The organism is Streptomyces sp. NPDC048211 (assembly GCF_043202315.1).
Classification (GTDB): Bacteria; Actinomycetota; Actinomycetes; order Streptomycetales; family Streptomycetaceae; genus Streptomyces.
This window is the reverse complement of sequence record NZ_JBIDAD010000005.1, coordinates 1-57,086: the sequence shown is the minus strand read 5'-3', so window position 1 is coordinate 57,086 and position 57,086 is coordinate 1. Positions and strand designations below refer to the sequence as shown.

Below are 57,086 nucleotides of genomic sequence, written 5' to 3'. Positions count from 1 at the left end.
CATCATCACGCCGCCGAAGACCACCGGAACAGCGGCGCAAAGTGCCGTGCGGTCGCTTGTCATGCAGGTCCTTCCGTGTCACGCCGGCGGTGCGGCGGTGTCCCCAATCTCGGCCACGATGCCCGGTGGCGCATCTCGGGTGGGAGGGAGTCGGGCCGGTCGGAGGTGGGCGCGGGCTGATCCGGCGAGGGCGGCCGGCTTCAGCCGATGCTCTTGAGCAGTTCGTCGGCGAGCGGGCCGGCCGATGCCGGGTTCTGGCCGGTCACCAGATTGCGGTCGACGACCACGTGCGGGGTCCACGGCTCGCCCTCCTGGAAGTCGGTGCCGACCTCCACGAGGCGGTCCTGAAGCAGCCACTCGGCTTGGTCGGCGAAGCCTGCCTGGCTCTCCTCGGCGTTGGTGAAACCGGTGAGCCGGTACCCGGCGAACGCGTTGGTGCCGTCGTCCTTCGTGGCGGCCAGCATGGCCGCCGGAGCATGACAGACGACGCCGAGCGGCATACCCGACTCCAGCGCCCTGGTCAGCAGCCTGCCGGAGTCGGCGTTCACCGCCAGATCCTCCATCGGGCCGTGCCCGCCCGGGTAGAACACCGCCGCGTAGTCCGCCGGGTCCACGTCCTCCAGCTTCAGCGGATGCCGGAGCTCGGCCATGCCCGCGACGGACGCCGCCATCTTGTCGGCGTTCTCCTGGCCGTCGTTGAACTCGGGGGCCAGACTCCCCCGGTCCACGGTCGGCACCACTCCACCGGGGGTGGCGACGACGATTTCGTGTCCGGCAGCCCGGAAGCGCTCGTACGGGGCGACGACCTCCTCCGCCCAGAAGCCGGTCGGGTGCGCGGTGCCGTCGGCCAGCGTCCAGTGGTCGGACCCGGTCACAACGAAAAGGATCTTTGCCATGTCACATCTTTCGGCGGGCCGGGGCGCTCTGCACCCGGAAGGGCTACGCGCTCCGGCGGCCCGGATCCGGACCGCCGTCACGCCGACGGATCCGACGGTACGGCCACGCACTCACCAGGCCCCGCACGGATCGCGAGCAGAGCGGCAGGGAATCCCATGGGATGACGGGAATGAGGCAGACGGCTGCCACCGGCGCGGCGGACCCCAGCCGGCCGCCGGTCCCCCACGCCGGCCCGGTCCGGTCCAGTCCGAGCTCACGCAGCGTCCGCACCAGCTGAAGACGCGCCACGGCGTCCGGCCCGTAGCGGCGGTGGCCGGCCGCGGTGCGGCCGTCCGGCGGCACGATCCCGCGGTCCGAGTACGAGCGGACGGTCCTGACCGTGAGTCCCGTCAGCCGGGCCAGCTCGCCGATCGAGAGATGCGTGTCGCCGTTCATGTGCCCACTCTGGTGTCTCCCCCGGGGGGAGACACAAGCCGGTCCGCCGACGGTCCGGCACCGGCCGCCCGGTTCCGGCCGCTGAGATCCGGCGTCGTCGGCGCGCCCGTCGCCCGGACGGGTGACCCCACGTGCGGCGCTGCCCGGGGTGTGGGTAAGTGGCAGCGGGCCCCGCTCGCCGCAACTGCGCCGGGGCTGTGTTCCACCGTGTCGTACCGCCGAGCCAGCTCATGGAGCCGCCGCATGCCCGAGATCACCGAGCAACCGGCCCCGGCGCAGCCCGTCGTCGCACCGCTGACCAGTGCGGCACTGATCCTGGTCGCCACGATCGAGCCCGGTGGTGAGCCCATCGTCCTCGAGGCGCTGCCGGATCTGGCGGCCTTCGCCCGCTCCATCGGCTTCCGCTATCCGGATGCCGGGCTGGTGTGCGTGACCGGGTTCGGCTCCGACGCCTGGGACCGGCTGTTCTCGGGCCCGCGCCCGGCCTCGCTGCACCCGTTCCAGGAACTGCACGGCGCCCGCCACCACGCCCCCGCCACCCCGGGCGATCTGCTGTTCCATATCCGGGCCGAGCGGATGGACGTCTGCTGGGAGTGGGCGTCACAGCTGCTGGACCGGCTGGGCGGGGCGGTCAGGGTCGTCGACGAGACGCACGGGTTCCGGTACCTCGATCACCGGGATCTGCTCGGGTTCGTCGACGGCACCGAGAACCCGGTGGGTGACGACGCCCGCTCGGCGGCACTCGTGGGGGACGAGGACCCCGCGTTCGCGGGCGGCAGCTACGTCGTCGTACAGAAGTACCTGCATGACCTGACCTCGTGGAACGCGTTGACGACCGAGGAGCAGGAACGGGTGATCGGGCGGACCAAGTTCACCGACGTCGAGCTCGCCGACGACGTCAAGCCCGCCGACTCGCATGTCGCGCTGAACACCATCACCGATCCGGACGGCACGGAGCGCGACATCCTGCGCGCCAACATGCCGTTCGGGAACTTCGGGCAGGGCGAGTTCGGCACGTACTTCATCGGCTTCGCCGCAGACCCGGACGTCACCGAACGGATGCTGCGCAACATGTTCCTCGGCGACCCGCCCGGCACCCACGACCGCATCCTCGACTTCTCGACCGCGGTCACCGGCACGCTCTTCCACGCCCCCGGCGCCGACTTCCTCGGCGCCCCGCCTCCGCCCCCCGCCTCCGCCGAGGCCGCGCCGCAGCCGGAGCCGGCGTCCGCGCCTGTGGCGCGGGCCGTGGTCACGCCGGTGGCCAGGGACGGTTCGCTGCGCATCGGCAGCCTGCAAGAAAGCGCCCAGAGATGAACAACCTCCATCGCGAACTCGCCCCTGTCCCCCAGGCCGCCTGGGACCAGATCGAAGAGGAGGCCCGGCGCACCTTCAGCCGCCATCTGGCCGGCCGCCGCGTCATCGACGTCAGTGGTCCGGAAGGGCCTCAGCTGGCTGCGGTCGGCGACGGCCATCTGCGCGACATCGATCCGCCCACCCCGGACGTCGTCGCCCGCGCCCGTACCTCGATGCCGGTCATCGAGTGGCGGGTGCCGTTCACCGTGACGCGGGCGGCCGTCGACGATGTCGAGCGCGGCTCTGACGACAGTGACTGGCAGCCCGTCAAGGACGCGGCCCGGACCTGTGCGTTCGCCGAGGACATGGCGATCATCGACGGCTACGCCGCGGCCGGGATCGCGGGTCTGCGGGACGGCTCGTCGCACAGCGCACTGCCGTTGCCCGCCGATGCGCGCGACTATCCGGCCACGGTGAGCCAGGCACTGACCCGGCTCCGTCTTGCCGGCGTGGACGGGCCGTACCGGCTGCTTCTGGGCGCGGACGCGTTCACGGAGGCGACCGAGACGTCCGACCACGGCTATCCCGTCTCCACGCACCTGGCCCGGCTGCTGGACGACCAGATCCTGTGGGCCCCCGCCGTCGCGGGCGGGGTGCTCCTGTCCACCCGGGGCGGCGACTTCGAACTGTGCCTGGGCGAGGATCTGTCCATCGGCTACCAGGACCACGACGCGACCGACATCCGGCTGTACTTCCACCAGTCGTTCACGTTCCGGATGCTGACCCCGGAGGCCGTGGTCCCGATCATCGCCTGAGCGGTGGCGGGTCCCGCGGAAATGCCCGCAGAACCCGCCGCTCGTATGCTCGGCTGCCATGACGAGCCGTACGCCCGCTTCACCGGAGCCCTTGGTCGCGCTGCGCGAGGTCCTGGCCTTCGACGATTGCGCGACCCTGCGGGCGGTGCTGGTCCCGGCGGGCCTCGACGTGGGGGTACGGGGTGTGGCGGTCGGCGACGAGGGTGCCGCGCGGCCGTTCGACGGCTGCCTCGTGCTGGTGGTGGGTATGCCGGCCTCTTCCGCAGAGGCCGCCGGCCCGGTGCGCGAGGCTGCCGGCCGCGGCGCGTCGGGCGTGGTGCTGCGCGACACGCAGGGGGCGGCCGTCGCCCCCGAGGTGCTGGCCGCCGCCGAGGAGACGGGGGTCGCTCTGCTGACCCGTGCGGAGTGGACCGACTGGGCGGACACCGCAGCGTTGTTGCGGTCCGCGCTGGCCTGCGCACGGGCGGGCCTCGACGACGGGGGGCCGGGCATCACGGCCGGTGGCGCGGAGAGCCTGTCGGCGCTGGCCGCGGCGGTCGCCGAGTACACGGGGGGATCGATCACCATCGAGGACACGCGGTTCCGGGTACTGGCCCACTCCGCCACCGGCCCGGAGGCGGACGGGCTGCGCCGGTCGACGATCCTGGGCGGCCGGGTCCCGCAATGGCGGGTCGCCGAGCTGCGCCGGAGCGGGATGCTGCGGGCCCTGTGGACATCGCGGGACGTGATCCACCGGGCCGCGGACGCGGACGGCCCTGAGCGCCTGATCATCGCGGTCCGCGGCGGCCCCGAGGTACTCGGCTCCATCTGGGCCGCCGCGGACGGGCGCGCCCTGTCCCCGCACGCCGCCGAGGCGCTGCGCCGGGCAGCGGAGGTCGCCGCGCCCCTTCTGGTGCGGCACCGGCTGAGCGAGAGCGGAGCGGCGCGCCGCCGGGAGGTCGCCCTGCGCGGTCTGCTGCACGGGGACGGGGACGCCCGTACCCACGCGTGGTCCCTGGGGCTCTCGCCCGATGCGGCCTGCGCGGTGGTCGTCGTCGAACGGCATGGTACGGGCCCGGCCGTGGGGGACCGCACGCTCGATGTGCTCGCGCTGCACGCCGTGTCCTACCGTCCTTCGGTGCAGGTGCTGCGCGACCATGACCGGCTGCTCGCGCTGCTGCCCGTCGGCACGGGGCACGAGCGCGACGCGCTGCGCCTGGCCCGGGAGCTCGCCGAGCTGGCCCCGTCGCTGCCCGGTGGCAACCCGGTCCTGGCCGGTGCCGGGCCGGTGGCCGCCACCGCGCTGGGGGTACGTGCCTCGTGCGAGGAGGCCGCGCTGATCGTACGGGTGCTGCGCGAGCGCGTGGCCCGCGACGACGGGGCGGGTGCGGACAGGTACGCGGACGCTGCGGCCGTCGGTCCCTCGCTGGACATCGCGCGGATTCTGGACGCGGTCCGGCCGGTGTGGGAAGCGGGCGGTGGGCCGGTGCACGAGCTGGTGCGGGCCGATCTGGCGTCGGGCGGTGAGCTGGTCCGTACGCTGGCCGCCTATCTCGACGCGTCGGGCGATGTGGCGCGGGCGGCGGCCCGGCTGGTGGTGCACCCCAACACGTTGCGGTACCGGCTGCGGCGCGCCCGGGAACGGTTCGGCGTGGATCTGGACGACCGCGACACCCGGCTGCTCATCACGCTCGCCGTCCGCCTCACCGGCTAAGGGCTGTCCCGTAATCCCTGGTGGATCGGCGCGCGGCGTCGGATGCGGTGCATCGCAAGGCGGAGGGGCGTCCGCATACTGGAGGTATGCGGACGTTCCGACAACGGAGGGGGTCCCCCATGCCGTTGAGGCTACGGGGGAGAGGTGCCGTAGCTGTCGTCGTGCGCCCGCCAGGGATTACGGGACAGCGCTTAGGTTGGCCGTGGTCCGTACGGTTCGTTGGCCATCCGGACAAGGACCCGCACCGATGCTGTCCTGCCGGACAGAGACTGTGGGGCGACCATCACCGACTCTGATCCCATGAGCCTTTCCGCGTTCCCCAGCGCCCCGTCCTCGTCCGCCCGTGTCGCGGCCGCGGTCCGCCACGCCGTCGCCGAGGGCCTGCTCGGCGAGTCCTGCCCGGTCGTCGGATTCGTCGACACCGACGGGGTCCGCGACTCGGTCGCCGCCCTCCATGAGGCGTTCGCGGGGGTGCCGGGCGTGCTCCATACCTTCGCCGCGAAGGCCGCGTCTCTCGTGCCCGTACTGCGGCTGCTCGCGGAGTGCGGCATGGGCTGCGAGGTCGCGAGCCCGGGCGAGCTGCGGATCGCGCTCGACGCCGGGTTCGCGCCGTCGAAGATCGTCCTCGACTCCCCCGCCAAGACGCGTGACGAGATCCGCTGGGCGCTGGCCCTCGGGGTGGCTCTCAACGCCGACAACTTCGACGAGGTGGACCGGATCGCCTCGCTGCGGCCGTCGGACGCGCGGTCCGCCGTCGGACTCCGGGTCAACCCCCAGGTCGGCGGCGGCTCCATCGGCGCGATGAGCACGGCGACGGCCACCTCCAAGTTCGGCGTGGCGCTGCGGGATCCCGGCGCACGGGAGCGGGTCGTGGAGGCGTTCGCGGCCCACCCGTGGCTGACCCGTCTGCACGCCCATGTCGGTTCTCAGGGCTGTTCCCTGGAGCTGATCGCGGCGGGCATCGGCGAGACGTACCGGCTGGCCGAGGAGATCAACACCCGGCTCGGCCGCCGGCAGGTCACCGGCCTCGACATCGGCGGCGGGCTGCCGGTCAACTTCGACGACGACACGGTCCGCCCCACCTTCGCCGCCTACGTGGCCGCACTGCGCGGGGCGGTGCCCGGGCTGTTCGACGGGCGGTACGAGCTCGTCACCGAGTTCGGCCGGTCGCTGCTGGCCAAGAACGGCTTCATCGGCGCGCTGGTGGAGTACACGAAGGACGCCGGAGGGCGCAGGATCGCGCTCACCCACGCGGGGGCGCAGACCGCCACCCGTACCGTCTTCATGCCGGACGCCTGGCCGCTGCGGGTCGGCGCGTTCGACGCCGACGGGCTTCCGAAGGCCGGACCGCCGCTCGTCCAGGACGTCGCGGGCCCGTGCTGTTTCGCGGGAGATGTCGTCGCGCACGCCCGGGAGCTGCCCGAACTGCGGGCAGGCGACTACGTCGTGCTGTACGACACGGGCGCGTACTACTTCTCCACACCATGGGCCTACAACAGCCTGCCGCGGCCCGCGGTGTACGGATTCGCCACGGCGGCCGGTGCCGGGCAGGGCGGCCCTGCGGTCCGCTTCGCCCCGGTGCGCGACGGGCAGTCGCTGGACTCGATCGCGGCGGAGAGCGGGCTGGAGCACGTGGACGCCCTGCTGAGCCTGCGCTCCTGAGCACTCGCGGACCGCCGTCGATCCGGCCTCTCGTATTTAGTAGCCATGTACATAGTAGCCATGTACTGTATCCGTCATGAGTAAAGCACCTGAGGGTCCGACCCCCGGCTTCCTGGTCTGGCGCCTGTCGATGAAGTGGCGGGTGGCGATGGACCGGGCGCTGGGGCCGCTCGGGCTGACGCACGCGCAGTACTCGCTGCTGGGATCCCTGGTGGGGATGCAGCGGGCAGGGCTGCGGCCGAGTCAGCGCGCACTCGCGGACCACACCGGACTCGAAGCGCTCTACGTCTCGAAACTGGCGCGCAGCCTGGAATCCGCAGGACTCGTCGAACGGTCCACCGACCCCGCCGACACCCGGGCGGTGCAGTTGTCCCTGACCGACGAAGGCCTCGCGGTCGCCGCCCGCGCGGTCGGGGTCGTGCGCAGGCTCATCGACGGACTGCTCTCACCCCTGGGCGGTCTGGACGGACCTGACACCGAGGCGTTCACCCGGACATTGACAGCGCTGCTCGACGTGCCGGTTCCCGCAGTCGCCGATCCATCCACCGAGGAGTCATCATGACCACCGCACCCGGCATCAATGGCCAGGTCATCGGCCAGGCCCACTACGCCACGCGCGCCGTTCTGGAACGTCTGCTGGCCGAGACGGGCGCCACCTTCCACGAGTCCGTCGCGCTGAACGCGACGGCGGAAAACGCCGGGAGTATCGAGAGGGACCGGCTGGTCGAGCGGATGACCTCCACGTTGAAGGTCGACACCACGACCGCCGAAGCCGCCCTGGCCGGCCTGCTCGCGCAGGGGCTGCTGGAGGAGCGGTCGGCAGACGTGCCGGTGCTGGCCCTGACGGCCGCGGGCAAGGAGGCGCACCGTGCACAGCGGGCCGGTATCGCCTCGATCACTGCCCCGTTGTACGCGGACCTGCCGGCCGAGGACATGGCGGCGGCGGGCCGGGTGCTGACCGAACTCACGGCCCGCGCCAACGCCGTACTGGCCGAGGGCTGAGCCCCTCGGCCGCCGGCGTCGGTGCCGTCAGCCGACCGGCGAGGGCTCCGGCTCGGGCGGGGGCACCGGCTCGGGGTTCGGCGCGGGCGGCTGCGGGATCGGGTCGGGCGCCGGGCCGGGCGGCGTGGGAACGGGCGGTGTCGGCCCCGGGCCGGGCGGGACCGGAGTGGGCTCCGGCAGCGGCCGGGGCGGCCCCGGCATCGGCCCGGGGGTGGGCGCCGGCGGAACCGGGTCGGGGAACGGGTGGGTCATTTCGGGCCTCCGAACGGTCGGGGTGGATCTCCTCCACCGTCTCCCGGAGCGGCTGCCCGCGCCCGGCGAGTCCACACGTACGGGCTGCGGATGCCCCGGCCGGCTCACGGCCTCACCCGTTCGGCCACCCATAACCCGCCGGCTGCCGTGCGCGCGGGCGGTCAGCGCGCGGCAGCGGCCGCCGCAGCATCCAGACCCGGCCGAGGACTGGACAGGACCGGGATCCGAGTGGTGGTGCGGGTGACCGCACCCGCCATGGATGCCTGGGCCAGCACGATAACGTCGGCTTCCGTCACGGCGTCCACCGCGACCGCCACGAGATCCAGGTACCCGTCATGATCGCCGGCCTCGAAACGCTCCCAGGCGCCGTCGACCAGCACGGTGCGCACCTCGAAGGCCCTCTTCCCCGCCCGCTCCGCCTCCTGCGCGAGCAACGCGCCGGTCGGCTCCAGGGTGGCGTGGAGCGCCGCCAGCACGGTGACCCGTCCCGCACGGACGGCGGTGGCCGCCATCGGCCGGTCGACCCGGAGGACCGGAACGCCGAGCCGCGCCCCGACCGCCTCCGCGACTCCGCCGATCGTCGAGCAGGTACAGAGCACGGCGGTAGCTCCGTCGGCGACGGCGCCGGTGACCACCGCCTCGACATCGCCCTCGACCGCCTCGGGTCCCAGCACACCGGCCCTGTCGAGCAGGTCCTGGCGCACGAGGTGGCGCAGGTCGAGGCCGGGATGGTCGGCGTCGCGCAGGGCGTCGAACACCGGGACGTGGACCGGGGAGGTGTGCAGAAGGGCGAGGCTCATCCGCGACACGCTACCGGCCCCGGCCCGGCGTCGAACGGCACGTCCGCCGGGGCCCGTAGCTCAGTAGAGCTCCGGATGGGAGGCGAGTTGCCCCTTCGCCCGTACCACCAGTTCCTCCGGGGCCTCGGGCGCCTCGTCGGGGTGGCGGGAGGCCCACTTCGCCGCGTACGGGCAGAGCGGGACGACGGGGACACCCTCGCGGGCCGCCATGGCGTAGAACTCCCTGACCAGCGAACCGCCGATGCCCTTGCCCTCGTGTCCCGGCTCGACGACGGTGTGCACGGCGACGAGCGCCGCCGGCGTCCCGTCCATCACGAAGTACGCGATGACCCCGGCGGCTTCACCGTCCACGTACGCGAGCAGCTTGCCTGCCGCCCGGTCGTCACGGATCTGTCCGGTCTGCTCCGCCATGGCGGCTGCTCCCTCGCTGAGTGAGACGCTTCAGCGCGCCGCGGGCACGGCTTGCGGACTGCGCTCGGTGTCGGTCCCCGGTACGGGCGCGGAGGCGTCGGCGCCGAGTTCGACGATCCGGTTCTCCGTGTCGACATGCACGATGCGCGGAACCAGCCCGCGCGCCTCGGCGTCGTCGACCTGCGCGTAACTGATCAGGATCACCAGGTCACCGGGGTGGACGAGGTGAGCGGCGGCGCCGTTGATCCCGATGACGCCGGAGCCGCGCTCGCCCTCGATGACGTACGTCTCCAGGCGGGCGCCGTTGTCGATGTCGACGATGTGAACGAGCTCGCCGGGCAGCAGGTCGGCGGCCTCCATCAACGCGACGTCGACCGTGACGGACCCGACGTAATGCAGGTCGGCCTGAGTCACGGTGGCCCGGTGGATCTTGGACTTGAACATGGTGCGCATCATCGAGTACTCCAGAACGTAGGCTCCCTGCCTGCGTTTTTGCAGGTCAAGTGCTGTTTCCATACTCTACAACGAGTCGCAGGTCCAGGCACCTGCCCCCAGGTTTCCCAGGACCCATGCTGGCCACTTGCTGAATTTCTGACGCACCATCAGACATCGACGGGGTCTCGTCCACTCCCCTGACCTCTGGCTCGACGACCTCGCAAGCCTACGCGGCGCTCCCCTCACGATCACTCGTGATCATCGTCACCCCGAGCAGGACGACGCCCCTGACGCACACAAGGACCCTGCCTCCCCAAGAACCTTCGAGGCAGTGCGGCTGTCCAAGGGCTGTCCCGGTTCGGCAAAGCCGACGACCCTCGTAACTATGGGCACGACGCATCCACCGTCCTCCTGCAACAACGGAACGCGACCCGCCACTCGCCCAGTCGCAGGGAGCCGCCTCCCCCGTGGAATCGCGGCCGCACCCCTCCGAAAGCAGCCAACCGCGCAAGCATCGCCCCGCAGACCCGGGCTTTCGTAGCCAGCATGGTCACGCGCTCGCAGTCGCTCATCGGTCGCGCACATGTGCCGTGACGGGTTGCGGGTACCTCCGGGGTCACCGGGTCCGGAAGCGGCGGTGGAGGTTGCGGGCCACATGTACACCCGGCCCGCCGAAGCCGACGATGTCGACGCGTCCGTCTCCGGTGATGTCGGCGAGGAACCGGGAGTGACGGTCGACCCGCCAGGCGCCCGCGTCGTCGTTGTACCCGAATCCGCGGCACACCAGCTGAGCTTGCTCGAAGGTGCCGTCGCCGTTGTTGTGCGACACCCAGACGCCCTCGTTGCCGAAGCCGACAACGTCTGGGGTCCCGTCGCCGGTGACGTCGGCCAGGAGTCGGGGGTGCTTCTCGCCCCTCCACCTCTGGGCCTGCCCGTAGTCGTTCAGGACGAGCCGGGAGGGCTCGAACGTGCCGTCGCCGCGTCCGCGTGCGACGGTGACGCCCTGCGGGCCGAAGCCGACGATGTCCGGTACCCCGTCACGGGTGGTGGCGACCACGAACCGGGGGTGCTCCCTGATCGAGCTCCATCCGTGGTCGACCCCGAAGTCGTCGAGGACGTAGAGAGGTTCGACGAATGCCCCTTCCTCGTCCTGGAGTGATACCCAGAGGCCGTCGTCGTGGCAGCCGACGATGTCGAGCCTGCCGTCACCAGTGGTATCGGCAAGGAAACGCGGATGCTTGTCGACCAGCCACCCACCGGCCTGTTTGCCGTGGCCGAACGCCCGGAGGACGGGTTCGTCGGAGAGCGGTGCGAACTTCCCTTCCTCGTCCTGGAGCGATACCCAGAGGCCGTCGTCGTGGCAGCCGACGATGTCGAGCCTGCCGTCACCAGTGGTATCGGCAAGGAAACGCGGATGCTTGTCGACCAGCCACCCACCGGCCTGTTTGCCGTGGCCGAACGCCTTGAGGACCAGTTCGCCGCCTTCGGGTGTGAACGCCCCGCCCTCGTCCTGTGCGGACACCCGGACTCCGCCGGTACACAGGGCGACCACGTCGGGCCTGCCCTTGCCCGTCAGATCCACTACGGACCACAGATCAGACGAGTTCGGAGTAGCCACCCCCTGGTGCAGCGGGCGCTCGTCGTCGAACGTCCCGTCGCCTCGGCTGGACGAGGTCACGGCTCCTTTCGTGGATCTGATCCCCACGATGTCGGACCGCCCTGTTCCCTCCGTGTCGGCGAGGAACCGCGCACCGACCCCGGCCCAGCGGCCGGGTTCCCCACCGGGGGAAGGGGTGAGCGCGTCGTTCTTCCAGCCGGCGGTGTCCTGGTCGCTCCCGAACTTCTCCAGAACCAGCAGTACGTTGCTGAAAGAGGGCGTAGCGTCGGGTGCCGGCCGCAGTACGCTCTGGTGGTGGGTCAGTCGCCAGGACTGGCGGCTGTTCCAGTGGCTCAGCGGAGCCCAGTCCAGCACGAGGTCGCTGGTGCGCTCCGGCTCGGCGGGGACGAGGCGCCACCGCTGGCTCTCCGCGAGGTCGTCGTACTCGCCAAGGACGATCCGGATGCTCCGGATGTCGTCCTTCCCGGGTTCGTCGAGGTCGAGCACGGCGCCGTCGGCCGCGCCCTCGATGAAGTAGAGGCCCGCTTCGCCCTCGACGGGGACGAGGCGCCACTGCTGGCCCTTCTTGCCCGAGGCGTCCGACTGGCGGACGCCCTGGCCCGCAGCGGCTGGGGTGTCGAGTACTTTGCTGCCGGCCGTGTTGCGGATCACGTATGCCGGGTCGTCCTGCGGGCCCGGCACGGGGGTGAACTGCCACAGCTCCGGCCGCGGGCCGTCCTCGGGGTAGTCGCGGACGACGAGCGTCCCGTCCGCAGCCGGCGTGGCCATGGCGCCGAGGGGCTGGCCTGTGGCGGCGTTGACGATCTCCAGCTTCAGTTCTTGCGTGGGCACGGGCATCGTGGTGCCTCTTCCAGGCGGTTGGTGCGACGGCTCGGGACAGGTGCGGCGCGGTGGTGACCGCGGATCACGTGAAGACGTGGTGGTAGGGAACGTCCCACTCGTTGGGCAGCCGCGGGTAGAAGGTGTTGATGACCGTCCCGGTGAAGTCCCCGCCCCAGTTGTAGGTGAGCCGCGCTTCGCTGTCCTTCGCCACGACGTGGTCCTTGAACCCGAGGATGGCGTCGGGGTGGGTGATCGGCACGAAGGTGATCCCGCCCCACGGCGTCACCGTGACCACCCACAGCTGGGTGTCCTCCATCGCACCGTTCTTCCCACGCCACTTGTCGGCCACCTTGGCGGGCAGGCCCACCTGCAGGGTGTCGGCCGTGCTCTGCGGGGCGTCCTGGTGGACGGTGACGCGCCTGCGTTGCGGCTTCGGGGTTCCGTCGTCGCCCCGCCCCGTGTCCGCGTCGGCCGCGCCGGCCGGCGGGGGCGTCACCTGTCCCGCGGCGCTCTCGATGAAGTACAGCGGGCGCTGGCCGAAGAAGCCCCCGGGGGTGACGTGCCAGAGGTGGCCCTGGGCCTCCTTGGTGGCCGGGTCGAGTGCGGTGGCCAACTTCACGCCCTTGTCGTGGCTGCTCGCCGCCAGTTCCGCGGGCCGCAGGTAGCCGCCGTTGAAGGCGTGGACGAGCATGACCGGCCGGTTCTCTACCAGCGCGGCAACAATCGCGTTGTCGTAGCTGTTCACCGCCACCGGGCCGCCGACCACCAAATTCGCCATTGCCGTGCGTTCTTGGGTGTACATCGCGGAAACCTCACCTGTTCTCAATGTGGGGGAACAACGCCTCATGCGCTCAGTGACATGGTTTATCACGCGGCATTACCGCACTCTCAATCATGCGCGAGCCCAGATCACCCCATAACCGAATGTGCGCCCGAAGCAAATAGGTCCAAAATGGCAACATTCGAGGTCATGGCGCTGCAGGGAGGAGCAGGAAGATCCTCGATCGGGTGATAAAGAGCGCCCAGGAATCTTGATCACCCGTTTGAGTGCGATGCACAGAAGCGACCACTCCAGCAAAGGGAAGCCTGTTAGCTTAATTTGCCGGAGCGTGTACAGATTCCCTTTTTGCCATTTCACCGAGTGCGGTTTCGGCCAGATCAGTCGAGGACAGAAATTGCCTTCCAACGCGTACAACCTGGAACGGGCCAAGCGCCAGCCGCTGACGAAGAAGAATCTGCGGGAACTCAACATCGAGCAGACCTGGCAGTCCATCCTGGAGCACCCCAACCTGGTCTACGTCGACGACTACGGGGTGCGGCACAAGCCCGTCGGCTTCTCCGTGAACAAGTCGAGCTTCGGCTCGTTCCCGGGTACGGCGTTCGGGCTGGGCTGGCTCGCCTACATGAACCTCGGGGAGCCGCTGATCGAGGAGCGGCGCAACATCACGCAGCCCCCGCCCGATACGTTCTCCTCGCGCACCTACGTCAACCGCAGCGGCTCCGACATGAACTTCACCGACTCCGTCGACTTCAGTGTGTCGAACGGGGCAACCTGGTCACTCTCGGGAGACACCAAGCTCACCTTCGGCGGCAACGTCAGCGCCCAGCTCCAGCTGCAGCTCCAGAACAAGCTCGGCCTGAACCTTCAGGGGCAGCTGGGGACGCAGCTCAAGAACGAGATGGCGAACAAGAACGCCAACACGATCACCAACAAGAACAGCAAGGACAGCGTGGGCGTGGACAACGCCAACACCGTCGACACCTCGGTGAGCAACGGGATGACGAACTCCGCCTCCGCCTCGATGACCGGCTCCGTGGACTTCACCACCACGGGCACCGCCTCCGGCACCGCGGGCCTCAACGCCGCCCTGGCCCAGGGCATCACGGCCTCCGTCGGCGGTTCCCTCTCCACCAGCTGGGCGTCGAAATCTCAGATCTCCGGGACGGTTCCGCCGAACTCCCGCGTGGAGACCATCGTCACGCAGCGCCGGGCCCTCAAGCAGTACACCTACGAGATCCCGGTGACCTTCTCCGGGCTGCTCGCGGTGAAGTACGACGTGCCGGTGGCCGTCCTGTCTCCCCCACAGCCGGACATCTACCCCGGACTCGACGAGCTGGTAGCCCGCGACATCGCCGACGTCGACCTGGCCGGCGGCGGTTTCCGCATGAAGGGGCTGGCCGAGGTCGTCTCCGCCCTGGAGGTACATCACACGATGTTCGACGGCGAGAACCTCACCAACAGCGAACGAGACCTGTACAAGCAGCCGTGACCGGCGGGCGACACCGCCACAACGACCAGAGGTGACGACCATGGTGTTCAAAAACGTCTTCGACTCCGCCGGGACAGGCGCGGGACTCTTCTCGGTGACCACCGACGGCCACAAACCGCGACCGGGAGCGGGCGTCGACTTCGAGGACGCCGACGACGACACGTACGACGACACGACCACGAGCCTGTTCACCAGCGGGATCCACGGGGCCTCCCACCGGGCGAAGATCGTGCAGGAGCAGGCACCCGAAGCCCGGGCCATCCTGGGCTTCCTCGCCTCCTTCATCCAGACCACCCAGGCATCCGCAGGCACCCAGGCCGCCTACGCCCAGGACCCCGGATCCGTATCCACAGCCGCGGCAGCCGGCATGGAGAAGTCCAGCGAGACGGTGGCACAGCACGGCGACCTGCAGAAGGACGAGAGCCTGCAGGCACCGAAGAGGGACGATTTCAAGGCGCCCGACGCCCCGGCTTCCCCCACGGCCGAAGAGCCCCCCAAGGCACCCAAGGCCACCGCCGAGAAGCCGTCCGATCCCAAGTAGTGTCACGCGGCCGAGTGGTCAGGGCTGGTACCGTCCCTGACCACTCGTGCGTACTCGTGCGTTCACACGGGGAGCAGCTGCCACTGCCGGTCGCGGTGGTCGCCCTGCGCCCCGTACTGCTTGATCACCGTTGGGGCGTTGGTATCGACGCGCAGCAGCAGACCGCTGTTGCGGTTCGCGATCTCGTACACCCGCGGGGTGTCCGTCACCGAACCCACCGGGATCAGCCTCCACTGCTGATGGCCGGCTGCGGTGCCTTCGTAGTCGCGCTGCGCGACCACCGCCCCGTCGACGGTGCCTCCTCCGACGACCTCCAGGACCTTGCCGCTGCGCACGTTCTCGATCCGGTACAAGATGTCGGCCTCGTCCTTGCCGGACGCGATCAGCCGCCACTGCTGGTGTGCCCGGGGGGAGGCGAGGGACTGGTGGATCTCGGCGCCGTCCCTGGTGGACTCGCGCAGGACACCCATCCGCAGCCTGCTGCGGACGTTGGCCCAGGAAACCACCGTGCCTGACTCGGGCAGCCCGGCCATCCTCGCCGAGGCGACCTTGCGCACGCGGTTGTTGACGTGGTCGGCGATGTAGAGGGTGTCGACGCAGTCCACAGCGAGCCCGAACGGGTTGCTGAACTGGGCGGCTGCGGCCGGGCCCCCGTCGCCGCCGAATCCCGCGGTGCCCTTGCCGGCGAACGTGGAGATCTTGCCTTCCGGTCCGACCTTCCGGACGCGATGGTTGTTGTAGTCGGAGATGTAGAGGGTGCCGGAGCTGTCCACGACCACCCCCAGGGGCAGGTTCAGCTGTGCGGAGGTCGCCGGGCCGCCGTCACCGCTGAACCCGGCGGTGCCCTTGCCGGCGACCGTGCTGATGGTCCCGTCGGCCGCGACCTTGCGGACACGGTGGTTGTTCCCATCGGTGATGTAGAGGATGTCCGCGGCATCCACCGCCAACGCGTACGGGCGATTCAGCTGAGCTGAGGCCGCTGGACCATCGTCTCCCTTGAATCCCGCTGCGCCGTTCCCCGCGACCGTAGTGATGTTCCCGTCCGTGCTGATCTTCCGGACGCGGTTATTGCTGTGGTCGGAAATGTAGAGGGCGCCGGAGCTGTCCACCGCCACGCCCAACGGATAGTTCAGCTGCGCCTTGGCGGCCGGACCGCCGTCACCGCTGAACCCTGCGGTGCCCGTTCCGGCAACTGTGTCGATCTTCCCATCAGGGGTGATTACCCGGACCCGGTGGTTGGCGGCGTCGGTGACGTAGACACTGCCCGCAGCGTCCACCGCCACCTCACGCGGGCAGTTCAGCAGGGCCGAAACAGCAGGACCGCCGTCACCCCGGTAGCCGGCACCGGCACCGGCGACCGTGCTGATCTTCCCGTCCGTGCTGATCTTCCGGACCCGGTGGTTGTTGTAGTCGGAGAAGTAGAGGCTGCCGGTGCTGTCCAGGGCGATGCCGTACGGGCGATTCAGCTGAGCCGCGACGGCCGGCTCGTTGTCTCCCTTGAACCCCGCCACCCCCGTACCCGCGACCGTGCTGATCTCAGGGTCGAAATTCTCGCCACCGGCTTCCGTCCGAGCAATGCTCATCGTCATCCTTTACTCTTCATCGGCCGCCCACTACAGCCGGTTCCGGATCGATTCCAACAAGACATGCGGGCACCCGGCCGGAAAAGTCACCAATGGGTGCCTTCACGCATTGCGTTGACGCAGGCTCTCCCGGCCGAGCCTCGGAGCCGACGGCCGGATGGGCTCCGGGGTTCAGGGTTGTCCCGCAATTCCTGGCGGGGGCACAACAGCCGCCCCTGGCCAGGGGCGGGATCGGCCTCCACCGCATGAACCGGACGGAGGTCCGGGCCCAGCCGCCCGTGCGCTGACCCTGCATCGGGAGCACCCGGCCTGGCTCCGCTCCGAGGGGCCAGTGTGAGCTGTGGCGTGGCTCGTACGGCGGAACCTTGCCGACGCGGTTCGTCGAACCCGCCGTGAGAACCGGCAGTGCTCCGGCGCCCCGTATTCACCCTCGCTCCTCGCGGCCGCACACACCGGGCCGCACACACCGTCCACCGCGCCGTGTGGGTACCCGCGCAGGTGGCAAGCAGGCCGGCGGCGAGGGCGCCGAGTGGCTGGGCGCCGCGGGAGACGAAGCGGGCGGTGGCCATGACCCAGAAGAGGGGCTCGGGCGGGGAGGTGGCCGAACAGGCAGCCAAGTGCGAGACGATTCTGCCGCGCCTCGACGAGCGGCGGCATCGCTTGTGGAGAGGGGTCAATGCCCAGTCCCTCGGGCGCGGCGGGATCAGAGCAGTCGCCTGCGCCTCCGGTGTCCGTGGGGCTACCGCGTCGGCCGGAGTGCGGGAACTTCGGCCGAGGGCCGACCCGGCCGCCGTGAGCCCCTGACATTTCCTCACGCACTGCGCGCGTACGGACGGGAGGGCAGGATCCCCGGCAGCGTGCGGTTCAGGCATGCGCCGGGGCCGTCACCCGCTGAACCGCGGCCTCCCCCACTCCGTGGTGGCCGCGCTCTCGCGCCGTTCGCCCTTCACGTGTTCGCGAGCACGGCATACCGACTTCCGCGCGTCGAGGAGGCTGAGCTGAAGAGTTTCGGCAATCGCCGCATACGTGTAGTCGAAGGCCTCGCGCAGTATGTACGCGGCACGCTCGGTAGGGCTCACCGCATCCAGCACCAGCAGCAGAGCCGGATCCATCGCTTCGGCGGCCTGCGTGTCCATCTCCCGGTCCGCGCTCGTGTCGAGGGGCTCGGGCAGCCATGGCCCGATGTAGCTCTCCCGACGCACCCGCGCCGATCGGGCTGCGTCGAGGGCCGCGCGGGCCGTGGTGGTCGAGAGGAAGGCCGCCGGGCTGAGGACCGCGGAACGGTCGCTCTCCTGCCAGTGCGTCCAGACCTCCTGGACCACGTCCTCGGCCTCCGCGGTGCTGCCCAGGACGCGGTAGGCGATCGCGAAGAGCCGGGCCCGGTGCTGCACAAAGACAGAGGCGGCCTGATCCAGATCAGTTGTCGGTGAGAGCTGCTTGAGGTGCACCATCCTGCGGTCTCCGTTCCTCCGGTTGTGCTTGTCGAGTGACGAGGCGCGCGGCCGCGCCGGCGGGTGCTCCTCCCAGGACGCGCTGCTCAAGGGCGGGGCGCTGCGGAGTCCCAGGGGGCGTGATCGGTCGTCGGCCACCGGATCCGGACCCGGCGGGTTCACTCCCGCACCGTCCGGCAGGCCGGGCGCGGCGTCAGGGCCGTGCTCGGTCATCTGCCGGGTGGAGTCCATACCGTGCATCGCCTCGTCCGTCTCGCCGCCTCACCGTGAGTACGATCCTGTCGGTGCCTACGTACGCGAACATCCGGCGGTCTCACGGAGGTTTTCGGACGGTGGTCGGCGCGCGCCTGCCTCAGGCGTCTGCCACCCGGCTCGGCCGGGGAAGGTACCGCCGGTGCGGCCCGCCCGCAGGGGCCGTGAGACAGACGTGGGCAACGGTCCGTCATCCTGTTCCATCGAATCGCGACCACCATAGATATATGCGACTACTCTGTTAGATATGCATACCGGCGTTGCGAAGACTCTGGTGGGGCGCGAGCACCACATGGCGCTGCTCTCTTCCGTCATGGAGGATCTCGCGAACGGGCGGGGCAGCGTCATCCTTATGCAGGGGGAACCCGGGATCGGGAAGAGCGCACTGTTGGCCGCCGGCCTGGCCGAGGCCGCGGGCAGGGGGCTCGACGTCCGTCACGGTGTCTGCGACGAACTCAACCAGCGCCTGCCGCTGGCCGTTGTCCAACAGGCCCTCGGGGACGCGTTCGCGTCCGGTGGGCAGCGCGGCGACACCACAGCAGATCACCCCGCTTCCGACGACGCGCAGGGCCACCACAGTGCCCGGTTCGTCACCGGCGATCCGGTGACCGCCGCGGCCGAGGAGCTGCTGGTGCTCGTCGACCGCCTGTGCGCCGAGCGGCCCCTCGTCCTGGCGCTTGACGATCTGCAGTGGGCCGACGAGGCGACCCTGCTGGTGTGGCGCCGGTTGTGCCGCACCGCGGCCCAGCGGCCCCTCGTGCTCATCGGGGCCTGTCGGCCGGTCCCGCAGCGGTCCGAACTCGACCTTCTCCGCCGCGACGTGCGCGACCATGCCGGAACCACTCTCACGCTGGACCGCCTGTCGGACGCCGAGGTGGCCGAGCTGGCACGCCGGATCGCCGGACTGGCAGCGGGCCCCCGGCTGCTCGGCAGACTGGAGCTGGCGACGGGCAACCCTCTGTACGTGCGCGAGATCATGGACGCCCTGAGCCGTGCGGGGGCCCTGGACGAGAGCGGTTCGGAAGCCGAACTCGGGCCCGCGGTCCCGGGCCGGTCCGGAGCCGACCCGGGCTGGGCCGAGTTCGAGCGGATGTCGCTGGCGGAGGCGATAGCCGACCGGCTGGCCTTCCTCACGGCCGGGACCCGCGACACGCTGCGTACCGCCGCCCTGCTCGGTCCCGCCTTCGCGATCACCGACCTCACGGTGCTGCTCGGCTGTCCTGCGGTGGCCCTGACCGCACCGGTGCAGGAGGCCATGGCCGCCGGTGTGCTCGAACCGGCCGACGGGCACCGGCTGCGCTTCCGGCACGGCCTGCTCAGACAGGCGCTGTACGAGTCGGTGCCGGCGGCGCTCCGGATCGCGCTGCACCGCGACGCGGCCCGGACGCTCATCGCCCAGGGCTCTTCGGTGGAGCGTGTTGCTGAAGTGCTCTTGGCGGCGACCGACGCCGCGGACGGCTGGGAGGTCGACTGGCTGCTGGACAACGCCGCCGCCCTCACCCGCCGTGCTCCCGACGCCGCGACAACCCTCCTCGCACACGCGCTGACGCATACCGACGACCACGACGTGCGCACCCGGGGGCTGCTGGCCCACCTTGCCTCCGCGTCCTTCCGCGCCGGCCACTACGAGCAGGCCGCGCATGTCGCACGACGGGTTCTGACCCACCGTTGCGACCCGGAGCAGAGGGGGCGAGCGGCCTGGATTCTGGGCTACGCCCTCCTGCACACCGGGGAGATAGAGGAAGCCATGACCACCGCCCGGGAGGTGGCGGCGGGCCTGGAACCGGACACGAAGTGGCACGCGCGCCTGCACGTCTTCACCGGCGTGGTGCTGCACGTTCTGGACAGGGGCGATGAAGCCGCCTCGGTGGCCGCTGCCGCTCTGGCCGTCGGCACAGATCTGTCCGACGCCATGACGATCGCCTATGCCCGGCACTGCCTGGGGCTGACGCGGTTCGACCATCAGGACATGGATGGTGCCATCGACCACGAGATGTGTGGCATCGCCATGACCGGCTCCGACCCGGAACTGGTCGATCTGCGCTTGCTGATGCAGGGCAACCTGGTCTCGGCGCTGCTCAACGTCGACCGGTTCGCCCAGGCCCGGGAAGTCCTTGCCGACGCGCGCGCTCTGGCGGAGCGGACGGGGGCACCCCGTCTCGGTATGTTCGTGGGGCATGCCGCTGAGGTCGCCTTCGAAACCGGATGCTGGGACGACACGCTCACCGAACTCGACGCGGTGTTCGCCCCCGACTACCAGCACACGCACTATCCCCATCTGACGTTCACCGCGCACGGCATCGCCGCCGTCGTCGCAGCGCACCGCGACGAGCAAGGAGCGGCGCGCCATCATCTGGCCGTGCTCAAGGACCTGACGGACGATCCCTACAGCAAACGCAACCTCACGTACTACTTCCTCGCGCGCGCCATGGTCGCCGAACGGTCGAACGACCTCCCGTCAGCAGCCAGTGCGCTGCGGGAAGTCCTGGATCCCTCGTACGACGTGATGGATGCCCGGGCGAGCGTGCTTCCGCTGCTGGTGCGGCTCGCTCTGGCGACAGATGACCGCGAGCTCGCCGACAGCGCCCTTGCCTGTGTCGAAGCGGAAGAGGCGAGGAGCCGGCTGCCGCATGTGGTCGCGGCCCGCAAATGGTGCCACGGACTGCTGCGTTCCGACCCGGCGCTGCTGTCCGAAGCCGTTGACTACTACCGCGGGGTCGGCCGCCTGGCCGAGATGGCCCAGGCTCTCGAGGACGCCGCGGACCTGCTGGCCGCCGCCGGGCAGACCGACCGGGCGCGCGAGGCCTTGAACGACGCGATGCTGACCTACACCACTCTCGGCGCCGTGTGGGATGCCCGGCGCGCCGCGGCCCGTCTGCGTGTCCGAGGTGTGCGGCTCGGGGTGCGCGGGGCACGGGGACGTCCCCGCACCGGATGGGAGGCCCTGACCGACACGGAACTGAAGGTCGCCGAACTGGTCGCGGGGGGACTCTCCAACCCCGACGTCGCCGAAGCCCTCGTCCTGTCCAGGCGCACCGTCGAGACCCACGTCTCCCACATCCTGGCCAAGCTGGAGGTCAAGTCCCGGCGGGACGTGACCGGGGTGGCCTTGGCGCACAGCTCCTGAGCCCACCTCTCGGCAGGGGCGGTGGGGCGTCGGTCCACCGCGGTCCCCATGCGGGCGGACTCGGGGACGCGCTGCACCGGAGCATGGGGATCGCGCAGAAGGCGGGATCGCGAAGGGGCCCGTGGGCACACGGACCCGCCCCGGCCGTGCAGCCCGCCCCAGGCGGTTCGCAGGCCCTGCCCCTGGAGCCCACGGTCCAGCGTCCCGGCGAACGTCACGGCTGCGGCCGGAGCTCCGACGAAGCAGACGCCGGCGACAACCATGAGGCTCAAGGAGTGGGTCCAGCCCTGGCCCTGGCCCCCGCCCCTCATGACGGCCGCGCGCCGGACAGGGCGGAGCGATCGCCATGGCTCCCGGTGCGACCCGGCCGACAAGAGCTGCCCGCAGTGCCGGAGTTCACCTTCGCGTGGAGAGATCGTACGGATTCCCTTCGCGGGGCTAGGCCCACGCGGCCCTCTTGCTATACCTTCCGTCTAACAGCTTGCTAGACGCTACGTCTAACAAGCGAGGGCGGCACCCGGCGACCGTCTCCCCCATCGGGCAGACACGGGATGAGAGGAGAGGCCGGGCAGCCGTCGGGTCGATCTGTCTCGATTCAAGGAGCCGCAGCATGGCAAGCAGCACCGTTCGGCCGGAGGACCAGGACCGGCTCGCCGAGCAGGACGTCGCCCGGCGCCTGCTCGACTCGGCCGCGAAGCTGTCCTACGACCCGGCCACCGAAGTGGACTGGGACACCCCCCTGGACACCGGGCACCACGGCGCGAGCCCGGAGTGGAGCACGCTCTACGGCACCGCGTACTGGCAGGAGTTGACCGAGTCGCAGCGCAGGGCGCTGACGCGCCAGGAGGCCGCTTCGGTCGCCAGCACCGGCATCTGGTTCGAGATGATCCTCCAGCAGATGGTTCTGCGCGACATGTACGCCAAGGACGCCACCGATCCAAGGTTCCAGTGGGCGCTGACGGAAGTCGCCGACGAGTGCCGGCACTCCATCATGTTCGCCCGGGGTGCCGCGAAGCTGGGCGCACCGGCCTACCGGCCGCGCCGGCCGGTGATCGAACTGGGCCGCGCCTTCAAGACACTTGCCTTCGGCGAGGCCGCGTACGCGGCGATCCTCGTGGCCGAGGAGGTGCTCGACGTGATGCAGCGCGACTGGATGCGGGACGAGCGGGTCGCGCCGTTCGTCCGGACGATCAACAACATCCATGTGGTGGAGGAGTCGCGGCACATGAAGTTCGCCCGCGACGAGACGCGCAGGCGCCTGCGCACCGCCGGACCGCTGCGCCGGCAGATCAACTCGCTCGTGGTCGCCATCGCCTCGTACTACATCGTCACCAGCATGGTGAACCGGGACGTCTACGCGAACGCGGGGCTCGACGGCGAGCGCGCCCGCGTCGAGGCCAAGGCCAATGAACACCACAAGTCCCTGATGCGTTCCAGCTGTTCGGGCCTGATGGAGTTCCTGGCCTCGGCCCGGCTCCTCACGAAGCCCGCCCTGTTCTTCTACAAGCGCGCCCACCTGATCTGATCCGAGCCGAGAGCCCGAGCTGACGCGATGACCTACGCCATCACCCAGACCTGCTGCAGCGATGCCACCTGCGTCGCGGTGTGCCCCGTCAACTGCATCCATCCCACGCCCGAGGAGCAGGCCTTCGGCAGCACGGAGATGCTGTACGTCGATCCGGAGACCTGCATCGACTGCGGAGCCTGCGCCGACGCCTGCCCGGTCGACGCGGTCTTCCCGGTGGACAGCCTGTCCGGAGCGCAGAAGGAGTACGCCGCGATCAACGCGGCGTACTACGCGGACCGTGAGCCCGAGCCGGCCGCCGGGCCGAACTTCCACGCCTGGGGCGAGCCGTCGTTCGCGCGCAGCCTGCCGTCGGACTTCGCGCCGATCCGGGTGGCCGTCGTCGGCACCGGACCGGCCGGGATGTACGCGGCCGAGGACCTGCTGCTGCACACCGACGCCGAGGTGACACTGATCGACCGGCTGCCGGTGGCGGGCGGCCTCGTCCGGTACGGGGTGGCGCCCGACCACCCCGCGACGAAGGGGGTCGGCGAGACCTTCGCACGGTTCCACTCCCACCCCCGGGTACGTATGCACCTGGGCGTCGAGGTGGGCAAGGACCTCACCGTCGAGGAGCTGGCCGCCCATCACGACGCGGTGATCTACGCGGTCGGCGCCTCCGCCTCCCGCCGGCTCGGCATTCCGGGCGAGGATCTGCCCGGCAGCATCCCGGCCACGTCGTTCGTGTCCTGGTACAACGCCCACCCGGAGGTCCCGCCCGAGACGGTCGGCCTGTCCGCGGAGCGGGTGGTCGTCGCGGGCAACGGCAACGTCGCGCTGGACGTGGCGCGCATCCTCGTCACCGACCCCGCCGCGCTGGCCGGCACCGACATCGCCGGCCACGCGCTGGCGGCCCTGCGGGACTCCGCAGTGCGCGAAGTCGTCCTGCTGGGCCGGCGCGGCCCCGACGACACGGCCTGCACCGCGTCCGAACTGCTCGCGCTCAGACATCTGCCGGGCGTGGACCTGGTGGTGGACGCGGACGATCCGCGTACCGGTGCGGCGATCGACGCGGCGGCGGCAGGCGACAAGGCTTACCTGCTGCGGGAGTTGCCCCGTGAGGCGGTCGACTGGTCGAAGCCCCCGCCGCCGGGGCGTCGTATCGTCTTCCGCTTCCACTCGGCACCTGTGGAGGTGCTCGGCCGGGACCGTGCCGAGGCGGTGCGTGTGACGGCCGCCGCCGGCGCTCGGTCGATGCCCGCGGGGCTGTTCCTGCGGGCGATCGGCTACCGGGGTCTCCCGGTCCCGGGTCTGCCCTTCGACGAGACGGCCGGCACCGTGCCCCACGAAGGAGGCCGGGTGGCGGGCCTGCCCGGCAGCTACGTCGTCGGCTGGATCAAGCGCGGTCCGTCGGGCGGCATCGGGGCCAACCGCACCTGCGCCGCCGAGACCGTGAGCACCCTGCTGGCGGACGCCGTCGCGGGGGCCCTGCCCGCGCCCGCGTACCCGGCCAAGGCGTTCGGGCGTCTGGCCCGCGGACGCGGCCGCCAGGTGGTCGATGCCCGGGGGCTGGCCGCCATCGACCGCGCCGAGCAGGCCCGCGGCCGCGAACAGGGCCGCCCGCGGATCAAGTTCGCCACGGTCCCCGCGTTGATCGCCGCGTCGAAGGGTGGCCGCCTGCGGTCTCCGCGCTGAACCGGGCGCCGCGGGCGGGTGCGCCGCCTCCGGCGTACGCACCCGGGACGACGACCGCCGGCCTCCGGATTCCGGGGCCGGCGGTCGTCGTGCGTACGGGGTACACCTCGGGACGGGTCCCGCTCAGAACTCCTCCGGCTCCGCGATCTGCCCCTTGGCCCGCTTGCCGACGACGGCTGCCGCGGCCGCGGCGCTGCCCACGAAGGCCAGGGCGACCATCCAGGGCTGGTTGAACGCATGCCGGGTGGCGTGGTCCACGGAGTAGCGGCCGGGGCCGGTGAGGCCGATCGCGGCCGCGGTGAAGCCGAGGAACGCGGGGTATTCGTAGCCACCGCCCTGTGCGAAGAATCCTGCCGGGGCGTGGACGGCCACGGCCCCCGCCATGGCACCCGCGGCGGCCGCTCCGGCCGCCGGGGTGGCCAGGCCCAGGGCCAGCAGGACACCGCCGCCCGCCTCGCCGAGGCCGGCCGCGACGGCGCTGTGCTTGGGCGGGTGGAAACCCATGGCCTCCATCGCGGCCGTGGTGCCTTCGATGCCCCCGCCGCCGAACCAGCCGAGGAGTTTCTGGGTGCCGTGCGCGGCCAGCACCGCGCCGGTGCCGACACGAAGGACAAGCAGGCCGAGGTCACGACGGTTGACGCTGCCCATGAGGATCTCCGGGAGGGTTCGGGGGCCCGGCCGGAAGAAGGGGCCCGGTGCGGTACGCAGTCCACTCTCCGTGCACCGGCGTCCCGACGGGGTGCGTTGTTACGCCGTCCGGGCGCGCCGGGACGGCACGTGACCCGTGACACAGTGCGACGTACGTCATTGTGCAACTTGTTGCACAACAGCGATTCGGTGGTCTAGAACTGGCGTAATCACACCGCCCGAGGAGCCAACGCATGAGCCCGTACCCGCATCTGCTGAACCCCCTCGACCTCGGGTTCACCACCCTTCCCAACCGGGTGCTGATGGGGTCGATGCACATCGGCCTGGAGGAGGTCGAGAACGGCTTCGAGCGCATGGCCGCCTTCTACGCCGCCCGCGCCCGCGGCGGGGTCGGTCTCATGGTGACCGGCGGCATCGCGCCGAACGAACGGGCCTGCTCGCTGCCCGGCGGTGCCAAGATGACCACCGAGGCGGAAGCCGCCCAGCATGCCGTGGTGACGTCGGCCGTCCACGCGGCGGGCGGCCGGATCGCCATGCAGATCCTGCACTTCGGGCGCTACGCGCACCACCCCGGCCTGGTGGCGCCGAGCGCGATCCAGGCGCCGATCAGCGGGTTCGTCCCCCATGCCCTGACCGACGACGAGGTCGAGTCGACCATCGAGGACTTCGTCACGGCCGCGGCGCTCGCGCAGAGCGCGGGGTACGACGGCGTCGAGATCATGGGCTCCGAGGGCTATCTGATCAACGAGTTCATCGCCTCGGCGACCAACCACCGCGAGGACCGCTGGGGCGGCTCGTACGAGAACCGCATCCGCTTCCCCGTCGAGATCGTGCGCCGGGTCCGTGAGCGGGTCGGCACCGACTTCATCCTGATCTACCGGCTCTCGATGCTGGACCTGGTGCCCGGCGGATCGTCGCTGGAGGAGGTCGTGCAGCTCGCCCGGGAGATCGAGGCGGCCGGGGCGACGATCATCAACACCGGTATCGGCTGGCACGAGGCCCGCATCCCCACGATCGCGACGTCGGTGCCGCGCGGCGCCTTCACCTGGGTCACCGAGAAGGTGCGCGGCGCCGTGTCCGTACCGCTGGTGACGAGCAACCGCATCAACACCCCCGAGGTCGCCGAGCAGATCCTGGCGGCGGGGCGCGCGGACATGGTGTCGATGGCCCGGCCGTTCCTCGCGGACCCGGACTTCGTCGCGAAGGCGGGCGAGGGCCGGGCGGACGCGATCAACACCTGCATCGGCTGCAACCAGGCCTGCCTGGACCACATCTTCAGCGGCAAGGTCACCTCCTGCCTGGTCAACCCTCGCGCCTGCCACGAGACGGAACTCATCCTGTCGCCGACCCGCACCCGCAAGCGCGTCGCGGTCGTCGGTGCCGGTCCGGCCGGACTCGCCTGCGCCGTGACGGCCGCCGAGCGCGGTCACGGGGTGACGCTCTTCGACGCGGCGGAGGAGATCGGCGGCCAGCTCAACGTGGCCCGCAGGGTGCCCGGCAAGGAGGAGTTCAACGAGACGCTGCGCTACTTCCGCACCCGGCTCGCGGAGGAGAAGGTCGAGCTCCGGCTGGGCGCCGCGGTCGGTGCCGGGGAGCTCGACGGCTTCGACGAGGTGGTCCTGGCGACCGGGGTCACCCCGCGTACGCCGGCGATCCCGGGCGTGGACCACCCGAGTGTGGTCAGCTACCTCGACGTGCTGCGGCACGGGGCGCCGGTGGGCGACCGGGTGGCCCTCGTCGGCGCGGGCGGGATCGGCTTCGACGTGGCCGAGTTCCTGACCGACGGCGGAGATGCGGCGAGCCTGGACCCGGAGGCGTTCTTCCGGCAGTGGGGCGTCGACACCGAGTACCGCGAGCGGGGCGGACTCGGCACCGCCGAGCGCCCGAAGTCGTCGCGCACCGTCCATCTGCTCCAGCGCAAGGCGAGCAAGGTGGGCGCCGGTCTCGGCAAGACGACGGGCTGGATCCACCGCACCGAGCTTCGGCACCGCGGCGTCACCATGATCGCGGGAGTCGGCTACGACCGGATCGACGACGAGGGACTCCACGTCACGGTCGACGGCGAACAGCATCTGCTGCCGGTCGACACGATCGTGCTCTGCGCGGGCCAGGAACCCCGCCGGGACCTGTACGAGGAGCTGCTCGCCGCGGGCCGTCCCGCGCACCTGATCGGCGGCGCCGACGTCGCGGCCGAACTGGACGCCAAGCGGGCGATCCGCCAGGGCACGGAACTGGCCGCCTCGCTCTGACCGGGGCCCCGGAGGGCCGGACCGCCGGTCCGGCCTCCCGGCCGTCCTTAGGATGCACCCCATGTCACTCCCGCACGCGATCCTCACCGCTCTGCTCGAAAAGCCCTCGTCGGGGCTGGAGCTGACCCGCAGGTTCGACCGGTCGATCGGCTACTTCTGGTCGGCCACGCACCAGCAGATCTACCGCGAGCTGGGAAAGCTGGAGCAGGCCGGACAGATCAGGGCGCTGGCCCCCGCCCAGCCGGCCCGGGGGCAGAAGAAGGAGTACGAGGTACTGCCCGCGGGCCGCGAGGCGCTGTCCGTCTGGGTGGCCCGCCCGGAGGACCCCAAGCAGATCCGCGATCCGCTGCTGCTGCGGATGCGGGCGGCGGCGGTCGTCGGTGCGCCCGGCCTCGACGCGGAGCTGCGCCGCCATCTCGCGCTGCACCGGGACCGGCTCGCGGAGTATCTGGAGATCGAGGAGCGGGACTTCCCGCCCGGGCGCGACGCGTCGAAGGACCGGCTGCACCACCTCGTCCTGCGCGGCGGTATCGACCTGGAGAACTTCTGGATCGGCTGGCTCACCCGGGCGCTGGACGAGAACGCCGGCGCCGCGGCGGCCGACCTCGCGTAGGTGCAACCGGGCGCGGGCAGCGTCGCTACGACCGGCCGGCCCGGATACGCCGCAGGTGTCCGTGCTCGTGGTGCAGTGCGGCCCGCGGGCTCTTGATGACCACCCTCGACGGGGCGCTCGGGGCCGGCCCGGCCACGGCCGCCTCTGCGGCGGGCACGGTCTGCGCCTGGGCGCGGCTGAGCAGGATGACGCCTCGTACGGCCGCCGCCGTGCCCAGCAGCGCGGGAACCAGGCTGATCGTCCCGCCCTGGAGCCGCTCTCCCAGCAGGGCCAGGCCGATCGCCGCCGCGGCGACCGGGTTGGCCAGGGTGACCACGGCGAGCGGTGCGCCGAGGCCGCCCCGGTAGGCGGTCTGGGAAAGCAGCAGCCCGCCCATCGCGAAGGCCGAGACGAGCACCGCGACGACCACCAGGCGCCAGCTGAACAGGGGGCCCGCGGTGTGGTCGGTGACGGCGACGGTCAGCGTCTGGGTCAGCGCGGAGGCGACGCCCGAGGTGATGCCGGAGGCCGCCGCGTGCCGCAGCCCCGGACGCGCGCCCGGACGGCTGAGCCCGGCGACGACGGCCATGGTCCCCGCGCCGACGGCCAGCGCCTCGACCATGCTCAGCGTCTCGTGCGGGGCGGAACCGCCCGCGGTCATCAGCAGGGCGCCGAGGCCCAGCAGGGTCAGGAGCGTGCCGCGCCACTCGGTCGTCGTGACCCTGCGGCCGGCCGCCCGCGCCCCCAGCGGTACGGCGGCGACCAGGGTGAGCGCGCCGAGCGGCTGGACGAGGGTCAGCGGACCGTACTTCAGCGCGGCGACGTGCAGCAGGGCGCCACCGGCGTTCAGCCCGACGGCCGACCACCAGGCGCCGCTGCCGAGCAGCCGGAGCGTTCCGGTGCCGGGCGCGGTACGTCCCGCGAGCCGCGCCTGCGCCACCGCGGCCGAGGCGTAGGCGGCCGCGGAGACGAGCGACAGGGCGACGGCGACCAGGGTGGCGTTCATCGACCGGTCCCGGAGGAGGCGTAGGAGGAGGCGGGGCCGGAGCCGTACGGGGCGGTGACCGCGTGGGCCGGCACGCCGGACGCGGACGGCCACGGCAGGTGCGCCTTCACCGGCTCCGTGCGCGGCAGCCGCAGCGCCGCGAACGCCACCGAGAGCAGCGCGGCCACGACGATCGAGTCCAGCCAGTAGTGGTTGGCGGTGCCGACTATGACGAGCAGCGTGATCGCCGGGTGCAGCAGCCACAGCCAGCGCCACCGCGAGCGGGTGGCGACGACGAGGCCGACGCCGACCATGACCGCCCAGCCGAAGTGCAGCGAGGGCATGGCGGCGAACTGGTTCGCCATCGAGTCGGTGGCGGGTGTGGACCCGTACACCGTCGGTCCGTAGACCTGGCCGGTGTCGATCAGTCCGGTGGCGGCGAGCAACCGCGGCGGGGCGAGCGGGAACAGCAGGTGCAGGGCCAGCGCGGCACCGGTGAGCACGGCGAGGATGCGGCGGGACCAGACGTAGTGGCGCGGGCGGCGCCAGTACAGCCAGGCGAGGAAGAGCAGGGTGGCCGGGAAGTGCACGGTCGCGTAGTAGGTGTTCGCGAGGTGGATCAGCGTCTCGTTGTGGAGCAGCAGCGCCTGCACAACACCCTCGCCGGGCAGGTGCACGGCGCGTTCGAAGTCCCAGACGCGCCCGGCGTTGTGGTACGCCTCGTCGACGTGACCGTTGGCCGCCTGGCGGCCGAACTTGTAGATCACGAAGAGTCCTACGACGAGAAGAAGCTCGCGGACGAGGGGTGGTCGGGCAGAACTGTCCGGCTCCCGATCGGCGGGCCTGCTACCGGCGAACATCACCCGGTGCCCCTTTGCTGACGAAGCGCTGTTTCGGTGGCAGGGACGAGTCCGAGCCGTATCGATACGCCAGTGTACCGATACGGAGGCGTATCGGAACACCGGCGTATCGGTACACTGGCGTATCGATGGACCTCGTCGCAGAGTCGCAGAGAGGGAAAGCGCATGTCGTCGCAGCAATGGGCGCCGGAACAGGCCACCGCGTCGCGCCGCTCGAAGATCACGCCGGAGCGGGCCCAGGAGCTCTACACCGCCGTGCTCGACATGCTGAGGGAGGGCGGCTACGAGTCACTCACCATGGAGGGCGTCGCCCACCGGTCCCGCTGCGGCAAGTCCACGCTCTACCGCCAGTGGGGCTCGAAGCCCGAACTGGTCGTCGCCGCGCTGCACGGGACCCGGCGCGGGCTGCTCGGGCGCATCGACACGGGCACACTGGCCGGTGACCTGCGCGAAGCTGCGCGCGCCATCGGCGAGGGCTCGGGGCGCGACACGCCGCTGATGCTGGCCCTGAGCCATGCCGCGCTACAGAGCCCCGAACTGCTGTGTGCGCTGCGCGAGTCGCTGATCCTGCCCGAGCTGGCGGCGATCGACGCCATGGTGGCGCGCGGCGTGGAGCGCGGCGAGGTGGCCGCGGACAACCCGGCCGCGGAGTTCGTCTCCGCGCAGTTGCTGGGCGTGATGCGCGCCCGCCCGCTGCTGGACTGCGCCTACGCGGACGAGACGTTCCTCGTCCGCTTCGTGGAGGGCGCGGTCTTCCCCGCACTCGGCCTGGACGCGCACGCGTCCGGGGCCTGACAGACGTGGGCCGTCGCCCCAGCGGATGACGACGGCCCGCCCGCGCCGCACCGTGGGGACGGGGGCGGCGCACCACCCGGACGGCCGGTGACTTCTGCGGAAGTCGCCGGCCGCCCGCGTGTCCGTACCCGGGTCCGTGCACCCGGACCCGGGGGTCCTGGCAGCGGGAAACGAGCAACGAGCATCAGGCAGCGGGCAGCGGGCAGCGGGCAGCGGGCAGCGCATTCCACCCCTTCTCGTCCTCTTGACGATATAAAGCCGTCTCCATTATCGTCTCCATGACGAGAACGAGGGGGTCCGATCATGGCCGACATCACCCGGCGCTTCGGCTGGCGCCATCTGCGCTCCGCGCCCACCGCCCACATCCGCCACCACAAGCGCGGCCGGCTCGCCCACGACGGGGCGGGGCTGAGCTTCTGGTACCGGTCGCTGAGCGCCGCGCTCTCCGAGGTGCCGGTCGACGACCGGGAGCTGGCCATGGCGTTCCACGCCCGCACGGCCGACTTCCAGGACGTCACCGTGCAGGCCACCGTCACGTACCGGATCAGCGACCCGGCCGAGGCGGCCGCGCGCCTCGACTTCTCCGTCGATCCCGACACCGGCGCCTGGCGCGGCGCCCCGCTGGAGCAGATCGCCACGCTGCTGACCGAGACGGCCCAGCAGCACACCCTGGACGCCCTGGCCCGCACCCCGCTGGCCGCCGCGCTCGTGGACGGTGTCGCCGCCGTGCGCGCACGCGTGGCGTCCGGGCTCGCCGACGAGCCCAGGCTGCCCGCCACCGGCATCGACGTGGTCGCCGTGCGGGTCGTCGCCATCCGCCCCGAGGCCGAGGTGGAACGGGCCCTGCGCACCCCCGCCCGCGAGCAGATCCAGCAGGAGGCGGACCGGGCCACCTATGAGCGCCGTGCCGTGGCCGTCGAGCGCGAGCGGGCGATCGCCGAGAACGAGCTGGCCAGTCAGATCGAGCTCGCCCGGCGTGAGGAACAGCTCGTCGAACAGCGCGGCACCAACACCCGCCGCGAGGCGGAGGAGCACGCGGCGGCCGACGGAGTGCGCGCGGAGGCGGAGGCGGCACGCACGGTGCGCCTCGCCCGCGCCGAGGCCGAGGCGGCCCGTGAGGTCGGGGCGGCCCGCGCCGAGTCGCAGGCGGCCTGGCTGCGGGTGCACGGCGAGGTGGAGGCCGCGACCCTGCACGCACTGGCCGCGACCCGGCTCGCCGAGAACCTGCCGCGCATCGACAGCCTCACCCTCTCCCCCGACGTCCTCACCGGCCTGCTCACCAAGCTGGGACGCCCCGCCCCGGAGACGCGGGCGTGAGCCTGGCGCCGCGGGCGGTACTGGTCCACCGCACCACCGAGTACGAGGAGTTGCTGGCCCGGCACGGTACGCACGGCCAGGCGGCGTTCTTCCTCTCCAGCCGGGGCCGGTCCATCGACGAGGTCGCCCGCCGGCACGAGCGGGCCCGGCAGGCGCTCGCCGACGTGGCGGCGGCTGTCCCGTTGCAGTGGCGCCGGTCCCGGGTGGAGCGCGCGGATCTCGACCGGTTCCTGTTCGGGCCGGAGGACGTGGTGGTGGTCGTCGGGCAGGACGGGCTGGTCGCGAACGCCGCCAAGTACCTCTCCGGCCAGCCGGTTGTGGGCATCGACACCGATCCCGGCCGCAATCCCGGCGTTCTGGTGCGCCACCGGCCCGCCGACGCGGCCGCCCTTCTGCGGACCGCCGTGGCGCCGGGCGGCCTGGCGGACGAGCTCACCATGGTCGAGGCGGTGGCCGACGACACCCAACGGCTTCTGGCCCTCAACGAGATCTACCTCGGCCCGGCCGGACACCAGACGGCGCGCTACCGGCTCGGTCCCGACGCCGCGGGCTCCCCCGCCGAGCCGCAGGCCTCGTCCGGTGTCCTGGTCGGCACGGGCACCGGCGCCACCGGGTGGCTGCGCTCCCTGTGGCAGGAGCGCCGCAGCCCGCTCGCCCTGCCCGCCCCCACCGATCCCCGGCTGCTCTGGTTCGTACGCGAGGCCTGGCCCTCACCCGTCACGGGCACCTCGCTGGTCTCGGGAGAACTGGGCCGCGGACAGGGGCTTCGGCTGACCGTCGAGTCCGACCGCGTCGTGGTCTTCGGCGACGGCATGGAAGCCGACGCCGTGGAGCTGACATGGGGCCAGACCGTCCGGCTCGGCATCTCCGCCACCTCACTGCGGCTGGCCGGCTGACCGCGACGGCGGGGGACACCGCCCCGCCCGTAGGCTCGGTGCCCCGCCGGTCACCGACCCCAGGAGGAGCCACCATGGACAGCACCGAAACGCCCCCGGTCCCCGCCCGCAACTCTCGTCCGCCCTTGGCACAGGCGGCGCTGGGGGTCGGCGTGCTCGTACAGGACGGGCAGGGGCGGATCCTGCTCGGCCGCCACCACAGCGGGACCTGGGAACTGCCCGGAGGCAAGGTCGATCCGACGCACGAGTCGGTCGCGGCGGCGGCGGTGCGTGAGCTCCGGGAGGAGACGGGGCTGGAGGCCGACGAGAGCGAGGTGCGCGTCTTCGCGATGCTGCACGACGTGATTCACGGCATCAACCGCGTGACGATGGCCGCGCGGGTAACCGTCGGGGGCGGCGGGGCACAGGTGACCGAACCCCATCTGATCAGCACCTGGCAGTGGACCCGGCCCGAGGAACTCCCGGCACCGCTCTTCGACCCCTCGGCTCAGATCCTCGCGGCCTGGCGCCCCGATCTCGGCATCACGCACCCGCCCGTACACCGGCTGGACATCGTGACCGAGGGAACACAGGCTGAGACCTACACCAATTAATCATTTGCCTAGGCTCCATAGGCAGAGTTAGCGTCGTGGGCATGAAGCCCGTGACCGAGCAGGACATCCGCACATCGTTCGTCAACTGCTCCAAGGGAGAAGCCGGGCGGCTGCCGCTGCCCCGCGATCTCGACGAGCTGCCGTGGGACGACCTCGACTTCTTGGGCTGGCGTGACCTCTCCGCCCCGGGGCGGAGCTACATCGTCACCGAGCGCGGGGGCGGGCTGACCGGGATCTCGCTGCGCTTCCCCTCCCAGCAGCGCGGATTCCTGCACCGGAGCATGTGCTCGCTCTGTCTGACCACCCACCCGGGCAGCGGAGTCTCGCTGATGACCGCCCGCAAGGCCGGCCCGGCGGGGCGCGAGGGCAATTCGGTCGGGCTGTACATGTGCACCGACCTGGCCTGCTCGCTCTATGTGCGGGGGAAGAAGGCCGTCGCCTCGGGCGCCCGTTTCAAGGAGTCGCTCACCTTGGAGGAGCAGATCGCCCGCACGACGGGCAACCTCGCCGCGTTCGTCGCCAAGCTCTTCGGCTGAGCCGGGCGGGCACCGCCGAGCCAGGCTCTCTTCGGCCGGGCGGGCGCCGCCCGGCCGAGGAGCGTGCCCGCCCCCGGTCCTGCGGTCGGGGCGGGCACGGGCCTGTACACGGACCGGTTGCCGCGCCGCACCCTCGCGGGCACCCCGCGCGGTCGAGCCGCGTTCTGCTTGCCCGCGCATCCCCCGCACGGCGCCCCGGTGCACCGGAGCGACCGGGTCGGCTCCGACCCCGCTCCGGCTCCGCCTGCCCGGGCCGCGGAACCGTCCGGGGGCCTCGCAGGTCAGCGGATACCGACCACCACCTCCGCGGGGACCAACGGCGTCCCGTCGGCCAGCCGGAAGTCCAGCGTGATCCGCTGCGTGCCCGGCGCCGCGTCCGCGGTGGCGCGCACGGCCACCCTCTGGGCAGCGCCCCTCGTCCCGCGCACCCTCAGCGTGCCGCTCGCCGGCTCCAGAAGGATCCCGTCGGGCGCGGTGGCGGACCAGTGGACGCTGTGGCCGGTGAAATCGACGTCCTGGGCCTCGACATCGAGCGCCACGGAGTCACCGCCCGGTTCGAGCACCAGGATCCCCGGGTTGCCGAAGCCCGCCGCCGGGCTCGCGTAGGTGTCGACGACACCCTGGCGGATCCGCGCGTCGTCGTACGGGGCCTGGCCCTGCGGGCCGTTCCACCGCCACCACGCCTGCATATTGGGCAGGCAGACGCCGTTGAACCGGTTGCGGTGCACGAGCGCCCGGTACTCCCGGCGGGCCGTGTCGAGTTCGGCGCTGCCCGCCGGTGCCAGACCGATCCTCATGTCGGCCAGGGCGATGTCGAGGTTGCGGGTCAGCCGGTCGAGCAGGGTGCGGGGCCCGGCACCCGTCGCCTGCCCGGTGGCCTCCTGGAGAGCGGCACGGGCCTGGGTGTAGTGCGTGGTGAGTACGGCGGGGCCGTGGGTGTCCGGGTCGAAACGCGTCAGATCGTAGTAGCGGCGCAGCGCCTCTGCCGCCCCGTCGCCGAAGCGGGCCCGGAGGTACCCGTCGAGAAAGGCGTCCGCGTCCAGGGTGCCGTCCCAGGCGAGGGCGGCGAACAGGGCCTGGACGTGCTCGTACGTGATCCAGTCGCCCGGCTCGCTGTACATCCCGTAGCCGTCGATCCCGAGCCCGGACTCGAAGCCGACGTCGCCCGCGATGGTGGCGAGCGGGTGCACCGGCAGACTGCGCCAGCGGTAGCGCCGGTAGTACTCGTACATCGCGAGCGGGCCCCGGTGCGTGGTGCGCCAGGCGCGCAACGCGTTCGCGAACGGCACGTTCGCCCCCGTCGAGGGGTCACCGAGGTGGCCGTCGTAGTTCCGGGAGTACGGGGCGAAGTCCACGATGACCTCGGGGTCGCTCGCGTACTCCGGGTCGGGCGGGCGCACCGTGGAGGCGTACGCGATCCGTTCGACCCGGATCCCCGGCAGTTCCTCCCGCAGTACCCGGACGAGTTCGTTGACCACCACCGACTCGGCGTTGGCGGGGCTGCCGTAGCGGTCCAGGATCGGCTTCTGGAAGGCGCCGACGTCCGGCGGCCAGCAGTCGAAGACCGCTATCTCCGGCCGCCCCCGGAGGAAGGCGAGGACCTTCGCCACGTACGCGGCCAGGGCCTCGGGGTTGTAGATGTCGAAGAGCGGTCCGCCGGACGCGTAGAACTGCGGATGGTCGGCCTTCGGCAGGAAGCTGTCATAGCCGTGGCCACCGGTCTCGATGCGCAGCGCGCGCTTGCCCGCCTCCCGGACCAGCACGTCGCGCACCCCGTCGTACGTCGTGACGCCGAGGCCCAGGTAGTCGGTCGGGTAGACGAAGGTGTTGAGCCGGTTCTTCGCCATCCAGTCGAGCAGCGGCGGCAGGCTCGCCGCGGTGTGGCTGAAGCCTTCCTCGGCGTACTGCCGCCGCAGCGGCGAACCCGGGCGGTCGGTGACGCGTACGGCCGGGAGGGTGAGGGTGCGGATCTTCGGTACGTACTCGTGGTGGCCCTCGTACGCGGGGAAGGCGGGGGCGAAGAAGCGTACGCCGGTCCGCTCCAGGAGCGCGTAGACGGCGTACAGCGCGGCCCGGTCTCCGTTCCCCGTCAGCAGGAGGCAGGTGTCGTCGCCGAGGAGGGTGAAGGAGTCCTCGGGGGCGCCCGCGAGTTCATGGCCGGCGTCCGCGAGCGACGCCGCGGGTATACCGTCCCGTCCGCCGGTGCCGGCGTGCAGGGCAACCAGGCCGGTGACGCCCTGGACGTCACCGCCGGGCGCCGGGAGAGCATGCAGCGGCAGCCGGACACCGGTGATCCGGTGGAGGTAGTCGCGCAGTTCGGCGGCGGCGAACTCGGCGCTGCCGCCGCCCCACCAGAGCACCGAGGCGCGGGCCCTGCCACCGGAGGCCACCCGGAGCGGAGTACCGGCCGGCTGAGCGGTGGCGGCCTCGGCCCGGTTGGCCGTGGTCCCCTGCAGGAGGGCGGCGCCTGCCAGGCCGGCGGCTCCCACGAGCAATCCGCGCCGTCTCACGGCACCCGGTGTGAGGGTGCGGTCTTCGTGCGAGGCGTCGTTCATGAGCGGTCCGCCTTTCCGGCTGCGGCGTACAGGTCGCCGAGGTAGTAGTCCGAGGCCTTGCCGGCCTTGGGCAGCTTGCCCATCCGGCCGAAGACGGCGGCCAGTTCGTCGAACCAGCCGTCGACGGTGCCGTCCTGGGTGAGCTCGGTCAGCTCGGCCGAGGGCAGGATCTTCACGTACTCGGTGGAGCCCTTGAGCTGACCGGCCGGCAGTTTCAGGAAGTCGGCGGTCACCGTCTCCGACTCCTGGGGGTGCGCCGCGATCCAGTCACCGGCCTCCTTGAGCACCCCGGTCACCTTCTTGACGAGTTCCGGGTTCCCGGAGGCCAGCTTCGGCTGGGTGACGAAGACATTGGGGAAGGTCAGCTTGGGGTAGTAGTCCTGCGTCCGGCTGATCTCCTTGAGATCGGGGACGTTCTTCTTCATCGTGTCGATCAGTGGGTACCAGGTGGCCGCCGCGTCGACCTGGCCGGAGGAGAACGCCGTGACGACGGTCGACGCGTCCATGGCGACCTTCGTGACGTCGTCCGGCTTCAGGCCCGCCTCGTTCAGCGCCAGGTCGAGGATCATGTCGCCGGAGGTTCCTTCGGCGACGGCCACTTTCTTGCCCTTGAGGTCGGCCGGCTTCTCGATGCCGGAACCGGGCCGGGCGATGACCCGGTCGGCGAGACCCAGCATGTTGACGGAGACGATGGAGGCGCGGCCGGAGGCGGGGAGCCACAGCGCGCCGGGGCCGAGGTAGCCGAAGTCCAGGCTGCCGGATCCGAGGGCCGTGACCTGGAGCGGTCCGTTGGTGAAGACCTTCAGTTCGGGGCTGACGCCCGCCTTCTTCCACAGCCCCTGCTTCTGGGCGACGGCCAGCGCGACGGAGCCGCTGTAGTCGGCGATGTAACCGAACTTCACCTTCTGCGCTCCGCCGGCGGCGTCCGAGGAATCGTCACCGCAGGAGGTGGCGGTGGAGACGAGCGCCAGGGCCAGGAGAAGTCCGGCGGTTCGGCGGCGGACGGCAGGGATCGACTTCATGACACCATTCCTTCGAGCGGGGCGGGCTGGTGGTGGACGGCGTGCCACACCTGGGCCCGCAGTTCGGCGAACTCTGGCGACAGGCGCTGTTCCTCGGTACGGGGGTAGGGCAGCGTGACCGGGATGACGGTGTGGATACGGCCGGGGCGGGCCGCCATGACGACGACGCGGCTGGCGAGGAAGACCGCCTCGTCGACGTCGTGGGTGATGAACATGACGGTGCGCCGGTCGCGGCCCCAGGTGTCGAGGAGCGATTCCTGCATCCGGACCCGGGTGAGGGAGTCGAGTGCGCCGAAGGGTTCGTCCATGAGCAGGACCTTCGGGTCCACGGCGTAGGCGCGGGCGATGGCGCAGCGCTGTTTCATGCCGCCGGAGAGGGTCTTGGGCAGGGCGTCGGCGAAGTCGGTGAGGCCGACGAGCTCGATGACCTCGCGGGCCCGGCGCCGGCGCTCCGCCTTCTTGACGCCCGCCACCTTGAGTCCGTACTCGACGTTGGCGGTGACGGTCATCCAGGGAAAGAGCGCGTACTGCTGGAAGATGACGCCGCGTTCGGGTGCGGGTCCTCGCACGGGTGTGCCGTCGACGGTGACGTCGCCGTCGGTGGCGTCGAGGAGACCTGCGGCGATGTTCATCAGGGTGCTCTTGCCGCAGCCGGAGGGGCCGACGACGGTGACGAACTCGCCGTCCTCGATGTCGAGGCTGACCCGGTCCAGGGCGAGGAAGTCGCCGTTCCTGACCGCGAAGTCCCGTGTCACGTCATGGAATCGGATGGTGGGCATGGGTTACCGCCGTTCCTGCCAGTGGGTGAGCCGGCGCTCGGCGAGGAGGAGCAGCCGGTCCATGGCGAGGCCGATCGCGCCGATCGCGATGAGCTGGACGAAGATGGTCGGCAGGTCGTAGTAGACCTGCGCCTGCTGCATCCGGTGGCCCAGTCCGCCCTGGGCCGCGATGAGTTCCGCGGCAACGACGGTCGCCCAGGACGCGCCGAGGCCGATCCGCATGCCGACCAGGATGAACGGGGTGGAGGCGGGCACGACGACGCCGAGGAACACCTGCGGGTCGCGGGCGCCGAGCACCCGGGCCGCGTTGACGAGGGTGACGTCGACGGAGACGACGCCCTGGAAGGTGGAGACGACACAGGACAGGAACGAGGCCAGGAAGATCACGAAGATCTTCGGGGTCTCGTCGATGCCCATGAGGACGATGGCGAGCGGAATGATCGCGAGCGGCGGCACCATGCGGAAGAACTGCAGCCACGGTTCGATCAGCCGGCGGACGACCGGGTACCAGCCCATGAGGAAGCCGACCGGCACCGCCAGGAGGACACCGAGGGCATAGCCGGTGAGGACGCGTTTCAGGCTGGCGCCCGCGTCTTCGAAGAGCGTGCCGTCGGCGATGAGTTCACCCGCCCGGCGGGCTACGGAGACGGGGCCGGGGAAGCCCTCGATACCGCTGCCGGCGAGTACCACCCAGACGAGCAGCCCCAGTGCGGCGGAGGCGAGGCCCAGCAGGGTGTTGGTGATCCGGCCGGTTCCCCGCTTCTTCCTGGTGCCGCGCGGATCCTTCGGGCGCGGGGTCTTCGAGGCCGGCGAGCCGGGCGGGCCCGTCGGTTGTTCCTCGACGGCTTCGGTCGGTGCCTTCATGCCACTTCCTCCGCGACGCCGTCGACGTCCGCGGCCCGGTCGCCGCCGATGTCCGCCATGTAGCTCATCCAGGTGTAGGCCGGGTCGCCGCGGCGCAGCAGTTCGCGGTAGAGCCGGACGGTCAGGTCGCGCCGGACCTCCGCGTAGGCGGGCGCGTCGTACACGTTGTGCAGCTCGTGCGGGTCGGTCTCCAGGTCGTACAGCTCGTGCACGCTCTCCGGGTTGTGCACGAGCTTGTGGCGCCGGTCCCGGAGCATGCGCTGGGAGTACGGGAAGTGGTGACCGTGGAACTCGGCGACGATCTCTTCGCGGGTGTCCCCGGCATCGGCCCCGTGCAGCAGGGGCAGCAGGCTGGTGCCGTCGCACGGTTCGGGCACGGGGGCCCCGGCCAGTTCGAGAATGGTCGGGTTGAGGTCGATGAGGGAGGCGAAGTCGTCGCTGACCTGGGCGGGGGCGCCGGGGATCCGGGCGATGCCGGGGATGTTGTAGATGTCCTCGTACATGGCCGGGCCCTTGTCGTTGAGCCGGTGGGCGCCGGTGAACTCGCCGTGGTCGGCGGTGAAGAAGACCGCCGTGTCGTCCCACATGCCGTGCCCCTTCAGGGCCTCGATGAGCCGGCCGGCCTGGCGGTCGATCATCGTGACGTAGCCCCAGTAGACGGCGATGAGCTTGCGCCAGGCCGCGGCGTCGAAGTCGTCCGACGACCAGTAGGCGCTGTACTGGCGCTGTACTTCGGGCTTCCCCGCGAAGGTCTCGGCCATCGAGGCCGGCAGGGGTACGTCGTCGGGGTCGTACAGGTCGTAGTAGCTGTCGGGGATCAGGTAGGGCAGATGCGGGCCGTACCAGTGGCAGGACAGCATGAACGGCGTGCCGGCCGCCTTCCAGTCGGCTGCGTAGCGGTCGAGCAGGGCGAGCGTGCGGTCGGTCAGGAAGGCCTCGATGGTGGCTTCGGCGGGCTGCTGGAGGCGGCCCGCGATGAGGTGGCCACGGCCGGTGCCGTTGGCCGCGGTCCCGAAGACGGGTTCGCGTACCGAGAAGGGCGGGAAGCCGTTCTCCTCCAGCCACTTCTCGTACGAGGGGTGGTGGACGGGGTTGAGGGCGCCGGGCAGGTGCTCACCGTCCAGGCCGTAGAACTCGGGGCCGCGCTCGCGGCCGATGTGCCACTTGCCGACATGGCCCACCGAGTAGCCCCGGTCCTTCAACCGGCCCCAGAGCGTGGGGTCCTCGTCGGAGAGCTCGTCCTTGCTCCCCCCGTTGCGTTCGGGGTTGTTCAGCATCCCGTGGCGGAAGGGGTGCAGGCCGGTGGCCAGCGAGGCGCGGGCCGGGGTGCAGATCGCGGTCGGGGTGTAGAAGCGGTCGAAACGGGTCCCTTCGGCCGCGAGGGCGTCCAGGGCCGGGGTCTCGACGAGTGGGTTGCCGTAACAGCCCAGGGTGTCCACCCGGTGCTGGTCGGTCATCAGGAACAGGACGTTGCGCGGAGCCACTCGGGCCGCCCTTTCGGTGGTCGCTCACAGTGCTGCCGGGGAGCCGGCCGGCACACCGTCGGATGAGGTCTGGACGTGTGCCGGTGTCGGCAATTGACCGGAACTGTAGGGACGGCGGCTTTTTTACGTCAACCCTTGGGAATAAACATTGTGTGAATTCGTCCCGGGCGTTGACAGAAACCCCTTGACCGATCGACCATGCGTGAATGACGGAACGCACCGATGCACTCCAGCGCCTGCGCAGGGCCAACGAAGCCGCCGTACTCGGTGAACTCCGCAGGTCGGGCGCGCTGAGCCGCGGCGAGCTGAAGGCGCGGGTCGGTCTCTCCCGCACCACCCTGTTCGCGATCGTGTCCGATCTGCTGGAACGCAAGGCCGTCGTCGAGCAGCAGGCCCCCGATCCCGAGCAGCCGCGCGGCCGCGGCAGGCCTGCCCTGGAGATCTCGCTCAACTCCCGCGGCGCCGAACTGATCGGCATCGATCTCCAGCGCCACCACATCCATGTGGTGGTGGCGAACTGCGCCCATGAGATCGTCGGCCGCCACAGCGCCCCCGTCCCGGCGGACAGCGGCGCGGCCGAACGTGCCGCGCAGGCGATCCGCACCGTCGAGGACCTGGTGCGGCGCGAGAACATCAGCCTCGCCCCCATCGCCGGGATCGGCCTCGGCCTTCCCGGCTTCGTACAGAACCCGGCTTCCGGTGACCCGCGCACGATGACCCCGTTCGCCGGCCGTGTCGCCGCGGAACTGGGCCGGCACTTCGACGCCCCCGTGCTCACCGACAACAACTCGCGGCTCGCGGCCCTCGCCGAGGTGACCTGGGGAGCGGCGCGCGGGATCGACAACGCGGTCTATCTGCGCTGGTCGGAAGGGGTCGGTGGCGGACTGGTCGTCAACGGCTCACTGGTCCACGGCGCCCATGGCACCGCCGGCGAGATCGGCCACACCAGCTGCGACCCCGAGGGAAAGCCCTGCCACTGCGGTGGACGGGGCTGCCTGGAAGGCCTCATCTCCGTCCCCGCCCTGCTGGCCGCCTGCGCCGATCGCGGCGTGCGGGCCGCTGACGCCGCCGAACTGATCGCGCTCGCGGCCGCGGGCCAGCCGGACACGGCCGAGGTGATCCGGGACGCGGCCGTCGTCGCGGGTCGGGTGCTCGCGGCCCTCGCCGCTCAGGTCGACCCCGAATGCATCGTCGTCTACGGCGAACCGGCGTCCCTCGACGCGCTCGTCCTCACGCCGATCCGTGAACAGCTCGCCGCGCTCTCCCTGCCGTCCGCGCCGCGCACCATCGAGGTACGCGGATCCGCACTCGGCGGCGAGGCGGCCGCGCTCGGCGGCGTGGCGCTGCTGCTGCGCACCACCGGCCAGGACCTGGCGGAGCTGCTCGACCGGCCGGCTTCCGGTCCGGATGCCGGGGACGACCGGCCGCGCGACGAGGAGAGCTCACCGTGAACGCCTGCTGCGGGCCCGCCCGCGCACACACGGCGCCTGCCGCTGCCACTCCCCCGGCGGACTTCGCCGTCCCCGTGCGCCGTCCCGCCGAACTGCTGCGCGCCATGGTGGCGGTGCCCGGTGGCCCGTTCCTGATGGGTGGTGAGGACGAGGACGCGTTCCCGGCCGACGGCGAGGGGCCGGTGCGCGAGGTGACCGTCGCCCCGTTCCACATCGACGCGACCGCCGTCACCAACGCCCGCTTCGCCGTCTTCGTCAAGGCCACGGGGTACCGCACCGAGGCCGAACTCATCGGCTGGTCCTACGTCTTCGGCTCCTTCGTCCCCCCGCACGCCCGGCACGCCGTGCTGGCGGGCACGGTGCCCGGCGCCCCCTGGTGGCGGGCGGTGGCCGGGGCGTACTGGCGGGCACCCGAAGGACCGGGCACCTCGATCGGCGACCGCCGCGACCACCCGGTGGTCCACATGTCGTGGCACGACGCGACGGCCTATGCCCGCTGGGCCGGCAAGCGGCTGCCCACCGAGGCCGAGTGGGAGAAGGCGGCCCGCGGCGGACTCGTCCGGGCCCGCTTCCCCTGGGGCGACGAGCTCACCCCGAACGGCCGGCACCGCTGCAACATCTGGCAGGGCGACTTCCCCGTACGCAACACCCGCGAGGACGGCTTCACGGGCACCGCGCCCGTCAAGGCGTACGCCCCCAACGGCTACGGGCTCCACAACACCTCGGGCAACGTGTGGGAGTGGTGCGCCGACCGGTTCAGTGCCGACTGGCACGCCGAAGCCCGGCCCGAGACCCGCCGCGACCCCGTCGGTCCACCGCACGGCGGGAGCCGGGTGCTGCGCGGCGGCTCGTACCTGTGCCACCGCTCGTACTGCAATCGCTACCGTGTCGCCGCCCGCACCTCCAACACCCCCGACAGTACGACGGGGCACGGCGGTTTCCGCTGCGCGCTCACCCTCTGACCCCCCGCGTCGCGAGCCGCGCACATCCGGCTATCCTGGCCGCCGCACCGGACACGGGGTGCCCCACGAGGGGCTGAGAACACACCCGTCGAACCTGAACCAGTTAGCACTGGCGGAGGGATGTCTCATGTCATTGCCGTATGCCCAGGACGAGCGCGCCGCCCTGGAACCGCGACCCGCGTTCGGCGGGCGCATGCCCAACGCCCCCGGCGATCTGCGCATCGAGGCACACGGCATAGCCCCCGTGCCCGAGGACCGCCGCTACGGCAGCCCCGGCCGGCTGTTCACCGTCTGGTTCGCCCCCAATCTGACCATGACCGGGGTCTTCACCGGCACGGTCGGCATCGCGCTGGGCCTGGACTTCGCCACGGCGCTCGCCGCCGTCGTGCTCGGCACGCTCGTGGGAGCCGTGCCCACCGCGTACCTGGGCACCTGGGGCAGCCGGACCGGTGCCGGGCAGCTCCCGCTCGCACGCCTCGCGTTCGGCCGCGGTGTCGTCCTGCCCGGCGCGCTGCAGTGGCTGTCGTCCATCGCCTGGGACGCGCTGATCGGCCTGTTCGGCGGGGATGCGCTGGCCCAGTTGTGCGGCTGGCCGTTCTGGCTGGGGGTACTGGTCATGATGGCCGCGCAGGGCGCGCTCGGCGTCCTGGGGTACGAGGTGATCCACCGGCTCCAGACCGTGATGACGTTCGCTCTGGCCGCCGCGTTCGTCGTGCTCGCCACGAAACTCCTGGACGGGGTCCACCCCGCCGCCACCGGCACCGTGCACGGCGCCGACCGGGCGGGCGCGTTCGTCCTGACGTGCACCATCGCGCTCAGTCTGGCGCTGTCCTGGGCGCCGTACGCCAGTGACTTCAGCCGCTACCTGCCGCGCACCGCGTCCACGCCGCGCATGTTCTGGTGCACGCTGCTCGGCATCAGCGTCTCCTTCGTCGCGGTCCAGACCCTCGGCCTGTGGGGTGCGGCCGTCTTCACCGACCAGACCGCGCACGGCATCGACACGCTGCTCGGCGGGGGCGCCCTCGGCGCCTTCGGGCTGCTCTCCGTGGCCCTCGCCGCACTGTGCAGCAACGCCATGAACGACTACAGCGGATCGCTGGCGTTGCAGACCATGGGGGTCCGCCTGCCGCGCCCCGTCGCCGCCGCACTCGCCGCGGCCCTCGGCTTCCCGCTCGTGCTGTGGATGCACGCGGCGGACACCACGACACGCTTCCAGAACGTCCTGCTGCTCGTCGGCTACTGGATCCCCGCATTCGTCGCGATCGTCGCCGTCGACTGGTTCGTCAGGGCCAGGGCACGCGACGGCGCACCCGTCGATCTGGCCGCCGAGAGCGCCCGCCCGCAGCCCTGGTGGCCGGCGCCGGCCGCCTTCGCGCTCGGCTTCGCAGCGGCGACGCCGTTCATGAACACCAGTCTGTACGTGGGCCCGGTCGCGAAGGCGCTGCACGGAGCGGACCTCGCGTACGGTGTCGCGTTCCTCGTGGCCCTGGCGGTCTACACACCGCTACGGCTGCGCAACCGGCCCTGACCGCATGGCACTGCGGCACAGGGCGGGCTCCGCAGCCGTCGGACCCGTGTCCTGAGGGCGGGCCGGAGGCTCAGCCGCCGGCCAGGGTGCGGCCGAGCAGGGGCAGCAGGCGGTCCCAATGGCGTTGCAGCGCGGCGGCATCGAAGGCGTCGGTGTCGGACATGGTGAAGCCGTGGGCGGTCCCCGGAAGGATCTCCGAGGTGTGGGTGACACCGGCGGCGTCCAGTGCCTGATCGAGCGCGCCGAGCGACTCGGGGGTCATGTCCGTCTCGGCGTGGGCGAAGTAGACCTCGGCGGTGAGACGGTTCAGGGTGTCGGGCCCGTCGGCGCCCACGGGACCGTGGAATCCGGCGACGGCGGCCACCTGGCCGGGGTGGGCCGCGGCGGTGCGCACCGCCAGGAGACCGCCGAAGCAGTACCCGGTCACCGCGACCGGTCCGTCGACGACCTCGGGCTGGGCGGTGAGGAACCGGAGGTAGGCGTCGGCGTCGCTCAGGGCACGTTCGACGGTGTGCGCCTCGATCAGGGGCATCAACTGCTCGAACACCTTCGCCCGGGTTCCTTCCCCGATGTGCTCGGGAAGATCGATCACCGGCGCCGGGCCGTGGCGGTAGAAGAGGTTGGGGACGAGCACGTAGTAACCGTGCCCGGCGAGTTCGCGGGCCATCTCCCGCAGCACGGGCCGGATGCCGAAGCCGTCCGGGTACATCAGCACACCCGGGCATCGCTCGCCGCGGTCGGGAAAGGCGGCGAAGGCGTCGGCCCTGCCGTCCGCGGTGGGAATGTGCAGCGTCTTGACGGTCATGAGTTCTCCTGTCGTGGTTGACGTGTCGAGCTGTCATCAACACGGCAGGAGGCGGGGCCCGCGCAGCAGCGCCGGATCCCCGGTCCGGCAGCGGGCCGGTACCGGCCCGTACGGCGCTCAGGGGAGTGCCGGGTCGCCGATTCGTGTGTGGCGCGAGGCCGTCCCGGTGGTCATCGCGTCATAACGTAGCCCACCGGCCGGCAGGGGTGCCAGGCCGCCGGGTCACGGGCCGTTGCGTGAGCCGCGTCTCTCCGCCCTCTTCCGGACCTGAGGGCTGTCCCGCAACCTGGTGGATCAGCGCCCGGCGTCGGATGCGGTGCATCGCAAGACGGAGGAACGTCCGCGTACTCGATGCATGCGGACGTTCCGGCAACGGAGGGGCACCCCGTGCCGTTGAGGCTACGGGGAGAGGTGCCGTAGCTGCCGTCGTGTGCCCACCAGGGATTGCGGGACAGCCCTTCGTGCCGGGCGGACCGGGCTCGGCACTGGGGCCGTTAGGGGTGCGACTGGGGTTTGCGGGGGCGGGGACGACGCCTAAGGTCGGCGTTCCGGGCCGGGTGGGTGATCCTTCGGCGGCCTGACGAAGGGTGGGAGGGCATCATGACGGAGAGCGAATCGTGGGCGGTCCGGTCCCGGGGAACGGCGGACGGCATCGTCCTGGCCGTCGACTTCCCCGGCACGGGCAGGCCGGAGGCCGGCTTCACGGAGCTCGCCTCGAAGTGGGACAGCCCCTACGCCCTGTGGGAGACGCTGCCTCCGCCGCTGGCGTCGGGTGTGGCGCTCAGCGGAGCCGAGTGGATCGACCGCTGGCTGGAGGACGTGCGCGAGAGCGGTAGGCCGGTGCGCGCCGTCATGGCGTTCTGTGCCTCCAGCCCCTACGCCGCCATCCTCTCGGACAGGGTGGCGCAGTTCCAGGACACGGTCCCGCGCACGATCTTCTTCGACCCTGACATCCCGCAGGAGTTCTTCCTGCACTGGCAGTACCAGATGATCACGGAGCGGTTCCTCACCGAGCTGACCCCCGAGGAGAAGTCCGCGGCGCGCGAACGCGGCGAGCGCGCCCGGGAGACGGCCACCGACGTGACCGCGCTGGGCACGGAACTCATCGCGCTGTTCCGTGAGTACGGTGCTCCGGCCTGCCGTCGCGCCGGCCTCGACGCGGAGCGCACCAAGGAGTACCTGGCCGGCTTCACCACGTACATCTCGTTCGTGTGCGGCTCCAGTCAGGTCGCGACCGACGACCCCGACGCGCTGGTACGCGTCTGGTCGAAGGCGACCGCGGTGACCTCCGCGGGCAGTGGTGAGGCGGCGCGGCTCGTGGGCGAGCAGGTCGCCTTCCCCGACGTGGCCCACGCCGACCTGCTGGGGCACGAGAAGGTGGCCGCCGCCGTCGCGAACCTCCTCGCCGACTGACATGGCTCCCGACGCCGCAGGACTCACCGCCGCCCCGGCCGCGCTGACCGGTCCGCAGCGCCCGCTGGCCGGGCCCCTGTTACCGGAGCTCCTCGACACGATCGCCGCCGCCCGGCCGGAGGCGACGGCACTCGTCGCCCCGGACGCCACCTACACGTACGCCCGGCTCCACGCGCACGTACAGCAGTTGGCCCGGCTCATCGCCGAGCGCACGGCCGGCGCCCCCGACGACGAGGTGCTCGTCGCCGTGCTGCTGCCCCGCGGCGCCGCCTCGCTCACGGCGCTGCTCGCGGTGCTGGCGGCGGGTGCCACCTATGTACCGGTGGACAGCGGCTATCCGCCGAACCGGATCGCCGCCATGCTCGCCGACACCGGACCGCACCTGTTGATCTCCACCCGCGCACTCGCCGCGGAGCGGGCCCCGGACATTCCGGCGTTGCTCCTGGACGCCCCCGAGGTGGCGGCGGACATCGCCGCGCGGCCCACGAGCGCCCTCACCGACCGGGACCGGGTGCGTCCGCTGTCGCCGCGGAGCGCCGCCTACGTGCTGTTCACCTCGGGTTCCACGGGCCGGCCGAAGGGTGTGGTCGTCGAGCACCGGTCACTGCTGAATCTGCTGGTCTCGCACCGTGAGGCGTTCTTCGGGCGGGCCGCCGCCCACCTCGGACGGTCGCGGCTGCGGGTGGCGCACACCGCCGCTCTGTCCTTCGACGCCGCATGGGATCCGGTGCTGTGGCTCTTCGAAGGTCACGAGCTGCACCTGATCGATGACACGACCCGGCGCGATCCCGCGCTGCTGGTCGCCTACATCGCCGACCGGGGCATCGACGTCGTCGAGACGACCCCCACCATCGCCGAACAGCTGGAGCACTGCGGCCTGTTCACCGCCACCGGACGTCATCGGCTGGGCGTACTGGCCCTCGGTGGCGAGCCGATCGGCAGCGGCCAGTGGACGAGGCTGCGCGGGCTGCCGCATCTGCTCGCGCTGAACCTCTACGGGCCGAGCGAGTGCACCGTCGACGCGTTCGTCGCGCCGCTGTCCGACTCCCCGTCGCCCACGATCGGGCCTCTGCCGGTGGCCAACACGGTGGCGTACGTCCTCGACGAGGCAGGGAAGCCGTGCGCCGCCGGGGAGATCGGCGAGCTCCATCTGGGGGGTGCCGGTGTCGCCCGCGGCTATCTCGGCCGTCCCGATCTGACCGCCGAGCGGTTCCGGGACGATCCCTGGCTCCCGGGAGGACGGCTGTACCGCACGGGCGACCTGGTGCGGATCCTGCCGCACGGCGTCGTCTTCGTCGGCCGGGCCGACGGCCAGGTGAAACTGCACGGCCAGCGGCTGGAGACCGGCGAGGTGGAGACCGTGCTGGTGCGACACCGGAGCGTGGCGCAGGCCGCCGTGGTGCTGCGTGAGGACGCACCGGGGGCGCAGCGTCTGGTGGGGTACGTGGTGCCCGCGGCCGGAGCGAGGTGCGCCCCGGACGAACTCATGGCCCACGCGGCCGAGTCGCTGCCCGCCTACATGGTGCCGTCCGAGGTGGTGTCGCTGGCGGAGCTCCCCCTGACGCCGAACGGGAAGCTGGACCGGTCCGCTCTGCCGCGCCCGGAGCGTGCCGGCACGCAACGGGCCGGCGTGCAACGGCTCAGCGCCGGACGCGCCCACTCGGTACCGGCCCAGCGGACTCCGGCGGAACGGCTGTTGTGCCGGCACTTCTCGGACGTTCTCGGTGGCGGGGACGTGGGGCCGGAGGACGACTTCTTCCACAGCGGCGGGGACAGTATGGGCGCGATCCGGCTGATCGCCGCGCTGCGTGCGCAGGGAATGGCGCTGCGACTGCAGGATGTGTTCGAGCACCGCACGCCCAAGGCGCTCGCCGATCTCGTCGACATCGCCTGAGCGAGCCTGCCGTCGTACGTGAGACCGCCCGGCCCTTCGTGGAGTGCCGGGCGGTCTCACGTACGACTGCTCCCGGCACCTCATGGGGAGCGGGGCGGTCCCGCGTACGACTGCTCCCGGCACCTCATGGAGAGCGGGGCGGTCCCGCGTACGACTGCTCCCGGCACCTCATGGAGAGCGGGGCGGTCCCGCGTACGACTGCTCCCGGCACCTCGTGAGGTGACAGGCGGAGTCGCACGCGTCGGCCCCCAGCGCCTCGTGAGATGTCAGGCGGAGGTCGCACGCGACGGCCCGGCCCCCTTGCGGGGTGCCGGGCGGTCCCGCGTCGGGCCGCGGTCAGGCGGCGGCCGGACGGGCCGTGGGCCACGGCCCGCCGTTCAGCTTCTCGTACAGCCGGCCCAGGCCGAGCAGTGTGGCCTCGCCGTGGGGGCGGCCCATGAACTGCAGCCCCACCGGCAGGCCCCTCTCGGGCCGGCCGCACGGCACGGACAGCGCCGGCAGCCCGGCCAGGCTGGCGGGATGGGCGAAGCGGGTGCTGGCCACCGGCACCACGTCCATGCCGCCGTCGGGCAGCGACAGGAAGAACTCGCCGTGCTCGACGGGGGTGATGGCGACCGTGGGCAGCACGAACGCGTCGACGCCCTCGAACGCCGCACGCCACTGCCGGTGCACCAGCTGACGCACCCGCAGCGCGTCGATGTAGTCGCGGGCCGGCACCAGCGCGCCTTCCTCCAGCCGGTCACGCGTCGTGGGGTGCAGCTCGATGCCGCTTTCGAGGGTGCCTCGGTGGCCGGTGCTCGCCTCGGCCGCCATGATCAGGGACACGGCCGGCGACACCATGTCGACCATCGGCAGCGGGACGCGAACGATCCGCGCCCCGTGTTCGGCGAGCTGTTCCACGGCCTCGGCGACACGCTCGGCCACCTCTGAGGAGCACCGCGCGAACAGCGCGTCGTCGGGCACGGCGAGGGTCAGGCCCGCAGCCGAATCCGGGCAGCCCGCGTCCGTGGTGCCGGGTCCGCCGAGCGCGGAGAAGGCCAGCGCGGCATCGTCCACGGTGCGCGCCAGCACGCCCGGGGTGTCGAGCGACCAGGACAGTGCCGTCGTCCCGTCGGAGGGAAGCAGTCCGTACGTGGGCTTGAGGCCGACCACACCGCACATCGCGGCGGGGATACGGACCGATCCCCCGGTGTCGGTGCCCAGCGCAAGGGGCCCGAGCCCCGCGGCGACGGCCGCGGCCGCGCCTCCACTGGATCCTCCGGCGGAGCGCTCGGGGCATCGGGGGTTGCGGGTGCCCGGGGTGACGGTCCCGAAGGCGAACTCGTCCATCCGGGTCTTGCCCAGCACGAGGGCTCCGGCCGCCCGCAACCTCGCCACGACGGCCGCGTCCTGAGCGACCGGTGCGCCGCCGGCCTCGCGCAGCGCCTCGCAGCCGGCCCAGGTCGGCGTGCCGGCCACGTCGAAGAGGTCCTTGACGGAGACCGGCACACCGTCCAGGGGACCCGAAGGGCCGTTCAGGGCGATGCGCTTGGCGGCACGCTCGGCCTCTTCCAGCGCCGACTCCTCCAGGACCAGGGTGTAGGCGCCGATGGCCGGGTCGGTCTGCCGTATGCGTGCCAGGATCCCGGCGACCAGGTCGACGGGGTCGAGGCTGCCTTCGGCGATCCGCGCAGCCGCCTCGGCGGCGGTCAGTTCGTGCGGCGGGGTGGCCGGATCGGCGACGGGCCCGGTGGCCGGATGGGTGGCCGGACCGGCGGCGGTCCCGACCGCCGCATCGTCGACGGGCCCGTTGGCCGGATCGGTGAGGGGCTCGGTGGCTGCCATCGTGCTCACTTCCATTCGATGTGGAACCCTGGGCGGAGCCGCTCCGCGTCCAGGTCCACCGCGTCCAGAGTCTTGCCGCAACCGAGGAGACGTCCTCGGCGCTGTTCGAGCGCCCCCCACCGCTCCGGCGCGAGGCCGATCCGGAAGACCTTGGCGAGAAGGCCGGCGGCGGCATGCGTGTCCTGTTCCTCTTCCACGAATCGGATTCCCTGTCTGAAGACTGATTACCGGTCACATCACCTACTGCCGTAAAGGAAAATAGCAAGAATATGGCAGTCCCTGAAGACGCCGGAACAATATCCCCGACCCTCTGTTTCACCCGGGCGGTTACCCCTTTCATTCCAGGGGTAATTAGGGGGCGAATAGGGGTGGGTGAACTCCGTAGCCTCCGCAGGGTGACCACACCTGCAGTGACAATGGGCGCGCGGCTGCGCGGCCGGGGGACGAGTGACGGCGCGAGCCGGCCGGGCCCCCGCTGGGACCGTCGGACCACGGCTCTTCTGGCGCGGTCGGCCGAAGTACGCGGCAGGGGCGTCGACATGGCGACGGCCGATTTCACGGAGTGGCTCGCCGGGCGGCACCGGGAGCACACATTCACCGTGGACAAGATCCCTTTCGCGGACCTCAAGGGCTGGCACCTCGCCCCTCGTACCGGAAATCTGGTGCACAGTTCGGGGCGCTTCTTCACGGTCGAGGGGCTTCATGTCCGTACCACGACCGGACTTTTCCCTGAATGGCACCAGCCGATCATCAGGCAGCCCGAGGTGGGCATCCTGGGAATTCTGGCGAAAGAGTTCGACGGCGTCCTGCATTTCCTGATGCAGGCGAAGATGGAGCCGGGGAATCCGAACCTGCTCCAGCTGTCGCCCACCGTGCAGGCCACGCGCAGCAACTACACGCGCGTGCACCGCGGCTCGCCCGTCCGCTATGTGGAGTACTTCACCGGTCCGCAGCGGGGCGCGGTTCTCGCCGATGTGCTCCAGTCCGAGCACGGCTCATGGTTCTTCCGTAAGAAGAACCGCAACATGGTCGTCGTCACCGACGACGAGGTGCCGCCGCATCCCGACTTCTGCTGGCTGACGCTGGGGCAGCTGAACGTGCTGCTCGGTCAGGACAACACCGTCAACATGGACGCCCGCACCGTGCTGTCGAGCCTGCCGCCCCGCACCCAGGACCCGGCGGGCCGGCTCGCCCTGCACCCGGACGTCGACCTGCTGAGCTGGCTGACCGAGCACCGCTCCACCCACGAGTGGACCATCGAGACGGTGCCGATGCTGGGTCTCCCCGACTGGCGGCGGACCGACCGGGAGATCACCCGCGAGGACCGGCGCTACTTCGATGTCGTCGCGGTCGCCGTCAAGGCCGGCAACCGCGAGGTGACGAGCTGGACCCAGCCCCTGATCGAGCCGCACGGCGAAGGGCTCACGGGGTTCTTCGTGCACGACTTCGACGGTGTGCCCCATGTCCTCGCGCATGCCCGGATGGAGGGTGGGCTGCCCGGTGTCGTGGAGATCGCACCGACCGTGCAGTGCGTGCCGGAGAACTACTCGGACGATGTGCTGCCGCGCTACACCGACCGCATGCGGTCGGCACCGTCGACCCGCATCCGGTACTCGGCCGTGCATTCGGAGGAGGGCGGCCGGTTCCTGAACGCCACGAGCCGCTATGTCCTGGTGGAGGCCGAACACGCGTTGGCCACCGAGCAGCCGCCGCCGGACTACGCCTGGCTCAGCGTCGGCCAGCTGGAACGGATGACCGGCGCCGGACTGACCGTCAACGTGCAGGCACGCACGCTGCTGACGTGCCTGCGGTCCCTCCCGGACGCACCGTGACGGATGCCGGCTCACGGCATGCCGCGGCGGGCGCAGACCCCCTGCCTACCGCGACGAACGCGGACCCCCGGCATTCCGCGACGGACGCGCACACCATCGACGCCTCGCTGCGGAGGGACGCCCCGCCTCGGGGAAACGCCTGGTCGCGGAGAGACACCCCGCCGCAGACGGGCGCCCCGCTGCGGATAGGGGTGCTCGGCGCGGCCTCGATCGCCCGGCGCAGGATGCTCCCGGCGTTCGCCGCCGCGGCCGGGACCCGGATCACCGCGATCGCCACCCGTGAGCCGGGCCGCGCCGACGACCTGGCCGCCGCCCACGATTGCGCCGCCGTCACCGGGTACGAGGCTCTGCTCGCCCGCGGCGACGTCGACGCCGTGTACATTCCGGTGCCCTCCGCACTGCACGCGCACTGGACCCATGAGGCACTGTCGGCCGGCAAGCACGTCCTGGTCGAGAAGCCGCTGACCGGCGACCCGGCGGAGGCGAAGCGGCTCACCGGGCTCGCCGCCTCCCGCTCCCTCGTCCTGATGGAGAACGTGATGTTCGTCCATCACGGGGCCCACGAAGAGGTACGCGAACTGGTGAGGGCCGGCATGATCGGCGAACTGCGCCACTTCCAGGCCACGTTCACCATCCCGGCTCTGCCCGCCGACGACATCCGGCACCAGCCGGAACTGGGCGGCGGCGCTCTCGACGACGTGGGCGTGTACCCCTTGCGCGCCGCCGGCCACTTCCTCGGTACGGGGCTGGAGGTGGCGGGCGCGACGCTGGTCACCGAGGACCGGTACGGGGTCGACATGGGCGGAGCCGTACTGCTGCGCTCCCCCGGTCCGGCACCCGTGACCGCGCATCTCGTCTTCGGTATGCACCACGCCTACGACTCGTCGTACGAGCTGTGGGGCACCCGCGGCAGCATCCGGGTCGAGCGGGCGTTCACTCCGCCCGCCGACCATGTCCCGGTGGTGCGGGTGCGCACGGAGCGGGAACAGTTGCTGCGCCTGGCGCCACAGGACCAGGTCGCCGCCACGGTACGAGCGTTCGCGGCGGCGGCGACGGGCGGCGGCGACACCGGGGACGGAGCTGCCCGGGAGGGCGCCGTGTGGGCGGTCGAGCTGGCCCGGCTGCTGGCGGACGTCCGGGAGCGGGCCGCATCGAGCGGCTGATGGGGACGTGGCACGGCAGGGCGACTGATACGAAAGCGGCACCGGGACCGCCCTCACCGGGACGCGACACGGCGGGGCGCCGGACGGCATTCGTCCGGCGCCCCGCCTTCCGTTCACGGACAGTCGCCGTCACAGCCGCAGGTGCCGCCGTATGACGTCGAGGACCTGGCCGGCCTGGTCGTTGAGGTAGAAGTGGCCGCCGGGAAAGACATGCGCGTCACTGGGACCGTCGGTGTGGGCGGCCCAGGCACGGGCCTCCGCCACCGTGGTCGTACTGTCGTCGTCGCCCGTGAGCACCGTGAGGGGACAGCCCAGCCGGTCGTCGGGGCGCGGCTCGTACGTCTCGACCGCCTTGTAGTCGCCGCGGATGGCGGGCAGGACCATGCTCCGCAGCTCCTCGTTCTCGAAGACCTGGTCGTCGGTGCCGCTCAGCCCGCGTACGGCGTGGATCAGTTCCGCGTCACCGGCCCGGTGCAGGTTCTCGCTGGGCCGCACCGCGGAGGGCGCGCGCCGCCCGGACACGAACAGCCGCACCGGGGCGCGGCCCGCCTTCTCCAGCCGCATCGCCACCTCGTAGCCGACGAGCGCGCCCATGCTGTGCCCGAACACGGCCAGCGGGCGTTCGTCTCCGTCCGTCACCGCCTCGGTGATCCTGTCGGCCAGTTCCCGGATGCTGCCGAGCGGAGGTTCCGCGCGGCGGTCCTGCCGGCCGGGGTACTGCGCCGCAAGGACGTCGGCCGCCGTCCCGAGTGCGCGGGCCACCGGAAGGTAGTAGCTGGCGGCGCCGCCCGCGTGCGGCAGGCAGAGCAGCCGGACGGCGGCGTCGGGCGCCGGCTGGTAGCGGCGTATCCATACGCCGGTGTCGACCGCGGAGGTCATGGTGTTCTCACTTCCTGTTCGGGATGTGGACCGTCGTACCCGCCCGGTCGGCGGGTGACCGTCCCCGGGGCGTCGTGCCGCCCCGGGGACGGATCCGGATCGACGGCCGTTCAGCCGGCGGGGAGTTCGGACACGAGCTCCCCGCCGAGATATCCGGCCAGTTCGGCCGGACTGTAGTGGTCATAGATCAGTTCTGCGGGCAGTTGGAGTCCGGTGATGGCGGCGAGGCGGTGACTGAACTCGACCGCGGTCAGGGACGCGAAGCCGAGATCCATGAAGTCTCCCTCAGCGCTGACCACTTCGGTGGACGAATGTCCGAGGACGACGGCAGCCTGTCCGCGCACCAGCTCGAGCAGCGTCTCGGTGCGCTGCCGCGCGTCCTGCGACGCGAGCACCCGGCGCAGTGAATCAGGGCCGTCCACTCCGGCGAGGGGCCCGTTCGCCTCTCCGCCGGCCGTCTCAGCCGCCGCCAGCGCCGCACGGGCCTGCGGGATCCGCAGGAGCAAGCGGTGGCTCCGCGCTTCGGGCCGTACCGCGATGTGCCGTCCCCAGTCGGTGGTGGAGACGGCGAACAGTCCGTCGGTACGGTCGGCGGCCCGGCCCAGGATCGTGGGGACCAGGGCGTCGGGCCGGTCGACGGCCACCAGCCGCAGGGCGGCGCCGGCCGCCGCTCGCTGCCGGGCCATGCTCTCGAACCATGCGGCCAGGACAGGGCCGGCCGCCCGAACAGTGCCTTCGCCGGCAGCAGCACCGGTTCCGCCCGCCTCGCCGATGCGGCTGCTCTCCCTGCTGCCCCCGGCTTCACCGCAGTCTCCGAGAAGGCTGGTGAACGGCATGACGAGGAAGACAGTGACCGGGTCGGGCCCGTCTGCGAGCGCCACGAGCGTGCTGACCACGGACTGTTCGGCGCCCAGCACCTCGTCCAGGGCCTTGGCCGAGGTCGGTTCCAGGAGCCCTTCGGACTTCTCGGCCCGCGGCATGTGGATGACAGAGGTGAGGGAGACACCGGTCGGGAGCGGGGCGATGTCGGCCAGGTCAGCGGTCGTACGGACGTGCACGACCCCTGCGCCGAACAGCCGGTCTGCGACCTGCTCGCGCCACTCCTTGTCCCCGCCGCTGACCAGAACCCCGCCGCGCAGGGCCGCGGGAAGCGCGTCGCCGGAACGGGCGGTCTCAGCGGATGCCGTAGGGGCTTCGGCCGGCAGGAGGCGGCGGGCGAAGACACCGGACGTGCGGATCGCCAGCTCGGTCTCGGCGCCCTTCGCGGGTTGGACCAGCACTCCCGGAAGCCTCGACAGCGCCCGGCCGCTCCAGCCGGCCTCCAGATCGATCACACCTCCCCAGTTGCCGACCGGCCGGTCGGCGAGTACTCGGCCCAGCCCCCACACCACGGCCTGCTCCGGTGCGGTGATCCCGTCGACGGCGCTGCTCGCGACCGCGCCCGACGTCAGGGACCACAGGGGCGCGGTCGAACCGCACTCCGCCAGGGCGTGGACCAGGGCCAGCGTGCTCTCCGCCGCCCGCCCGGGGTCGGCCTGCGACACACCGGCGGAGGCCAGCGGGAGCAGGGACAGGACTCCGGCTGGGACGAGCGGGTCGGGCCCGGACACGAGCAGCGACCGCAGTTGCGGCAGGAGGCTGTCGTACGTGCTCGGGGCCGGGGAGCTCTCGTCCCCCGTACCGGTGATCAGGATGCGTACGTCCGCTCCGGCGGCGCGAAGGACGCCGCGAAGGCGTGCGACCGCACGGGCACCGTGGTGGTGGTCGTTGTCGTGGTCGCCGTGGTGGTCGTGGTGGTCGCCGCCGTCGATGAGGTCTTCCGGGACCGCGAGGAGCCAGGTGCCCTCAAGTCGTTGAGGCGCATCGTCGGCGGGGCCTGCGGCGGTCCATCCGATGCGGTAGTGGGGCGGGGGTGCGGCAGCTCGCCGTCGCCCGAGCCACGAGGCCAGTACCGGCAGCGCCGCGCCGATGGCCGCCTGCTCCTCCGGTACGTCGAGATCCAGGAGCCTCGCCAGCGCCGTCGTGTCCTCGCTGGCGACCGCCTGCCAGAAGCTGCTGCCGGCGTCCTGCGGAGTTCCCGAGCTCTCGCCGGCCTCGGCGCTCTGCTCCGCGGACAGCTCCTCGGGATCCAGCCAGTAGCGTTCGTGTTGGAAGGCGTAGGTGGGCAGGTCGGTGTGGCGGGCTCCGGGCAGCAGTGCCGCCCAGTCGAGCGGGACGCCGGCCGTGTGCAGGCGTCCGACTGCTGTCATGGCAGTGCGTGTCTCATCCCGGTCGCGGCGCAACACCGGAACCGTGAAGGCGTCGGGAATGCTCTGCCCGACCAGGCCGGACAGGACCGCATCCGGACCCACCTCGACAAACACCCGGGCACCCTCGGCATGGAGTGCCGACACGGCGTCGGCGAAACGTACGGCGTCACGGACGTGGCGAACCCAGTAGTCGGCCGTCGCAATCTCCGCACCGACCAAAGCACCGGTCACCGACGACACGAACGGCAGCCGCGGTGCCGTGAACGAGAGGCCCTCCACGACCTTTTGGAACTCCGCCAGCATCGGCTCCATCAGCACGGAGTGGAACGCGTGACTCACATTCAACCGCT

General features: G+C 71.6%; 47 protein-coding genes, 1 pseudogene and 1 riboswitch (1 of these 49 running past the window's edge). Of the genes and pseudogenes, 25 read left to right on the top strand and 23 right to left on the bottom strand.

Annotated elements, in window-relative coordinates:
• From ACGFZA_RS19900 to ACGFZA_RS19890, 3 genes and pseudogenes are all read right to left on the bottom strand, one after another.
• A protein-coding gene (locus ACGFZA_RS19900; RefSeq protein WP_393680628.1) for a hypothetical protein crosses the window boundary here: on the bottom strand, positions 1-63 show its start. The gene continues 81 nt to the left of window position 1, outside the view; 63 of the gene's 144 nt are visible here — the first part of the coding sequence; its start codon is at positions 61-63; its stop codon lies off the left edge, out of view.
• A 137-nt stretch (positions 64-200) separates the two neighbouring features.
• A complete protein-coding gene (locus tag ACGFZA_RS19895; RefSeq protein ID WP_393680626.1) occupies positions 201-896 on the bottom strand; it encodes a type 1 glutamine amidotransferase domain-containing protein in 696 nt (231 codons plus the stop codon).
• A gap of 244 nt (positions 897-1,140) precedes the next feature.
• Positions 1,141-1,332, bottom strand: a pseudogene (locus ACGFZA_RS19890) (MerR family transcriptional regulator); the annotation flags it as partial.
• Positions 1,333-1,575: 243 nt separating this feature from the next.
• Here ACGFZA_RS19890 and ACGFZA_RS19885 point away from each other — a divergent pair.
• From ACGFZA_RS19885 to ACGFZA_RS19860, 6 genes are all read left to right on the top strand, one after another.
• A complete protein-coding gene (locus tag ACGFZA_RS19885; RefSeq protein ID WP_393680624.1) occupies positions 1,576-2,649 on the top strand; it encodes a Dyp-type peroxidase in 1,074 nt (357 codons plus the stop codon).
• Complete coding sequence (locus ACGFZA_RS19880) at positions 2,646-3,443, top strand: family 1 encapsulin nanocompartment shell protein (protein ID WP_393680622.1); 798 nt, start codon at positions 2,646-2,648, stop codon at positions 3,441-3,443. The genes ACGFZA_RS19885 and ACGFZA_RS19880 overlap by 4 nt, the downstream gene beginning before the upstream one ends.
• A 58-nt stretch (positions 3,444-3,501) precedes the next feature.
• Positions 3,502-5,136 carry a PucR family transcriptional regulator gene (locus ACGFZA_RS19875; RefSeq protein ID WP_393680620.1) on the top strand — a complete coding sequence of 545 codons (1,635 nt, stop codon included), beginning with the start codon at positions 3,502-3,504 and terminating at the stop codon, positions 5,134-5,136.
• Positions 5,137-5,436: 300 nt separating this feature from the next.
• Positions 5,437-6,798, top strand: coding sequence for a diaminopimelate decarboxylase (locus ACGFZA_RS19870; RefSeq protein ID WP_393680618.1), 1,362 nt, complete (start codon positions 5,437-5,439; stop codon positions 6,796-6,798).
• Between the two features lie 76 nt (positions 6,799-6,874).
• Positions 6,875-7,360, top strand: a complete 486-nt coding sequence (locus ACGFZA_RS19865) for a MarR family winged helix-turn-helix transcriptional regulator (RefSeq protein WP_393680616.1) — start codon at positions 6,875-6,877, stop codon at positions 7,358-7,360.
• On the top strand, positions 7,357-7,800 hold the full coding sequence (locus ACGFZA_RS19860; RefSeq protein ID WP_393680614.1) for a hypothetical protein: 444 nt from the start codon (positions 7,357-7,359) through the stop codon (positions 7,798-7,800). Before ACGFZA_RS19865 ends, ACGFZA_RS19860 begins: the two co-directional genes overlap by 4 nt.
• A 413-nt stretch (positions 7,801-8,213) precedes the next feature.
• Here ACGFZA_RS19860 and ACGFZA_RS19855 read toward each other — a convergent pair whose 3' ends face one another.
• The 5 genes from ACGFZA_RS19855 to ACGFZA_RS19835 form a co-directional block, all read right to left on the bottom strand.
• Positions 8,214-8,852, bottom strand: coding sequence for an arylsulfatase (locus ACGFZA_RS19855; RefSeq protein WP_393680612.1), 639 nt, complete (start codon positions 8,850-8,852; stop codon positions 8,214-8,216).
• Between the two features lie 60 nt (positions 8,853-8,912).
• Positions 8,913-9,263 (bottom strand): GNAT family N-acetyltransferase, encoded by a 351-nt coding sequence (locus tag ACGFZA_RS19850; protein ID WP_393680610.1) that lies wholly within the window; start codon positions 9,261-9,263, stop codon positions 8,913-8,915.
• Positions 9,264-9,293: 30 nt separating this feature from the next.
• Positions 9,294-9,719: an aspartate 1-decarboxylase gene (gene panD, locus ACGFZA_RS19845; RefSeq protein ID WP_393681334.1), complete on the bottom strand. Its 426-nt coding sequence runs from the start codon at positions 9,717-9,719 to the stop codon at positions 9,294-9,296.
• A gap of 595 nt (positions 9,720-10,314) precedes the next feature.
• Positions 10,315-12,153 carry an FG-GAP-like repeat-containing protein gene (locus ACGFZA_RS19840; protein ID WP_393680608.1) on the bottom strand — a complete coding sequence of 613 codons (1,839 nt, stop codon included), beginning with the start codon at positions 12,151-12,153 and terminating at the stop codon, positions 10,315-10,317.
• Between the two features lie 67 nt (positions 12,154-12,220).
• Positions 12,221-12,940 carry a hypothetical protein gene (locus ACGFZA_RS19835; RefSeq protein ID WP_385286198.1) on the bottom strand — a complete coding sequence of 240 codons (720 nt, stop codon included), beginning with the start codon at positions 12,938-12,940 and terminating at the stop codon, positions 12,221-12,223.
• Between the two features lie 373 nt (positions 12,941-13,313).
• Here ACGFZA_RS19835 and ACGFZA_RS19830 point away from each other — a divergent pair, with 373 nt between their 5' ends.
• On the top strand, positions 13,314-14,408 hold the full coding sequence (locus tag ACGFZA_RS19830; RefSeq protein WP_393680605.1) for a hypothetical protein: 1,095 nt from the start codon (positions 13,314-13,316) through the stop codon (positions 14,406-14,408).
• A gap of 40 nt (positions 14,409-14,448) precedes the next feature.
• Entirely contained in the window at positions 14,449-14,949 is a 501-nt protein-coding gene (locus ACGFZA_RS19825) for a hypothetical protein (RefSeq protein WP_393680603.1), read from the top strand.
• Positions 14,950-15,011: 62 nt separating this feature from the next.
• Here ACGFZA_RS19825 and ACGFZA_RS19820 read toward each other — a convergent pair whose 3' ends face one another.
• Both ACGFZA_RS19820 and ACGFZA_RS19815 read right to left on the bottom strand, forming a co-directional pair.
• The gene (locus ACGFZA_RS19820) at positions 15,012-16,538 is read right to left on the bottom strand and encodes an RICIN domain-containing protein (protein WP_385286203.1); all 1,527 of its coding nucleotides are present in this window, start codon (positions 16,536-16,538) and stop codon (positions 15,012-15,014) included.
• Between the two features lie 878 nt (positions 16,539-17,416).
• The gene (locus tag ACGFZA_RS19815) at positions 17,417-18,214 is read right to left on the bottom strand and encodes a sigma factor (RefSeq protein WP_393680600.1); all 798 of its coding nucleotides are present in this window, start codon (positions 18,212-18,214) and stop codon (positions 17,417-17,419) included.
• A 268-nt stretch (positions 18,215-18,482) separates the two neighbouring features.
• Here ACGFZA_RS19815 and ACGFZA_RS19810 point away from each other — a divergent pair, with 268 nt between their 5' ends.
• The 3 genes from ACGFZA_RS19810 to ACGFZA_RS19800 all read left to right on the top strand — a co-directional run bounded on the left by ACGFZA_RS19810 (position 18,483) and on the right by ACGFZA_RS19800 (position 24,561).
• Positions 18,483-21,362, top strand: a complete 2,880-nt coding sequence (locus ACGFZA_RS19810) for an ATP-binding protein (RefSeq protein ID WP_393680598.1) — start codon at positions 18,483-18,485, stop codon at positions 21,360-21,362.
• A gap of 610 nt (positions 21,363-21,972) precedes the next feature.
• Positions 21,973-22,887: a diiron oxygenase gene (locus tag ACGFZA_RS19805; protein ID WP_393680596.1), complete on the top strand. Its 915-nt coding sequence runs from the start codon at positions 21,973-21,975 to the stop codon at positions 22,885-22,887.
• A gap of 27 nt (positions 22,888-22,914) precedes the next feature.
• Positions 22,915-24,561: an FAD-dependent oxidoreductase gene (locus ACGFZA_RS19800; protein WP_393680594.1), complete on the top strand. Its 1,647-nt coding sequence runs from the start codon at positions 22,915-22,917 to the stop codon at positions 24,559-24,561.
• Between the two features lie 123 nt (positions 24,562-24,684).
• Here the strand turns inward: ACGFZA_RS19800 and ACGFZA_RS19795 are convergent, their stop codons facing one another.
• The gene (locus ACGFZA_RS19795; RefSeq protein WP_385286212.1) at positions 24,685-25,209 is read right to left on the bottom strand and encodes a DoxX family protein; all 525 of its coding nucleotides are present in this window, start codon (positions 25,207-25,209) and stop codon (positions 24,685-24,687) included.
• 233 nt (positions 25,210-25,442) lie between these two features.
• On the opposite strand from ACGFZA_RS19795, the gene ACGFZA_RS19790 reads away from it, so the two are divergent.
• Together ACGFZA_RS19790 and ACGFZA_RS19785 are read left to right on the top strand one after the other, a co-directional pair.
• A complete protein-coding gene (locus tag ACGFZA_RS19790) occupies positions 25,443-27,458 on the top strand; it encodes an FAD-dependent oxidoreductase (RefSeq protein WP_385286214.1) in 2,016 nt (671 codons plus the stop codon).
• Between the two features lie 61 nt (positions 27,459-27,519).
• A complete protein-coding gene (locus ACGFZA_RS19785; protein WP_393680591.1) occupies positions 27,520-28,071 on the top strand; it encodes a PadR family transcriptional regulator in 552 nt (183 codons plus the stop codon).
• A 25-nt stretch (positions 28,072-28,096) separates the two neighbouring features.
• On the opposite strand, the gene ACGFZA_RS19780 is transcribed toward ACGFZA_RS19785, so the two are convergent.
• Both ACGFZA_RS19780 and ACGFZA_RS19775 read right to left on the bottom strand, forming a co-directional pair.
• Positions 28,097-29,056 (bottom strand): hypothetical protein, encoded by a 960-nt coding sequence (locus ACGFZA_RS19780; RefSeq protein ID WP_393680589.1) that lies wholly within the window; start codon positions 29,054-29,056, stop codon positions 28,097-28,099.
• A complete protein-coding gene (locus ACGFZA_RS19775) occupies positions 29,053-29,895 on the bottom strand; it encodes a phosphatase PAP2 family protein (RefSeq protein WP_393681332.1) in 843 nt (280 codons plus the stop codon). Before ACGFZA_RS19775 ends, ACGFZA_RS19780 begins: the two co-directional genes overlap by 4 nt.
• A gap of 165 nt (positions 29,896-30,060) precedes the next feature.
• Here ACGFZA_RS19775 and ACGFZA_RS19770 point away from each other — a divergent pair, with 165 nt between their 5' ends.
• The 5 genes from ACGFZA_RS19770 to ACGFZA_RS19750 all read left to right on the top strand — a co-directional run bounded on the left by ACGFZA_RS19770 (position 30,061) and on the right by ACGFZA_RS19750 (position 34,032).
• Complete coding sequence (locus ACGFZA_RS19770; protein ID WP_393680587.1) at positions 30,061-30,690, top strand: TetR/AcrR family transcriptional regulator C-terminal ligand-binding domain-containing protein; 630 nt, start codon at positions 30,061-30,063, stop codon at positions 30,688-30,690.
• Positions 30,691-30,993: 303 nt separating this feature from the next.
• Positions 30,994-32,007, top strand: a complete 1,014-nt coding sequence (locus tag ACGFZA_RS19765; RefSeq protein WP_393680585.1) for an SPFH domain-containing protein — start codon at positions 30,994-30,996, stop codon at positions 32,005-32,007.
• A complete protein-coding gene (locus ACGFZA_RS19760) occupies positions 32,004-32,903 on the top strand; it encodes a hypothetical protein (RefSeq protein WP_393680583.1) in 900 nt (299 codons plus the stop codon). Before ACGFZA_RS19765 ends, ACGFZA_RS19760 begins: the two co-directional genes overlap by 4 nt.
• Before the next feature lie 74 nt (positions 32,904-32,977).
• Entirely contained in the window at positions 32,978-33,496 is a 519-nt protein-coding gene (locus ACGFZA_RS19755; protein WP_393680581.1) for an NUDIX hydrolase, read from the top strand.
• A 41-nt stretch (positions 33,497-33,537) separates the two neighbouring features.
• Positions 33,538-34,032 (top strand): FBP domain-containing protein, encoded by a 495-nt coding sequence (locus ACGFZA_RS19750; RefSeq protein WP_393680579.1) that lies wholly within the window; start codon positions 33,538-33,540, stop codon positions 34,030-34,032.
• A gap of 281 nt (positions 34,033-34,313) precedes the next feature.
• Here ACGFZA_RS19750 and ACGFZA_RS19745 read toward each other — a convergent pair whose 3' ends face one another.
• The 5 genes from ACGFZA_RS19745 to ACGFZA_RS19725 are packed head-to-tail and all read right to left on the bottom strand — an operon-like array spanning position 34,314 to position 40,736.
• Positions 34,314-36,587, bottom strand: a complete 2,274-nt coding sequence (locus tag ACGFZA_RS19745; protein ID WP_393680577.1) for a DUF4838 domain-containing protein — start codon at positions 36,585-36,587, stop codon at positions 34,314-34,316.
• A complete protein-coding gene (locus tag ACGFZA_RS19740) occupies positions 36,584-37,609 on the bottom strand; it encodes an aliphatic sulfonate ABC transporter substrate-binding protein (RefSeq protein WP_393680575.1) in 1,026 nt (341 codons plus the stop codon). The genes ACGFZA_RS19745 and ACGFZA_RS19740 overlap by 4 nt, the downstream gene beginning before the upstream one ends.
• Positions 37,606-38,388, bottom strand: coding sequence for an ABC transporter ATP-binding protein (locus ACGFZA_RS19735; protein ID WP_393680573.1), 783 nt, complete (start codon positions 38,386-38,388; stop codon positions 37,606-37,608). Before ACGFZA_RS19735 ends, ACGFZA_RS19740 begins: the two co-directional genes overlap by 4 nt.
• A 3-nt stretch (positions 38,389-38,391) precedes the next feature.
• On the bottom strand, positions 38,392-39,252 hold the full coding sequence (locus ACGFZA_RS19730) for an ABC transporter permease (RefSeq protein WP_393680571.1): 861 nt from the start codon (positions 39,250-39,252) through the stop codon (positions 38,392-38,394).
• Positions 39,249-40,736 (bottom strand): sulfatase-like hydrolase/transferase, encoded by a 1,488-nt coding sequence (locus ACGFZA_RS19725; RefSeq protein ID WP_393680569.1) that lies wholly within the window; start codon positions 40,734-40,736, stop codon positions 39,249-39,251. The genes ACGFZA_RS19730 and ACGFZA_RS19725 overlap by 4 nt, the downstream gene beginning before the upstream one ends.
• A 206-nt stretch (positions 40,737-40,942) precedes the next feature.
• Here ACGFZA_RS19725 and ACGFZA_RS19720 point away from each other — a divergent pair, with 206 nt between their 5' ends.
• The 3 genes from ACGFZA_RS19720 (at position 40,943) to ACGFZA_RS19710 (ending at position 44,677) form a co-directional block, all read left to right on the top strand.
• Positions 40,943-42,187 (top strand): ROK family transcriptional regulator, encoded by a 1,245-nt coding sequence (locus tag ACGFZA_RS19720; RefSeq protein WP_393680567.1) that lies wholly within the window; start codon positions 40,943-40,945, stop codon positions 42,185-42,187.
• Entirely contained in the window at positions 42,184-43,149 is a 966-nt protein-coding gene (locus ACGFZA_RS19715; protein WP_385286240.1) for a formylglycine-generating enzyme family protein, read from the top strand. Before ACGFZA_RS19720 ends, ACGFZA_RS19715 begins: the two co-directional genes overlap by 4 nt.
• Before the next feature lie 44 nt (positions 43,150-43,193).
• Positions 43,194-43,287: riboswitch (TPP riboswitch) on the top strand.
• Entirely contained in the window at positions 43,277-44,677 is a 1,401-nt protein-coding gene (locus ACGFZA_RS19710) for a purine-cytosine permease family protein (protein WP_393680564.1), read from the top strand. It overlaps the preceding riboswitch by 11 nt.
• A gap of 70 nt (positions 44,678-44,747) precedes the next feature.
• Here the strand turns inward: ACGFZA_RS19710 and ACGFZA_RS19705 are convergent, their stop codons facing one another.
• A complete protein-coding gene (locus tag ACGFZA_RS19705) occupies positions 44,748-45,482 on the bottom strand; it encodes a dienelactone hydrolase family protein (RefSeq protein ID WP_393680562.1) in 735 nt (244 codons plus the stop codon).
• Between the two features lie 600 nt (positions 45,483-46,082).
• On the opposite strand from ACGFZA_RS19705, the gene ACGFZA_RS19700 reads away from it, so the two are divergent.
• Together ACGFZA_RS19700 and ACGFZA_RS19695 are read left to right on the top strand one after the other, a co-directional pair.
• Entirely contained in the window at positions 46,083-46,895 is an 813-nt protein-coding gene (locus tag ACGFZA_RS19700) for a hypothetical protein (protein ID WP_385286245.1), read from the top strand.
• A gap of 1 nt (position 46,896) precedes the next feature.
• Positions 46,897-48,789: an amino acid adenylation domain-containing protein gene (locus tag ACGFZA_RS19695; protein ID WP_393680559.1), complete on the top strand. Its 1,893-nt coding sequence runs from the start codon at positions 46,897-46,899 to the stop codon at positions 48,787-48,789.
• A 336-nt stretch (positions 48,790-49,125) separates the two neighbouring features.
• Here ACGFZA_RS19695 and ACGFZA_RS19690 read toward each other — a convergent pair whose 3' ends face one another.
• Positions 49,126-50,613: an amidase gene (locus ACGFZA_RS19690; protein ID WP_385286248.1), complete on the bottom strand. Its 1,488-nt coding sequence runs from the start codon at positions 50,611-50,613 to the stop codon at positions 49,126-49,128.
• A gap of 5 nt (positions 50,614-50,618) precedes the next feature.
• The gene (locus ACGFZA_RS19685; protein ID WP_393680557.1) at positions 50,619-50,810 is read right to left on the bottom strand and encodes a hypothetical protein; all 192 of its coding nucleotides are present in this window, start codon (positions 50,808-50,810) and stop codon (positions 50,619-50,621) included.
• A gap of 198 nt (positions 50,811-51,008) precedes the next feature.
• Here ACGFZA_RS19685 and ACGFZA_RS19680 point away from each other — a divergent pair, with 198 nt between their 5' ends.
• Entirely contained in the window at positions 51,009-52,445 is a 1,437-nt protein-coding gene (locus tag ACGFZA_RS19680; RefSeq protein WP_393680555.1) for an NDP-hexose 2,3-dehydratase family protein, read from the top strand.
• Positions 52,415-53,608 carry a Gfo/Idh/MocA family protein gene (locus ACGFZA_RS19675; RefSeq protein WP_393680553.1) on the top strand — a complete coding sequence of 398 codons (1,194 nt, stop codon included), beginning with the start codon at positions 52,415-52,417 and terminating at the stop codon, positions 53,606-53,608. The genes ACGFZA_RS19680 and ACGFZA_RS19675 overlap by 31 nt, the downstream gene beginning before the upstream one ends.
• A gap of 129 nt (positions 53,609-53,737) precedes the next feature.
• On the opposite strand, the gene ACGFZA_RS19670 is transcribed toward ACGFZA_RS19675, so the two are convergent.
• Both ACGFZA_RS19670 and ACGFZA_RS19665 read right to left on the bottom strand, forming a co-directional pair.
• Positions 53,738-54,487: a thioesterase II family protein gene (locus tag ACGFZA_RS19670; RefSeq protein WP_393680552.1), complete on the bottom strand. Its 750-nt coding sequence runs from the start codon at positions 54,485-54,487 to the stop codon at positions 53,738-53,740.
• Between the two features lie 110 nt (positions 54,488-54,597).
• The coding region (locus ACGFZA_RS19665) for an acyltransferase domain-containing protein (protein ID WP_393680550.1) at positions 54,598-57,086 on the bottom strand (2,489 nt) is incomplete at its 5' end.

Coding starts and splice junctions, on each gene's coding strand:
- ACGFZA_RS19790 (WP_385286214.1), top strand. CDS start 25,443: ATGAGCCCGTACCCGCATCTGCTGAACCCCCTCGACCTCGGGTTCACC.
- ACGFZA_RS19775 (WP_393681332.1), bottom strand. CDS start 29,895: ATGTTCGCCGGTAGCAGGCCCGCCGATCGGGAGCCGGACAGTTCTGCC.
- ACGFZA_RS19880 (WP_393680622.1), top strand. CDS start 2,646: ATGAACAACCTCCATCGCGAACTCGCCCCTGTCCCCCAGGCCGCCTGG.
- ACGFZA_RS19740 (WP_393680575.1), bottom strand. CDS start 37,609: ATGAAGTCGATCCCTGCCGTCCGCCGCCGAACCGCCGGACTTCTCCTG.
- ACGFZA_RS19795 (WP_385286212.1), bottom strand. CDS start 25,209: ATGGGCAGCGTCAACCGTCGTGACCTCGGCCTGCTTGTCCTTCGTGTC.
- ACGFZA_RS19850 (WP_393680610.1), bottom strand. CDS start 9,263: ATGGCGGAGCAGACCGGACAGATCCGTGACGACCGGGCGGCAGGCAAG.
- ACGFZA_RS19735 (WP_393680573.1), bottom strand. CDS start 38,388: ATGCCCACCATCCGATTCCATGACGTGACACGGGACTTCGCGGTCAGG.
- ACGFZA_RS19825 (WP_393680603.1), top strand. CDS start 14,449: ATGGTGTTCAAAAACGTCTTCGACTCCGCCGGGACAGGCGCGGGACTC.
- ACGFZA_RS19855 (WP_393680612.1), bottom strand. CDS start 8,852: ATGAGCCTCGCCCTTCTGCACACCTCCCCGGTCCACGTCCCGGTGTTC.
- ACGFZA_RS19800 (WP_393680594.1), top strand. CDS start 22,915: ATGACCTACGCCATCACCCAGACCTGCTGCAGCGATGCCACCTGCGTC.
- ACGFZA_RS19875 (WP_393680620.1), top strand. CDS start 3,502: ATGACGAGCCGTACGCCCGCTTCACCGGAGCCCTTGGTCGCGCTGCGC.
- ACGFZA_RS19700 (WP_385286245.1), top strand. CDS start 46,083: ATGACGGAGAGCGAATCGTGGGCGGTCCGGTCCCGGGGAACGGCGGAC.
- ACGFZA_RS19695 (WP_393680559.1), top strand. CDS start 46,897: ATGGCTCCCGACGCCGCAGGACTCACCGCCGCCCCGGCCGCGCTGACC.
- ACGFZA_RS19805 (WP_393680596.1), top strand. CDS start 21,973: ATGGCAAGCAGCACCGTTCGGCCGGAGGACCAGGACCGGCTCGCCGAG.
- ACGFZA_RS19810 (WP_393680598.1), top strand. CDS start 18,483: ATGCATACCGGCGTTGCGAAGACTCTGGTGGGGCGCGAGCACCACATG.
- panD (WP_393681334.1), bottom strand. CDS start 9,719: ATGATGCGCACCATGTTCAAGTCCAAGATCCACCGGGCCACCGTGACT.
- ACGFZA_RS19755 (WP_393680581.1), top strand. CDS start 32,978: ATGGACAGCACCGAAACGCCCCCGGTCCCCGCCCGCAACTCTCGTCCG.
- ACGFZA_RS19895 (WP_393680626.1), bottom strand. CDS start 896: ATGGCAAAGATCCTTTTCGTTGTGACCGGGTCCGACCACTGGACGCTG.
- ACGFZA_RS19765 (WP_393680585.1), top strand. CDS start 30,994: ATGGCCGACATCACCCGGCGCTTCGGCTGGCGCCATCTGCGCTCCGCG.
- ACGFZA_RS19785 (WP_393680591.1), top strand. CDS start 27,520: ATGTCACTCCCGCACGCGATCCTCACCGCTCTGCTCGAAAAGCCCTCG.
- ACGFZA_RS19710 (WP_393680564.1), top strand. CDS start 43,277: ATGTCATTGCCGTATGCCCAGGACGAGCGCGCCGCCCTGGAACCGCGA.
- ACGFZA_RS19835 (WP_385286198.1), bottom strand. CDS start 12,940: ATGTACACCCAAGAACGCACGGCAATGGCGAATTTGGTGGTCGGCGGC.
- ACGFZA_RS19720 (WP_393680567.1), top strand. CDS start 40,943: ATGACGGAACGCACCGATGCACTCCAGCGCCTGCGCAGGGCCAACGAA.
- ACGFZA_RS19870 (WP_393680618.1), top strand. CDS start 5,437: ATGAGCCTTTCCGCGTTCCCCAGCGCCCCGTCCTCGTCCGCCCGTGTC.
- ACGFZA_RS19670 (WP_393680552.1), bottom strand. CDS start 54,487: ATGACCTCCGCGGTCGACACCGGCGTATGGATACGCCGCTACCAGCCG.
- ACGFZA_RS19730 (WP_393680571.1), bottom strand. CDS start 39,252: ATGAAGGCACCGACCGAAGCCGTCGAGGAACAACCGACGGGCCCGCCC.
- ACGFZA_RS19750 (WP_393680579.1), top strand. CDS start 33,538: ATGAAGCCCGTGACCGAGCAGGACATCCGCACATCGTTCGTCAACTGC.
- ACGFZA_RS19820 (WP_385286203.1), bottom strand. CDS start 16,538: ATGACGATGAGCATTGCTCGGACGGAAGCCGGTGGCGAGAATTTCGAC.
- ACGFZA_RS19815 (WP_393680600.1), bottom strand. CDS start 18,214: ATGGACTCCACCCGGCAGATGACCGAGCACGGCCCTGACGCCGCGCCC.
- ACGFZA_RS19860 (WP_393680614.1), top strand. CDS start 7,357: ATGACCACCGCACCCGGCATCAATGGCCAGGTCATCGGCCAGGCCCAC.
- ACGFZA_RS19745 (WP_393680577.1), bottom strand. CDS start 36,587: ATGAACGACGCCTCGCACGAAGACCGCACCCTCACACCGGGTGCCGTG.
- ACGFZA_RS19840 (WP_393680608.1), bottom strand. CDS start 12,153: ATGCCCGTGCCCACGCAAGAACTGAAGCTGGAGATCGTCAACGCCGCC.
- ACGFZA_RS19770 (WP_393680587.1), top strand. CDS start 30,061: ATGTCGTCGCAGCAATGGGCGCCGGAACAGGCCACCGCGTCGCGCCGC.
- ACGFZA_RS19690 (WP_385286248.1), bottom strand. CDS start 50,613: ATGGCAGCCACCGAGCCCCTCACCGATCCGGCCAACGGGCCCGTCGAC.
- ACGFZA_RS19705 (WP_393680562.1), bottom strand. CDS start 45,482: ATGACCGTCAAGACGCTGCACATTCCCACCGCGGACGGCAGGGCCGAC.
- ACGFZA_RS19865 (WP_393680616.1), top strand. CDS start 6,875: ATGAGTAAAGCACCTGAGGGTCCGACCCCCGGCTTCCTGGTCTGGCGC.
- ACGFZA_RS19780 (WP_393680589.1), bottom strand. CDS start 29,056: ATGAACGCCACCCTGGTCGCCGTCGCCCTGTCGCTCGTCTCCGCGGCC.
- ACGFZA_RS19885 (WP_393680624.1), top strand. CDS start 1,576: ATGCCCGAGATCACCGAGCAACCGGCCCCGGCGCAGCCCGTCGTCGCA.